Source organism: Labrys sp. KB_33_2, assembly GCF_052114505.1.
Lineage (GTDB): Bacteria > Pseudomonadota > Alphaproteobacteria > Rhizobiales > Labraceae > Labrys.
This window is the reverse complement of the sequence record NZ_JBFREW010000001.1, coordinates 1-57,671: the sequence shown is the minus strand read 5'-3', so window position 1 is coordinate 57,671 and position 57,671 is coordinate 1. Positions and strand designations below refer to the sequence as shown.

Annotated in this window: 50 protein-coding genes and 2 pseudogenes (1 of these 52 running past the window's edge); 28 read left to right on the top strand and 24 right to left on the bottom strand. The window is 63.6% G+C overall.

Translation table 11 applies throughout. The features are described from left to right. From AB4037_RS00260 to AB4037_RS00250, 3 genes are all read right to left on the bottom strand, one after another. Positions 1-658, bottom strand: the 5' portion of a protein-coding gene (locus AB4037_RS00260) for a carbohydrate ABC transporter permease (protein ID WP_434958069.1). It extends 230 nt beyond the left edge of the window; only the first 658 of its 888 coding nucleotides appear in the window; the start codon lies at positions 656-658; its stop codon lies off the left edge, out of view. Beyond that, positions 655-1,569: a carbohydrate ABC transporter permease gene (locus AB4037_RS00255; protein WP_434958070.1), complete on the bottom strand. Its 915-nt coding sequence runs from the start codon at positions 1,567-1,569 to the stop codon at positions 655-657. Before AB4037_RS00255 ends, AB4037_RS00260 begins: the two co-directional genes overlap by 4 nt. 129 nt (positions 1,570-1,698) lie before the next feature. Next, complete coding sequence (locus AB4037_RS00250; protein ID WP_441770146.1) at positions 1,699-2,982, bottom strand: ABC transporter substrate-binding protein; 1,284 nt, start codon at positions 2,980-2,982, stop codon at positions 1,699-1,701. 179 nt (positions 2,983-3,161) lie between these two features. On the opposite strand from AB4037_RS00250, the gene AB4037_RS00245 reads away from it, so the two are divergent. The 9 genes from AB4037_RS00245 to truB all read left to right on the top strand — a co-directional run bounded on the left by AB4037_RS00245 (position 3,162) and on the right by truB (position 13,173). Next, positions 3,162-4,229: a LacI family DNA-binding transcriptional regulator gene (locus AB4037_RS00245; RefSeq protein WP_441770145.1), complete on the top strand. Its 1,068-nt coding sequence runs from the start codon at positions 3,162-3,164 to the stop codon at positions 4,227-4,229. Continuing rightward, positions 4,214-4,588, top strand: coding sequence for a hypothetical protein (locus AB4037_RS00240; RefSeq protein WP_441770144.1), 375 nt, complete (start codon positions 4,214-4,216; stop codon positions 4,586-4,588). Before AB4037_RS00245 ends, AB4037_RS00240 begins: the two co-directional genes overlap by 16 nt. Beyond that, positions 4,570-5,037, top strand: coding sequence for a hypothetical protein (locus AB4037_RS00235; RefSeq protein ID WP_441770143.1), 468 nt, complete (start codon positions 4,570-4,572; stop codon positions 5,035-5,037). The genes AB4037_RS00240 and AB4037_RS00235 overlap by 19 nt, the downstream gene beginning before the upstream one ends. 175 nt (positions 5,038-5,212) lie before the next feature. Further along, entirely contained in the window at positions 5,213-5,929 is a 717-nt protein-coding gene (rimP, locus tag AB4037_RS00230; protein WP_441770142.1) for a ribosome maturation factor RimP, read from the top strand. Between the two features lie 12 nt (positions 5,930-5,941). Further along, complete coding sequence (nusA, locus tag AB4037_RS00225) at positions 5,942-7,567, top strand: transcription termination factor NusA (RefSeq protein WP_441770141.1); 1,626 nt, start codon at positions 5,942-5,944, stop codon at positions 7,565-7,567. Between the two features lie 6 nt (positions 7,568-7,573). Beyond that, positions 7,574-8,314, top strand: a complete 741-nt coding sequence (locus tag AB4037_RS00220; protein ID WP_441770140.1) for an RNA-binding protein — start codon at positions 7,574-7,576, stop codon at positions 8,312-8,314. Positions 8,315-8,356: 42 nt separating this feature from the next. Further along, positions 8,357-11,698, top strand: coding sequence for a translation initiation factor IF-2 (infB, locus tag AB4037_RS00215; protein WP_441770139.1), 3,342 nt, complete (start codon positions 8,357-8,359; stop codon positions 11,696-11,698). A gap of 132 nt (positions 11,699-11,830) precedes the next feature. Then, positions 11,831-12,256, top strand: coding sequence for a 30S ribosome-binding factor RbfA (gene rbfA, locus AB4037_RS00210; RefSeq protein ID WP_434958080.1), 426 nt, complete (start codon positions 11,831-11,833; stop codon positions 12,254-12,256). Then, a complete protein-coding gene (truB, locus tag AB4037_RS00205; protein ID WP_434958081.1) occupies positions 12,253-13,173 on the top strand; it encodes a tRNA pseudouridine(55) synthase TruB in 921 nt (306 codons plus the stop codon). Before rbfA ends, truB begins: the two co-directional genes overlap by 4 nt. 174 nt (positions 13,174-13,347) lie before the next feature. Here the strand turns inward: truB and AB4037_RS00200 are convergent, their stop codons facing one another. After that, on the bottom strand, positions 13,348-14,664 hold the full coding sequence (locus AB4037_RS00200) for a class I SAM-dependent methyltransferase (protein ID WP_441770138.1): 1,317 nt from the start codon (positions 14,662-14,664) through the stop codon (positions 13,348-13,350). A gap of 359 nt (positions 14,665-15,023) precedes the next feature. Further along, positions 15,024-15,950 carry a LysR family transcriptional regulator gene (locus tag AB4037_RS00195; RefSeq protein ID WP_434958083.1) on the bottom strand — a complete coding sequence of 309 codons (927 nt, stop codon included), beginning with the start codon at positions 15,948-15,950 and terminating at the stop codon, positions 15,024-15,026. Between the two features lie 93 nt (positions 15,951-16,043). Here AB4037_RS00195 and AB4037_RS00190 point away from each other — a divergent pair, with 93 nt between their 5' ends. Further along, positions 16,044-16,835 (top strand): NAD(P)H-dependent oxidoreductase, encoded by a 792-nt coding sequence (locus tag AB4037_RS00190; protein WP_434958084.1) that lies wholly within the window; start codon positions 16,044-16,046, stop codon positions 16,833-16,835. A 21-nt stretch (positions 16,836-16,856) separates the two neighbouring features. Here the strand turns inward: AB4037_RS00190 and AB4037_RS00185 are convergent, their stop codons facing one another. The 3 genes from AB4037_RS00185 to ppk2 all read right to left on the bottom strand — a co-directional run bounded on the left by AB4037_RS00185 (position 16,857) and on the right by ppk2 (position 19,313). After that, entirely contained in the window at positions 16,857-17,774 is a 918-nt protein-coding gene (locus AB4037_RS00185) for a cation diffusion facilitator family transporter (RefSeq protein ID WP_441770137.1), read from the bottom strand. Positions 17,775-17,943: 169 nt separating this feature from the next. Beyond that, the gene (locus tag AB4037_RS00180; protein ID WP_441770136.1) at positions 17,944-18,186 is read right to left on the bottom strand and encodes a DUF2934 domain-containing protein; all 243 of its coding nucleotides are present in this window, start codon (positions 18,184-18,186) and stop codon (positions 17,944-17,946) included. Between the two features lie 233 nt (positions 18,187-18,419). Then, positions 18,420-19,313 carry a polyphosphate kinase 2 gene (gene ppk2 / locus AB4037_RS00175; RefSeq protein ID WP_434958087.1) on the bottom strand — a complete coding sequence of 298 codons (894 nt, stop codon included), beginning with the start codon at positions 19,311-19,313 and terminating at the stop codon, positions 18,420-18,422. A 200-nt stretch (positions 19,314-19,513) separates the two neighbouring features. On the opposite strand from ppk2, the gene AB4037_RS00170 reads away from it, so the two are divergent. From AB4037_RS00170 to AB4037_RS00135, 8 genes are all read left to right on the top strand, one after another. Beyond that, entirely contained in the window at positions 19,514-20,833 is a 1,320-nt protein-coding gene (locus tag AB4037_RS00170; RefSeq protein WP_441770135.1) for an ATP-binding protein, read from the top strand. A gap of 243 nt (positions 20,834-21,076) precedes the next feature. After that, the gene (gene pstS / locus AB4037_RS00165; protein WP_434958089.1) at positions 21,077-22,123 is read left to right on the top strand and encodes a phosphate ABC transporter substrate-binding protein PstS; all 1,047 of its coding nucleotides are present in this window, start codon (positions 21,077-21,079) and stop codon (positions 22,121-22,123) included. Positions 22,124-22,295: 172 nt separating this feature from the next. After that, positions 22,296-23,300, top strand: coding sequence for a phosphate ABC transporter permease subunit PstC (gene pstC / locus AB4037_RS00160; RefSeq protein ID WP_434958090.1), 1,005 nt, complete (start codon positions 22,296-22,298; stop codon positions 23,298-23,300). Positions 23,301-23,311: 11 nt separating this feature from the next. Continuing rightward, positions 23,312-24,154: a phosphate ABC transporter permease PstA gene (gene pstA, locus AB4037_RS00155; RefSeq protein WP_441770134.1), complete on the top strand. Its 843-nt coding sequence runs from the start codon at positions 23,312-23,314 to the stop codon at positions 24,152-24,154. Further along, entirely contained in the window at positions 24,151-24,978 is an 828-nt protein-coding gene (gene pstB, locus AB4037_RS00150) for a phosphate ABC transporter ATP-binding protein PstB (protein WP_441770133.1), read from the top strand. Before pstA ends, pstB begins: the two co-directional genes overlap by 4 nt. A 35-nt stretch (positions 24,979-25,013) precedes the next feature. Continuing rightward, entirely contained in the window at positions 25,014-25,733 is a 720-nt protein-coding gene (phoU, locus tag AB4037_RS00145; protein ID WP_434958093.1) for a phosphate signaling complex protein PhoU, read from the top strand. Positions 25,734-25,746: 13 nt separating this feature from the next. Further along, positions 25,747-26,448, top strand: coding sequence for a phosphate regulon transcriptional regulator PhoB (phoB, locus tag AB4037_RS00140; protein ID WP_149253701.1), 702 nt, complete (start codon positions 25,747-25,749; stop codon positions 26,446-26,448). Between the two features lie 140 nt (positions 26,449-26,588). Then, positions 26,589-27,326 carry a hypothetical protein gene (locus AB4037_RS00135; RefSeq protein ID WP_441770132.1) on the top strand — a complete coding sequence of 246 codons (738 nt, stop codon included), beginning with the start codon at positions 26,589-26,591 and terminating at the stop codon, positions 27,324-27,326. Positions 27,327-27,344: 18 nt separating this feature from the next. Here the strand turns inward: AB4037_RS00135 and AB4037_RS00130 are convergent, their stop codons facing one another. The 9 genes and pseudogenes from AB4037_RS00130 to AB4037_RS00090 all read right to left on the bottom strand — a co-directional run bounded on the left by AB4037_RS00130 (position 27,345) and on the right by AB4037_RS00090 (position 37,419). Further along, positions 27,345-28,583, bottom strand: a complete 1,239-nt coding sequence (locus AB4037_RS00130) for an RNA polymerase sigma factor (protein WP_441770131.1) — start codon at positions 28,581-28,583, stop codon at positions 27,345-27,347. Between the two features lie 44 nt (positions 28,584-28,627). Further along, positions 28,628-28,957 (bottom strand): annotated as a pseudogene (locus AB4037_RS00125) (YciI family protein); the annotation flags it as partial. A gap of 85 nt (positions 28,958-29,042) precedes the next feature. After that, entirely contained in the window at positions 29,043-29,993 is a 951-nt protein-coding gene (locus AB4037_RS00120) for an aldo/keto reductase (RefSeq protein WP_434958097.1), read from the bottom strand. 82 nt (positions 29,994-30,075) lie between these two features. After that, positions 30,076-30,522 carry an RrF2 family transcriptional regulator gene (locus AB4037_RS00115; protein ID WP_434958098.1) on the bottom strand — a complete coding sequence of 149 codons (447 nt, stop codon included), beginning with the start codon at positions 30,520-30,522 and terminating at the stop codon, positions 30,076-30,078. Between the two features lie 163 nt (positions 30,523-30,685). Then, positions 30,686-31,003 (bottom strand): RNA-binding S4 domain-containing protein, encoded by a 318-nt coding sequence (locus tag AB4037_RS00110; RefSeq protein ID WP_434958099.1) that lies wholly within the window; start codon positions 31,001-31,003, stop codon positions 30,686-30,688. Positions 31,004-31,048: 45 nt separating this feature from the next. Further along, positions 31,049-34,558, bottom strand: coding sequence for a helicase-related protein (locus AB4037_RS00105; RefSeq protein WP_441770521.1), 3,510 nt, complete (start codon positions 34,556-34,558; stop codon positions 31,049-31,051). Positions 34,559-35,367: 809 nt separating this feature from the next. Next, complete coding sequence (locus AB4037_RS00100; protein WP_441770130.1) at positions 35,368-35,715, bottom strand: hypothetical protein; 348 nt, start codon at positions 35,713-35,715, stop codon at positions 35,368-35,370. Between the two features lie 248 nt (positions 35,716-35,963). Further along, positions 35,964-36,437, bottom strand: coding sequence for a cyclic nucleotide-binding domain-containing protein (locus tag AB4037_RS00095; RefSeq protein ID WP_434958101.1), 474 nt, complete (start codon positions 36,435-36,437; stop codon positions 35,964-35,966). Between the two features lie 295 nt (positions 36,438-36,732). Beyond that, positions 36,733-37,419 (bottom strand): response regulator transcription factor, encoded by a 687-nt coding sequence (locus AB4037_RS00090; protein ID WP_434958102.1) that lies wholly within the window; start codon positions 37,417-37,419, stop codon positions 36,733-36,735. A 597-nt stretch (positions 37,420-38,016) separates the two neighbouring features. On the opposite strand from AB4037_RS00090, the gene AB4037_RS00085 reads away from it, so the two are divergent. Together AB4037_RS00085 and AB4037_RS00080 are read left to right on the top strand one after the other, a co-directional pair. Next, entirely contained in the window at positions 38,017-38,463 is a 447-nt protein-coding gene (locus AB4037_RS00085) for a hypothetical protein (protein ID WP_441770129.1), read from the top strand. Positions 38,464-38,534: 71 nt separating this feature from the next. Then, positions 38,535-39,410 (top strand): lysozyme inhibitor LprI family protein, encoded by an 876-nt coding sequence (locus AB4037_RS00080; protein WP_441770128.1) that lies wholly within the window; start codon positions 38,535-38,537, stop codon positions 39,408-39,410. Positions 39,411-39,442: 32 nt separating this feature from the next. On the opposite strand, the gene AB4037_RS00075 is transcribed toward AB4037_RS00080, so the two are convergent. Next, on the bottom strand, positions 39,443-40,105 hold the full coding sequence (locus AB4037_RS00075) for a YggS family pyridoxal phosphate-dependent enzyme (protein WP_441770127.1): 663 nt from the start codon (positions 40,103-40,105) through the stop codon (positions 39,443-39,445). A 191-nt stretch (positions 40,106-40,296) separates the two neighbouring features. Between AB4037_RS00075 and AB4037_RS00070 the strand changes: the two genes are divergently transcribed. Beyond that, positions 40,297-41,058, top strand: a complete 762-nt coding sequence (locus AB4037_RS00070; RefSeq protein WP_441770126.1) for a hypothetical protein — start codon at positions 40,297-40,299, stop codon at positions 41,056-41,058. A 174-nt stretch (positions 41,059-41,232) separates the two neighbouring features. On the opposite strand, the gene AB4037_RS00065 is transcribed toward AB4037_RS00070, so the two are convergent. Next, a complete protein-coding gene (locus AB4037_RS00065) occupies positions 41,233-42,351 on the bottom strand; it encodes a vWA domain-containing protein (protein WP_434958107.1) in 1,119 nt (372 codons plus the stop codon). Positions 42,352-42,629: 278 nt separating this feature from the next. On the opposite strand from AB4037_RS00065, the gene AB4037_RS00060 reads away from it, so the two are divergent. The 7 genes from AB4037_RS00060 to AB4037_RS00030 all read left to right on the top strand — a co-directional run bounded on the left by AB4037_RS00060 (position 42,630) and on the right by AB4037_RS00030 (position 50,554). Next, positions 42,630-43,721: a nucleoside hydrolase gene (locus tag AB4037_RS00060; protein WP_441770125.1), complete on the top strand. Its 1,092-nt coding sequence runs from the start codon at positions 42,630-42,632 to the stop codon at positions 43,719-43,721. Positions 43,722-44,012: 291 nt separating this feature from the next. Continuing rightward, a complete protein-coding gene (gene leuS, locus AB4037_RS00055; RefSeq protein WP_441770124.1) occupies positions 44,013-46,640 on the top strand; it encodes a leucine--tRNA ligase in 2,628 nt (875 codons plus the stop codon). Continuing rightward, positions 46,627-47,157, top strand: a complete 531-nt coding sequence (lptE, locus tag AB4037_RS00050) for an LPS assembly lipoprotein LptE (RefSeq protein ID WP_441770123.1) — start codon at positions 46,627-46,629, stop codon at positions 47,155-47,157. Before leuS ends, lptE begins: the two co-directional genes overlap by 14 nt. Positions 47,158-47,286: 129 nt before the next feature. Further along, positions 47,287-48,315 (top strand): DNA polymerase III subunit delta, encoded by a 1,029-nt coding sequence (holA, locus tag AB4037_RS00045; protein WP_441770122.1) that lies wholly within the window; start codon positions 47,287-47,289, stop codon positions 48,313-48,315. Between the two features lie 258 nt (positions 48,316-48,573). Beyond that, positions 48,574-49,311 (top strand): MotA/TolQ/ExbB proton channel family protein, encoded by a 738-nt coding sequence (locus tag AB4037_RS00040; RefSeq protein WP_441770121.1) that lies wholly within the window; start codon positions 48,574-48,576, stop codon positions 49,309-49,311. Then, complete coding sequence (locus tag AB4037_RS00035; RefSeq protein ID WP_434958113.1) at positions 49,308-49,946, top strand: hypothetical protein; 639 nt, start codon at positions 49,308-49,310, stop codon at positions 49,944-49,946. The genes AB4037_RS00040 and AB4037_RS00035 overlap by 4 nt, the downstream gene beginning before the upstream one ends. Beyond that, positions 49,943-50,554, top strand: a complete 612-nt coding sequence (locus AB4037_RS00030) for a hypothetical protein (protein ID WP_441770120.1) — start codon at positions 49,943-49,945, stop codon at positions 50,552-50,554. Before AB4037_RS00035 ends, AB4037_RS00030 begins: the two co-directional genes overlap by 4 nt. A gap of 44 nt (positions 50,555-50,598) precedes the next feature. Here AB4037_RS00030 and AB4037_RS00025 read toward each other — a convergent pair whose 3' ends face one another. The 5 genes and pseudogenes from AB4037_RS00025 to AB4037_RS00005 form a co-directional block, all read right to left on the bottom strand. After that, positions 50,599-51,336, bottom strand: coding sequence for a LolA family protein (locus AB4037_RS00025; protein ID WP_434958115.1), 738 nt, complete (start codon positions 51,334-51,336; stop codon positions 50,599-50,601). 141 nt (positions 51,337-51,477) lie between these two features. Further along, positions 51,478-52,878 (bottom strand): dihydrolipoyl dehydrogenase, encoded by a 1,401-nt coding sequence (gene lpdA, locus AB4037_RS00020; protein WP_434958116.1) that lies wholly within the window; start codon positions 52,876-52,878, stop codon positions 51,478-51,480. Between the two features lie 178 nt (positions 52,879-53,056). Further along, positions 53,057-54,310: a 2-oxoglutarate dehydrogenase complex dihydrolipoyllysine-residue succinyltransferase gene (odhB, locus tag AB4037_RS00015; RefSeq protein ID WP_434958117.1), complete on the bottom strand. Its 1,254-nt coding sequence runs from the start codon at positions 54,308-54,310 to the stop codon at positions 53,057-53,059. Between the two features lie 189 nt (positions 54,311-54,499). Continuing rightward, positions 54,500-57,448 (bottom strand): 2-oxoglutarate dehydrogenase E1 component, encoded by a 2,949-nt coding sequence (locus AB4037_RS00010; protein WP_434958118.1) that lies wholly within the window; start codon positions 57,446-57,448, stop codon positions 54,500-54,502. A gap of 67 nt (positions 57,449-57,515) precedes the next feature. Continuing rightward, positions 57,516-57,671 (bottom strand): annotated as a pseudogene (locus AB4037_RS00005) (succinate--CoA ligase subunit alpha); the annotation flags it as partial.

Sequence of the window (57,671 nt, the reverse complement as noted above, 5' to 3'; positions counted from 1 at the left end):
GCAGGATGGCGGCGACGATCAGCATCGGCGTCGACATCGGCAGGATGACGTGGAAGAAGATCTGCCAGAAGCCGCCGCCATCCACGCGCGCCGCCTTGAACAATTCGACCGGCAGGCTCGCATAATAATTGCGGAAGATCAGCGTCATCAGCGGCATGCCGAAGATGGTGTGCACGATCACGATGCAGGGCAGGGTCTGGAAGATGTTGGCGAGCGAGGAGATGCGCACCAGCGGATAGATGAAGACCTGATAGGGAATGAAGGCGCCGACCAGAAGAATGCCGAACAGGAGGTTGGCGTAGCGCACGTTCCATAGCGACAGGGCGTAGCCGTTGATAGCGCCGGCGGCGATGGAGATCGCCACGCTCGGAATGAGGATCTTCGCCGAATTGAGGAAGCCAACGCTGATGCCATTGCAGGCCAGGCCCGTGCACGCACTCGACCAGGCCGTGCGCCAGGCCGTGAGGTCGAAGGCCTGTGGTGGGGCGAAGATCTGGCCCTGACGGATCTCGTCCATAGTCTTGAGCGACGTCAGCACCATCACCACGGCCGGCAGCAGGAAGAAGGCAGCGGCGACGACGAGAAAGATGTAGAGGCCGATGCGGCCGGGGGTAAGGCGGGAGGGTTTGCGCCCGCGTTGCGTCTCGAGGGCGCTCATGCCGGCCTCCTCGACTGCCGGCGGAAATAAGTGTGGTAGAGCCAGGGCGAGATCACGCAGATCACCGTGATCAGCATCACGGTCGAGGCCGCCGTGGCGAGGCCGATGTTCTGGCGCTGGCCGAGATTGTCCATCACGAATTTGGCCGGCATTTCGGACGCCGTGCCCGGCCCGCCATTGGTGAGGGCGACTACGAGGTCATAAACCTTGATCACCGCGATCGAAAGCAGCACCGTCGCCGTGGTGATGGTGGGGGTCAGGATCGGTAGGACGATGGAGACATAGACCCGCCAGGTTGGGATACGGTCAATCTTCGCCGCCTTCCACAACTCCGTATCCACCCCGCGCAGCCCCGCCAGCATCAGCGCCATTACCAGGCCCGAGGCCTGCCAGATCGCGGCAATCACCAGTGCAAACACGGCGAGATTCGAATTCACCGCCCAGTCAAAGGTGAAGCTCGTCCAACCCCAGTTGCGCACCGTGTTCTGGATGCCGAGATTGGGGTTCATCAGCCACTGCCAGACCAGGCCCGTGACGATGAAGGACATCGCATAGGGATAGAGGAAGATGGTGCGGAACGTGTTCTCGAAGCGGATCTTCTGGTCGAGCGCCACCGCCAGCAAGAAGCCCACGATCAGGCAGCAGATGATGAAGAGCACGCCAAAGACGGCCAGGTGCCACACCGAAACCTGCCAGCGATCCGAGGCAAACAACCGGACATACTGATCGAAACCGACAAAATTGTAGACCGGCAGCAACTTGGAACCGGTGAAGGAGATGACGATCGTCCAGATAACCGTGCCGATATAGGCGGCTACGACGATGATCCAGGCCGGTATCAAGGCCAATGCCGCCATGCTCAGTCGGCGAGGACGACGATTTGGACGCGACAATCTTGCAGGTTCGGCCATTGCGACCTCCTTCAGGATCCATCTTGTGGTGAGAATGGGGGCCGGTCTTCTCGGCTCCGCCGCGAGATGGAGCGAGACCGGCTTGTCCGTGCGTCGGGCAGGCGGGTCCGAGGACCCGCCTGTAGGAGCCTACTGCGCCGACTTCAGCGCATTCGCGAATTTGGCGGTGAAGTCTTCCGGGGTCTGGCCCTTGTCGTTCCAGAAATTGGTGACGACATCCTCGAGCGCGCCGATCAGATCGGCGCTGGACAGCATGTCGACCACCGGCGTCTGATGCGCGGGATCGGCGAGGAGCTTCATGCCTTTCTGCGCACACGGGTCGAACTTGCTGGCATCGACATCGGTGCGCACCGGCATCGAGCCCTTCTGAATATTGAACAACACCTGGGTCTCAGGCGACAGCATGGTCGAAGCGAGGAGGTTCTGCGCCTTGAGCTGGGCCGCGTCGGTGGTCTTGGGGAAGACGAAGACGTCGCCGCCGATCACCAGCTCCTTATCGTCGATGCCGATCTGGCAATAGAAATCCTTGCCGGCCTCCTTGTTCGCCRCCTTGAATTCACCCTTGGCCCAATCGCCCATGAACTGCACGCCGGCCTTGTTGGTGATCAGCAGAGCCGTGGTATCGTTCCAGTTGCGTCCCGGCGACCCGGCATCGGTGTAGGCACGCAACTTGCCGAAAATCTCGGCCGATTTCTTGAACTCGGATGTATCGATAGCGGTGGCATCGTTCTTGGCATAGAGCCGCATGAACGTGTCCTTGCTGACCGATTGCAGCACGACATTGAACAGCAGCCGCTCCTGCCAGGGCTCGCCGCCCTGTGCCAGCGGGATAAAGCCGGCCGCCTTGATCTTGTCGAGAGCCACGAAGAAATCGTCCCAGCTGGTCGGCACTGTGGTGACACCGGACTTGTCGAGCACTTCCTTGGAATAGAAGGCCCAGTTCTGGCCATGCACGTTCACCGGAACGGCATACATATGGCCCTCGCGGCTCGCGGCTGCGATGAAGGAAGGCGGCAGGAAGGACTTCCAGTTGCCTTCCTCGGCAACCTGGTCGACGGTATTGAGCAGGCTCTGGCTGACCAGATCGTCGAACTGTTTGCCGGTGTTGAACTGCGAGGCAGTGGGCGGATTGCCACCGACGATACGGTTGATTGCAGCCGAGCGCGCGGCCTGGCCGCCGGCAACAGCCGAGTCGACCCAAATGCCCCCGGCCTTGGTGTACTGGTCGGCGAAGACCTTCACGGCGGCGGCCTCGCCGCCGGAAGTCCACCAATGCATCACCTCGGCCTTGGGCTTGTCCTGAGCCATGGCCTGCCCGGAAATGCCCTGCCCGGCAAACGCCAGCGCGACAAGCGCACCGGCAAGCATCGAGCGCGCCGGAGCCCGCTGCAGAATCGCCCTCAATTTTTCCATGGACATCCTCCCTGAAGGATCGCATGCTGTGCTTATGTAATCGATTGCATGCGCCGGGATATTGATTGCGATCGGCGTTCGTGTCAAGGGGATCGGCGCAGGGCTCCGGTCGCACCCGCAACGAGCAGATGACGTGACTTTTACGAAGTTTCGTCAGCAGGTTAGAGTACGGTAGTCTGATGCCGCCCGCCAAAGAACGAGCCAAACGCATTCAAAGACGCGCGTTGCGCGACGTCTCCAAGATCCGCATCGGCGACGTGGCCCGCGCCGCGGGGGTCTCGACGGCCACGGTCAGCCGTGCCCTCACCTTTCCGGATCGGGTGCAGACGGAAACGCGCGAGCGTGTGCTCGCGGCCGTGCGCGAGCTCGGTTACACGCCCAACAGCGCTGCCCGGCAGTTGCGCGCCGGCTCCTCGCGCAGCGTGCTGGTGGTGGTCGGCCCCCGGCGCAATCCGCCCTTCTTCAGCGAGGTGCTGCGGGGGATCGACACCGCTCTGTCCCAGGCTGGCTATGCCGTGCTGATGGGCAATCTCGATAGCATCGACGGCAAGGAGAAATATCTGGTCGACCTCGTTTTCGGGGGCCATATCGACGGAGCGCTGGTGCTTGCGAGCACCGTGCCCTCGCATGCCGGGCGCACCATCGCCGATTCAGGCATTCCCATCGTCGGCGTCTGCGCGGAGACCGATGTTGCCGGCATACCGGCCGTGGTGGTCGACGACGAGATCTGCTGCCAGGCCCAGACGCGCTATCTCCTCGACAGGGGCCACCGGCATCTGGCCTATCTCGCCGGCCCGAAGGGCAATTACAACGAGCGCCATCGCTATGCCGGCTTCCAGGCCGAAATCGCCGCCGCCGGCCTCGGGCCTGATGATTTCGTGCGCTTCGAGGGCAATTATGATTTCGCCTCCGGCGTCGCCTCGGGCAAGGCTTTCCTGGCGCTGGAGCGCCGGCCGACCGGGGTGGTCGCCACCAGCGACGAAATGGCGATCGCCTTCATGACGACCATCCGCAGGGGTGGGCTCAGGGTACCCCAGGACGTTTCCATCATCGGCTTCGACGGCATCGAACTCGGCGATTTTGTCGAGCCGACCCTGACGACCATTCGCCAGCCGCGTTTCGACCTCGGATCGACCGGGGCGAAGCTGCTGCTCCAGTTGATGCAGGGCAACGCTGCCTCGCAACAACTGACCACGCTGAAGGGCGCGCTCGACGAGCGCGAGAGCGCCGGATGGGTGAAGACGTGACCGGCACCGGGACGAGGCCGAAGATCGCGCCGTCGAGCGCCGTCTCCCTGCCCCCGCGCGGACCCGACTGGTTCGAATTCGATTACGCCGTCAGCAGCGACGGCCGGCTGATCTGCCTCGATACCAGCCACGATATCGCCAGGCAGGGCCGTGAATCGTTTCTCAAAAGCGCTCCGACGTTGGGCCGGCTATCGATCTTCGACGGCGAAAGGCAGACGGAACCAGCCCATTTTCCGATGCCATCGAACACCTGCAATGCGACGGCGAAGGCAAGATCTGGTGCGGATATTGGGACGAGGGTGCTCTCGCCAATCGCGCCTGGAGCCGTGGCGGCCCCGGTATGGCGCCCAGCGGCCTGATGCGCTTCGATATAGGTGGAAGGGCCCTCTGGTCACAGGGCGTCGCCACCACAGACTTTGCCATGGTCGACTGCTATGCGCTCAATGTCGGACGCAGGCAGGTCTGGAGCTGTTGCTACACGGACTTCCCCATTCTCAGCATCGACCTGTCTGGGACTCACCGGCTCCGGCCCAACGCGATCGAGGGCGCCAAGGCTATCGCCATCGATCGTCACTTCGGTCTACTGGCCGGCGGCTATGCGCAAGAAAGCCATCGCCTCGTACTGTTCCGATGCGACAAGCACGAGATCAAGACCCTTGCTGCCTACGATCTCGATCTGGGCTTCAGCCGCGAACGACCGGCGCAGCTTTTCACCGCTCGCCAAGATACGCTGCACATCGTATTGGATGATCAATGGTACAGATCGAGCGTCATGGATGTGGCACTGGTCGCCGGGGTCTTTTACTGAAGCAGGGGATCCGAAGCGCGCCCGTCAACAAGGTGAACGATTCCTTCCTTGCATGGCGACGAAAAATCCCTATATTGCGCTTGTCTCGATGAGACATCTCATAGACGGTCTACTTGATCGTTGGTTTTGAGAGTGGGCCCCACCCGGGACCCGCTCTTTTTGTTTCGAGGGTTGCGTGAACGAACCCGAAGCCATTGTCAGCAAGGCCGATTCGTCGGCTGACGCGTTGAACGAACCGCGCCGTCTCACCGAGACGGGCGTTGCCGCACGCGTGGCAGAGATCACCGAGCGCACCATTATGCCACTCGGCTTCCGCCTCGTGCGGGTACGCCTCAACGGCAATAATGGCGGCACCGTGCAGATCATGGCCGAACGGCCCGACGGCACCATGACGGTGGACGATTGTGAGCTGATCTCCAAGACGCTCTCACCCGTCCTCGACGTCGATGATCCGGTCGGCAAGGCCTATCACCTGGAAGTCTCGTCGCCGGGGATCGATCGCCCGCTGGTGCGCGTCAGCGACTTCCAGCGCTGGGCCGGGCATGAGGCCAAGATCGAGATGACCCTGATCGTGGCCGGTCGCCGCCGTTTCCGGGGCATCCTGCTGGGCGCCGAAGGCAGCAAGGCCAAGATTCGCCGTGTCGATGCCGGTCCCGGTGAGGCCACCGATGTGGAGTTGAAGGTCGACGAGATGAGCGAAGCCCATCTCATCCTGACCGACGCGCTGGTGACGGAATCGCTGCGCCGCGCCAAGGTCGCCTCCAAGGCGCTGGCCGCGCAACTCGAGGCTCAAGAAACGTCGGAGCTGAAAGCGGACGAACTGGAATCGGACGAAATCTCCGATTCGGAGACGCCGTCCAAGAAGCCGCATAGACAACCAAAAACCCGCTGAGAGGAAAGAATCATGGCCGTCAGCGCGAACCGCCTGGAACTGTTGCAGATTGCCGACGCCGTCGCCCGCGAGAAGGTGATCGATCGTCAGATCGTGCTCGCCGCGATGGAAGACGCAATTCAGAAGGCCGCCCGCTCCCGTTACGGTCAGGAGACGGAAGTCCGGGCCGAGATCAATCCCAAGACCGGCGAGATCCGCTTGTCGCGCCTGCTGCAGGTGGTTGACCAGATCGAGAACGACGCCGTCCAAATCCTGCTCGAGGATGCACGCCGCAAGAATCCGGCCGCCCAGATCGATGACTGGATCGCCGAAACCCTGCCGCCCTTCGATTTCGGCCGCATCGCCGCCCAGTCGGCCAAGCAGGTCATCGTGCAGAAGGTGCGCGAGGCCGAGCGTGATCGCCAGTTCGACGAGTTCAAGGACCGCGTCGGCACCGTGGTGAATGGCCTGGTCAAGCGCGTGGAATATGGCAATGTCGTCGTCGATCTCGGCCGCGGCGAAGCCGTGGTACGCCGCGACGAATTGCTGCCGCGCGAGGTCTTCCGCCCCGGCGACCGCATCCGCGCCTATCTCTTCGACGTGCGTCGCGAGCAGCGTGGCCCTCAGGTCTTCCTGTCGCGCACCCATCCCCATTTCATGTCCAAGCTCTTCGAGCAGGAAGTACCGGAGATCTATGACGGCGTGATCGAGGTGAAGGCGGTGGCCCGCGACCCCGGTTCGCGCGCCAAGATCGCCGTGATCTCGCGCGATTCCTCCATCGATCCGGTCGGCGCCTGTGTCGGTATGCGCGGTTCGCGCGTGCAGGCGGTGGTCGGCGAACTGCAGGGTGAGAAGATCGACATCATCCCCTGGTCGCCCGACGTCGCCACCTTCATCGTCAACGCGCTGCAGCCGGCCGAAGTGTCGAAGGTGGTGCTCGACGAGGATTCCGAGAAGATCGAGGTCGTCGTGCCCGAAGCCCAGCTTTCGCTGGCCATCGGCCGCCGCGGCCAGAATGTGCGCCTGGCCTCCCAGCTCACCGGCTGGGACATCGACATCCTCACCGAGGCCGAGGAGAGCGAGCGTCGCCAGAAGGAATTCGTGCAGCGCACCCAGACCTTCATGACCGCCCTGAACGTCGACGAGGTCGTCGGCCAGTTGCTCGCCTCCGAAGGCTTCCGCACGGTTGAGGAAGTCGCCTATGTCGACCCTTCCGACGTGTCGTCGATCGAAGGCTTCGACGAGGAAACCGCCGGCGAGATCCAGACCCGCGCCCGCGACTACCTCACCGCGGTCGAGGAAGAGTTCGATGCCAAGCGCAAGGCGTTGGGCGTGGAAGATGAGTTGAAGACGGTCGAAGGCATCTCCACCGCCATGATGGTGGCGCTGGGCGAGAACGACGTGAAGTCCGTCGAGGACCTTGCCGGCTGCGCCACTGACGATCTCGTCGGCTGGACTGAGCGCAAGGACGGCGAGACCACCAAGCATGCCGGCTATCTCGACGGCTTCGAGCTCAGCCGTGACGAGGCCGAGGCGATCATCATGGCCGCCCGCGTCAAGGCCGGCTGGGTCGAGGCTCCGGCCCAAGTCGAGGAAGAGACTGCCGAGGAAGAGGCTGCCGACGAGGAAGCTTCTACACTCTCCGAGCATGGAGCATGACCCCTCGTGTTGACAGAGCGCATCGAGGAAGACGATGACCGCCGGGCGCGCGAGCGCCTGTGCGCGGCTACGCGCCTCGTACGCCCTGTCGACACGCTGATACGCCTGGTCGCAGCGCCCGACGGCACCCTGACCCCGGATCTCAAACGCGTCCTGCCTGGACGCGGGGTCTGGGTCACCGCCAACAGGGCCAGCGTGCAGGAAGCCATGCGCAAGCGGGCCTTCGCCCGCCTGCTCAAACGACCGGTCGAAGTGCCGGCCGATCTGCCAGGCATCATCGAGCGGCTGTTGCGGAAGGCGGCGCTCGACATGCTAAGCTTCGCCAATAAGGCCGGACTCGTCCTCTCCGGCTTCGCCAAAGTAATGAATGCAATCGAATCCGAACGCGTTTCACGGCGCCTCGTGGCCCTGATTCAAGCGCGTGATGGGGCCGAAGATGGCGGCCGCAAGCTTGCACAAGCCGTCAAACGGGCCTATTGGGATAAAAATGCACCTAACTTCATTACGATTTTCGATTCTGCCCATTTGGATTTGGCATTAGGGCGGACAAATGTGATACATGCTGCGCTCTGCGCGGGCCCGGCGGTTACCGGTTTCCTGGATCGCGTTGCAGCGCTTGCTTTCTGGCAGGATGGCGGACTGGCCTCGGCTGAGCCACGTCCATCCTCCGAAGCCCCGCTGCAGGCGGACGACGAACCCTCAACGCAAGATGCCGCCCCGTCGCGAGACGGCGACGACGTCAGCTGAACTATCGAATGAAACGGGGCGACCCGCAGGATTTGGCACGGAATGACTGATACGAAAAACCCGGGCGATACGCTGACTGTTACGCCCACCAAGACGCTGACGCTGAAGCGGCCCTCGAGCGCGCCGGATACGGTTCGCCAGAGCTTTTCGCATGGCCGCTCGAAGACTGTCGTCGTCGAGACGGTGAAGCGCCGTCCGTCAGGCCCCGTTACTCCGCCTGCCGCGCCGCCGCCTGCTGCGCCGCCACCGCGGCCGGTGCCTCCTCCGGCAGCAGCAGCGCCCCAGCCGGCTCTGCCCCCCCGGGCCGCCGAACCGGCGCCCGCGCCGCGCCCGGTGGAAGCGCCCAAGGCTCCCGCGCCCGCGCCCGTTCAGCCGGCACCCGTTCAGCCTGCGCCGGTCGTTGCCGAGAAGCCAGCCGCTCCGGCGGCTGCCGCTCCTGCACAGGCACCCGCTCCCGCACCGCAGGTGGAGACACCGGCGCCGCGCCCCGCAGCCCCGGCTCCGGCTGCAGCGGCACCGGCGGCTCCCCGCCCCGCGGCTCCAGCCGCGGCCGCTCCCGTGGCCCCACGTCAGGCTACTCAGACGCAGGGACGTCCAGGCGCACCTCAGCAGGGTGGACGCCCCGGACAGTCGCCGTCCGGTCGCCCCCAGGGCCAGCGCCCGGGCCGGCCCGGCGCCGGCATGGTTCTGCGCACGCTGTCGAACGAGGAAATGGACGCCCGCACGCGTGTGCTGGCCGAAGCCCGTGTCCGCGAAGCCGAGGAGCGCAAGCGCGCGGCCGAGGAAGCCGTGCGCCGCGCGGCCGAGGAAGTCCGCCGCGAGGAAGAGCGCAAGGCGGCCGAAATCCGCAAGCGCGAAGAAGATGAGCGTCATCGCCGCGAGGAAGAAACCCGCCGCCATGGCGAGGCCGAGGCACGCCGCCATTTGGGCGAAGCCGCGCCTGCGCCCCGCGAGGGGGCTGCACCGGCTCGGCCGGGTGGCTATGGCGACCGGCGCGAAGGTCCCGGCGATCGGCGGCCGCCCCGCGAAGGCGGCAGTTCCTTTGGCGATCGGCGTCCGCGTGAAGGCGGTGCCGGGCCAGCAGGTGAACGCCGTGGTCCGCCGCGTGAAGGCGGTGCCGGCCTCGGTGACCGTCGTGGTCCGCCGCGTGAGGGTGGTGCCGGCTTTGGCGAACGCCGTGGCCCGCCGCGCGAAGGCGGTACCGGCTTTGGCGACCGTCGCGGCCCGCCGCGCGAAGGTGGTTCCAGCTTTGGCGACCGTCGTCCCGGCGGTGGTGGCTTCGGGGCCAATCGCGGTGCTTCCGCCTTTGCTCCGTCCGAACCGGCAATCACGCCGCCCGCGGGCCGCAATGTCGGTGGTCCGCCGCGCGCTCGTGCCGTGGTCGAAGACGATGATGGCGCTCGTGGCGTACGTCGTGGTCCCGGCGGTCCCGGTCGTGCCGGCGCCGCTCCCCCTCGCCGTGAGGCTACACCGCGCACGACCGAGCAGAAGGGTCGCGGCCGACTGACCGTGACCAGCGCCACGGGTGAACAGGACGAGCGTACGCGCTCCGTCGCCTCCTTCCGTCGCCGTACCCAGCGCATGACCGGCCATCGCCATGTCGAGGCCAAGGAAAAGATCATGCGCGAAGTGGTGATTCCGGAAGCGATCACCATCCAGGAACTCGCCAACCGCATGTCGGAACGCGCGGTCGACGTCATTCGTCTGCTGATGAAGCAGGGCGAGATGAAGAAGATCAACGACGTCATCGACGCCGATACGGCGCAGTTGATCGTCGAGGAGCTCGGCCATACGGCCAAGCGCGTGTCGGAAGCCGACGTCGAGGAGGGCCTGTTCGATACGGCCGACATCGACGATCATCTGGAGTCGCGCCCGCCGGTCGTGACCATCATGGGCCATGTCGACCACGGCAAGACTTCGCTGCTCGACGCGATCCGCTCCGCCAATGTCGTCTCCGGCGAAGCCGGCGGCATCACCCAGCATATCGGCGCCTATCAGGTGACCTCGCCGCTCGGCGGCAAGATCACCTTCATCGATACGCCCGGCCACGCCGCCTTCACGGCCATGCGTGCCCGCGGCGCCAAGGTGACGGATATCGTGGTGCTGGTGGTCGCGGCCGATGATGGCGTCATGCCGCAGACGGTGGAAGCCATCAATCACGCGACGGCGGCGAAAGTGCCGCTGATCGTGGCGATCAACAAGATCGACAAGCCCGACGCCAAGCCGGAACGCGTGCGCACCGAACTGCTGCAGCACAACATCCAGGTGGAATCGATGGGCGGCGAGACCATCGAGGTGGATGTTTCGGCCAAGCAGCGCACCAATCTCGATAAGCTGCTGGAGATGATCCAGCTGCAGGCCGAAATTCTCAACCTGCAAGCCAATCCAGATCGTCCGGCCGAGGGCTCCGTCATCGAAGCCAAGCTCGATCGTGGCCGGGGCCCGGTTGCGACGGTGCTGGTGCAGCGCGGCACGCTCAAGGTCGGTGACATCGTGGTCGCCGGTGCCGAGTGGGGCCGCGTGCGTGCCCTGGTCAACGATCTCGGCGCCACCATCCCCCAGGCCGGCCCGTCCCTGCCGGTCGAGGTGCTCGGCTTCAACGGAACGCCGGAAGCCGGTGACCGTGTTGCCGTGGTCGAGAGCGAAGCCCGTGCTCGCGAAATCACCGAGTACCGTACGCGTCAGAAGCGCGAGAACACCGCTGCGCGCCTGAGCACAGGCCGCGGCACGCTCGCCGACATGATGGCGGCGGTGAAGGCCGGCTCGGGTGCCCGCGAACTGCCGCTGGTCGTCAAGGCCGACGTGCAGGGTTCGCTGGAAGCCATCATCGGTGCCCTCGACAAGGTGGGTAACGACGAGGTGAAGGCCCGCGTCATCCATTCGGGTGTCGGTGGCATCACCGAATCCGACATCGGTCTGGCGGAAGCCTCCGGTGCCGCTGTGATCGGCTTCAACGTCCGCGCCCACAAGGAAGCCCGCGAGGCTTCCGAGCGGACGGGTACCGAGATCCGCTACTACAACATCATCTACAACCTCGTGGATGACGTGAAGGGCGTGCTCTCCGGCCTGCTGGCTCCGACGCTGCGCGAAGAGTTCCTCGGCAATGCCCAGATCCTCGAGGTGTTCAACATCACGAAGGTCGGCAAGGTTGCGGGCTGCCGCGTCACCGACGGCCACGTCGAGCGCGGTGCCAATGTCCGCCTCATCCGCGACAACGTCGTCATCCACGAAGGCAAGCTCTCCACGCTCAAGCGCTTCAAGGACGAGGTCAAGGAAGTTCAGGTCGGCCAGGAATGCGGCATGGCCTTCGAGAACTACCAGGACATGCGCGCCGGCGACGTCATCGAGTGCTACCGCGTCGAGGAAATCAAGCGTACGCTCTGATCGATCTCGGCAGAAAATTACGCAATGGCCGGGGGAACCCGGCCATTGCTGTTTTTGGAGCGCGGACATCCTGTCCGCTCTTCTGTCATATAAGGGAAAGAGCGGACAGGATGTCCGCGCTCCGAGAAAGCCATGCCCCGTCTTACCCCCTCCTCCTCCAAGGCCCCCACGCAGCGGCAGTTGCGCGTCGCCGAGTTGATCCGCCACGCCCTCGCCGAGATCCTACAGCGCGGCGAGATCGTGGATCCCGTGCTCGAAGGCAAGGTCATCACCGTGCCTGAGGTCAGGATGTCACCCGATCTCAAGGTCGCCACCGTCTATGTGATGCCGCTGGGCGGCGGGGATGGCGAGGCGGTGATCAAGGCCCTCGCGTCCCATGCCAAATATCTGCGCGGCCTGATCGCCCGGCGGGTGACCATGAAATACGCGCCCAATTTCCGCTTCCTGATCGATACGACCTTCGATTACGCCTCCAAGGTCGACACCCTTCTGCGCCAGCCGCAAGTCAGCCGCGATCTCGAGCAAAGGCTGCCCGGCCAGGAGGAGGACGAGGCATGAACGCGCCCCGTTCAACCCGTGTCGAGGTCAATGGCTGGATCATCCTCGACAAGCCCGTCGGCATGACCTCGACCCAAGGCGTCGCCGTGGTCAAGCGCGTGTTCAACGCCAAGAAGGCGGGCCATGCCGGCACGCTCGATCCCCTGGCCTCCGGTATCCTGCCCATCGCCCTCGGTGAAGCCACCAAGACGGTCCCCTATGTCATGGACGGCCGCAAGGTCTATCGCTTCACCGTCACCTGGGGAGTGGAGACCAACACCGACGACACCGAAGGCGGCCCGGTGGCGACCTCCGACCTCAGGCCTGAAAAAGCAGAGATCGAAGCCTTGCTGCCCCGCTACACCGGCGTGATCAGCCAGGTCCCCCCGCGTTTTTCCGCCATCAAGGTGGATGGCGAGCGCGCCTACGACCTTGCGCGCGACGGCGAGGAGGTTGAGCTCGAGGCCCGCAATATCGAGGTTCATGCCCTGCGCATCGTCGAATTTACCGGCGAGACCACCACTTTCGAGGCCGAATGCGGCAAGGGCACCTATGTCAGGGCCCTGGCGCGCGACCTCGGCCGCGACCTCGGCTGCTACGGGCATGTCACCGCTTTGCGCCGGGCCATGGTCGGTACCTTCGACGAGCAGGATGCGGTCACGCCCGACGAACTGCGCGCCATGAAGGAAGGCACGCCGGACCTGCCCCCGCTGGCGGAAGCCCTGCTGCCGGTGGAAACCGCTCTCGAGGCCCTGCCGACCCTGATGGTTTCCCAGCACGACGCCAGCCGCCTTGCCCGCGGCCAGGGCGTGATCCTGCGAGGCCGCGACGCGCCGGTCTTCGAAGGCGTGGCGGCAGTGATGTCCGGCGGAACGCTGGTGGCGCTCGCCGAACTCGAGCGCGGCGAATTGCTGCCCAAGCGCATCTTCAGACTATAGAGAGCGTCGTGCCAAAAGGCGGACACCGGTTTTTGCCAAAACGAAGCGGCAACAGCTCCTTGCAGCATCGGACCTGATTCCTGAATCGAGTCCGGTGCTGTTGCGTCTTGCGGGCCGGTGACCTCGCCGTCCCGGCAGCAGGGGGTCGGCTCATTTGCGATAGACAGAGGGATTTCAGGCTTCCTGAAACCACTCCGCTCTTCGCAAGGGCAAGATCGACGGCCCGTGGATGCGCCGGGTCGCCACGGTCTGGAACACGTTGATGCCGCCACGCTGGAAGCTGATGCAGCACATCGACAGGTAGAGCAGCCATAGCCTCGTGCGTTCCCAGCCGACCATGGCGCTGGCCTTCTCCCGGTTCGCCCAGAGATTGTCGACCCAGTGCTTGAGGGTCAGGTGAAAATGCATGCGCATCGGCTCGATATCATGGATCTCGAAGCCATGCCGCTCCAGATTGGTCGCGGTCATGCCGATATGATCCATCTCGCCCCCCGGGAAAATATAGCGACGGATGACTCTCATATAGGCCGTTTCCCGGCCGAACTTGGACATGTCGAACAAGGCACGCCGAACACTGGCCTGGTGGAGATAGCGGCCGTCGGGCGTCATCAGTTCACGCATGTGGATGAAGTGGCGGTCGTGATTCTTCAGCCCCACATGCTCGAACATCTCGATCTGCGCGACCGCATCGAACTGCCCCGATGGCTCGATGGTGCGATAATCGCGCAATTCCACCTCGACCTGGTCTCCCAGCCCCTCCCGTTCGATTTTCGCGCGGCAGAATTCCAGCTGGCGCTGCGCCAGGGTCACGCCATAGGCCGTGACGCCGTAATGCCGGGCAGCGTGGCAGACCAGCCCGCCCCAGCCGCAACCGATGTCGAGCAATCGGTCACCGGGTTTCAACTGAAGCTTCTGGCAGATGCGGTCGAGCTTGGTCTGCTGGGCATCTTCAAGCGAGGATTCCGGACTCGGGAAATAAGCCGCCGAATAGACCATCTCCGGATCCAGGAACAATTGATAGAACTCGTTCGAGACGTCGTAATGGAACTGGATCAGCTCCTTGTCGTCCCGCCCCTTGGCATAGCGCATCGGGATCGAGCCATCAAAGCTGGGCAGCGGGGCTGCCTTGGCCATCCGGCCAAAGAGGAATGGCGTGGCAAACCCCAACAGCTTCATTTTGGGAAATGACCGACCTGTGGCGAGTGCCTTGCTGTGATTCCAGCGGTCTGCCGCCTGCAGAGGACTTCCACCGACAATATCGACTTCCTGTTCAGCGTATAGCTCGAACAACGTCATCAGCCTCGGGCGCGTCAACATCCTGCGTATCGCTTCGGGGGAGCGCAGCACAAAGCGGATGTCGTCTCTGGCATGAGGCCCGAGCGGCAGAACTTCGCCGTTCCACAATTCGAGACTGAGATCCGCCCCAAGCTTGTCGGCGACCTCCCCGACGAGCTTACGCGTAACTGCAAGACGCTTTTCTTCGAGATTCATGGGCGCCGCTTCATGGGTTGGGAGGCTTGCCTGCACTCGCCCCACCCGACGTGAAGGCAATGCAGCGACGCTTCCCGAATCGACCGGCTCGGGCAGACGTCTCTCCGTCACCTTTTTGACAGGTTTAATATTACCTGCAACCCATGGGTGCATCATGTCGCGGCCGCAACGGACAAGGACGATATGAGGCTACGGCGCTTGGCGTGATATCTACGCCTTCGAGGCCTTGCCGTCCTGCGTGGCCGCGACGCACCGGTCTTCGAAGGCGCGGCAGTGGTGATGTTAGGCGGCGCGCCGGGAGCGCTCGCCGAACGCGCGCGCGGCGAATTGCTGCCCAAGCGCATCTTCAGCACCGGCCCTCAGATCGACTTCGCATCGAGGCCTGGCAACTGGGCGATCGCACTTGCGAGAAACTCGATCAGCAGTCTGACGCGCGCAATGCCGGCACGCTCGGGCACGATCAGCATGTTCAAAGGCGTGGGCACCGGCACATAATCGGGCAGGATCGGCTCCAGCCGACCTTGCTCGAGGAGATCATCGACCAGCCAGACATGGGTCGGGCCGAAACCACGGCCGGCCGCGAAAGCTTCGCGCGCCGCAAGTCCGTGATCGACCTGCAGGCGTCCGCCAAAGGGCACGGCATGGCGGCTTCCGTCCGGCCCCTCGAGAACGAGCATCTCGCTGCCCGCGATGTTCGACATGCGTATGCCCTCAAGCCCGGCCAGGTCTTCCGGTGTCCGTGGCCGCCCATACCGGGCCAGAAAGTCAGGAGCTGCCACGAGAACCCGACGGCTGCGGCCCAGCGACCGCCTCTTCATGGAGCTCTCGTCGAGCGGCCCGAGCCGCAGTGACAGGTCGACGCCTTCCCGGACGAGATCGATACGTTCGTCGGTGAGGCTGAATTCGACTCTGATATCGGGATGGCGGTCCTGGAAGGCGAAGAGCAGGCGGGCGACATGCCGAACGCCGAGGGCGGCCGTGCAAGACAGGCGGACCGTGCCGGCATGCTCTCCCTGCCCCTGTCGAGCCTCGTCGCCGGCCTGTTCGACGAGGCGCAGGATCTGGACGGCATGGGCATAATAACGGCTGCCTTCCTCGGTGAGCGAGACGCGCCGGGTCGTACGGCTGAGAAGAGCCACGCCCAGCGCATCCTCGAGCTCGCTCAGGTGCCGCGTGACACTTGACTGGCCGATATTCAGCTCGCGTGCGACCGCAGAAAAATTTCCGCGCTCGGCGACGCGAACAAAGCTGCGAATGCGTTCCAAAGTGACGTCTGATTTATCCATAAATCGGCATAGTACTATGCATTCTCCAGGTATAGCGGATTATATGGACCTTCCCTAGCTTTGAGGAATGATTTCTCATTCCCGGAAACACCCATGAAAGTCCTGCTCGTCTTCGCGCATCCCGAACCCCGCTCGCTCAATGCAAGGCTTCGCGACGTTGCCATCGCCGAACTCGAGGCCCAGGGCCACGAAGTTCGTCTGTCCGATCTCTATGCCGACAAATGGAAATCCGAAGTCGACCAGGCCGATTTTCCGGCACTGGAAGCCGAAGCCAGACTGATACCGGTGCATGCCTCCAAGAAAGCCTTCGAGGCCGGCACGCTAACCGACGACGTCAAAGCCGAGATCGAGAAACTGCTATGGGCCGATGTCCTCATCCTGCAGTTTCCGCTCTGGTGGTTCACCATGCCGGCCATCCTCAAGGGCTGGGTCGACCGCGTCTTCGCCTATGGTTTCGCCTATGGCGTCGGGGAACATAGCGACCAGCGCTGGGGGGATCGCTATGGCGAGGGAACCCTGGCCGGCAAGCGCGCGATGCTCATCGTGACGGCCGGCGGCTGGGAAGAACATTATACGCCGCGCGGGATCAATGGCCCGATCGACGACCTGCTGTTCCCGATCCATCATGGCATTCTCTATTATCCCGGCTACGACGTACTGCCGCCCTTCGTGGCCTATCGAGCCGATGGCCTCAAGGAAGCGGGTTTCGAGCCGCTGGCCGAGCGCCTGCGCGACAGAATGCGAACGCTGCCATCCGCGTCGCCCATTCCCTATCGCCGCCAGAATGCCGGCGACTACCTGATCCCGACCATGCAACTGCGAGCCGGGCTCGAAACGTCGGGCGAAACGGGCTTCTCGCTGCATCGGCGCGCGCCCGCCGATTGAGCCTGCCGGCCCGGATGGCCGTCACAACCTGGTTTCGCCTTCGTCCTCGCGCAGGGCCCGGTCCTCCATCTGAATGGTGACATGGCCGATGCCGAATTCGTGGCCGACAAGCTGGCGGGCTGCGACCAGAACCTCGCGCGCTTGGGTCATGTCGGCCAGCACCAGATGGCCACTCATGGCATCGAGCCCCGAGGTTATCGTCCACACATGCAGGTCATGCACGGCGACCACGCCGGGAATTTCGCCCAGCTTCTTCTCGAGCAGGGAGAGATCGACGGTAGGTGGCGTGCCTTCCATAAGAATATGCACCGCCTGCTTCAGCAGGATCCAAGTGCGCGGCACGATGAACAGGCCGATCCCCGCGCCGATGATGGGATCGACCAGCGTCCAGCCCGTCAGCATCACCACGAGGGCGGCGAGGATGACGCCGAGGGAGCCGAGCATGTCGGACAGGACCTCGAAATAGGCCCCCTTGACGTTGATGCTCTCGGAAGAGCCCCCGGACAGGAGCTTCATGCTGATCAGATTGACCACCAGTCCCGCCATGGCCACTGCCAGCATCGGGGCCCCGAGGATTTCGGGCGGATTGAGGAAGCGCTCATAGGCTTCATAGAGGATGTAGACGGTGAGCAGCAGCAGCACGACGGCGTTGGTCAGCGCCGACAGGACCTCCATGCGGACATAGCCATAGGTCTTCTGAGGCGTGGCCGGCCGTTCGGCGAAACGGATGGCGATCAAGGCCAAAGCGAGGCCTCCGGCATCCGTTAGCATATGCGCGGCATCCGCCAGCAGAGCGAGGCTGCCTGTCCACAAGCCACCGATGACCTCCGCCGCCATGAAGGCCGAGGTCAAGGCAAGGGCGGCCAGCAGACTGCCCTTGTGACGGCCCGCTGCCGTCTCCCCGCGCGAGGCCACCCCGTGCGCATGCCCGTGTCCCATCCATGCCCTCTTGCAATTGCCGCACAACGCAAGCCGCGATGCAGGGGAAACATAACTCCTCTAGCCGCTAGAGGAGCAAGACACAAAGGCGATGGGTGGGGCGAATATGCGCCAAACCGTCCAGAATGAAGTGCGTGATCCGTTCAAATCACACAGCGCTTTTGCCGACTCAGTGCTTGCTGGCTTTCCGCTTGGCTGCAGGAGTAGCCTTCCGCTCGGGCTCGGGCTCGCCTTTCGCGTTCAGTTCGTGCACGTCATAGAAGCGGGAGGTCAGCGTCGATTTTGCTTCCTCGCCGACGATGAATTTCTTGGCCATCTCCCAGTGGCGAAGATCGCTGCCTTCCGGACACCCTTCGCGCAGCCAGATCTCATAGGCCTTCATTCGAATGCGCTGTTCGGTCGTATGTGGCATCGCTGCGCTCCCTCGTCGCGTTTAACGGAGCGGCCGACGCAGAGGCGCGTGGCGGGCATTGCCGATCAGACATATCACGGCATCCGCCCGCCCCGCATTGCCCGGCCGCTGCGGGGAAAACGCAGGGCGGGCCGGCTGGTTCCCGACAAGCGAGGTTTCTGGGGCCCAAGGCCTGGCACGAAATTGGCGTGCCGATCTGAAGATCGGTACAGCGTGTTTCGATCTATCCCGCGTCAGACCTCCCCACCCTTGGCAAGGAAATCTTCGGCGCTCAGCACGATCTTCGAGTCCTGCGCGCCCACCAGCTTCTCGTCCTTGTCGGGATAGGGCAGGCCCGCCAGCACGCTGCGGATTGCGGCAAGGCGCGTGCGCAGCTTGTCATTGGCCTTGACGATGGTCCAGGGGGTGTCGACCGTGTCGGTCGCTTCCAGCATGCGGTCATAGGCCTGCGAATAGGCTTCCCATTTGCCTACCGCCTGATGATCGATCGGCGAGAGCTTCCACTGCTTGAGGGGGTCCGCATAGCGCGCATGCAGGCGCTTGAGCTGCATGGCCTGGCCGATGGTCAGGAAGAGCTTGAACAGGCGGATGCCGTCGCGCACCAGCATCGCCTCGAATTGGGGCGCCTCGTGCAGGAACTTGTCGGTCTGCTCCGGTGTGCAGAACCCCATCACCGGCTCGACCCCACCGCGATTGTACCAGGAGCGGTCGAAGATCGCGATCTCGCCCTTGGTCGGCAATTGGCTGACATAGCGCTGGAAATACCATTGCCCCTGCTCGGTGGGCGTCGGTTTCGACAGCGCGACCACGCGGGCATCGCGCGGGCTCAGATGCTGGGTGAAGCGGTGGATGGCGCCGCCCTTGCCTGCGGCGTCGCGCCCCTCGAAGATCACGACCACGCGCTCGCCCTGCGCCTTCGCCCAGGTCTGCGCCTTGAGGAGCTCGATCTGCAGCGCGCGCAGGTCCCGCTCATAGGTCTTGGATTTCAGCTTTTCCTTATGCGGGTAATTGCCCGAACGGAAGGCCGCGTCGTCGATCTCCGGGGGCAGGTCGAGATCATCGAGACGAAACCCGGCGATCGCCTTCATGAGCGCTTCGTCCGCCTGCTTGCCCGCCTTCTTTGTCATGGAACCTCTCCAAATCCGCACGATCGTCGTGAAACTGTCATCGCTCTGTCTACATTGCCAGCATGAACGATTTCCACAATGCCCAGAGCAAAGCGCGTTCTAGTAGAAACACCCTTTTGCTCTGGCTCTCTGGTTGGACGCGTCTTTGCGATTCGAGATGAGTCCGTCAATTCGCAAAACGCCTTGGATGGAAAGCCGCAATGTCGATGGTGATGGAACGCTCCTGGCTCTTGACGAAATTGGCCTGGAGCGGTGTAGCTGGTCCGGTGGGCTCGAACCGAAACATCCTGAACCGCATCTGGGGCCGCCGCTGGCTGGTGCTCTCGATCGCGCTGCTGCTGACCGCCCTGGTGCTGTGGGACGGCGCCAATCCCTGGCATGGTCTGCTCATCTTCGCCATGATCGTCGCGGCCACGGGTACCCTTCCCTCGACCGGCGGACATGACGGCAGCATCAGGCCCCCTCTGCCCGAAAGCGGCGGCAAGCCCTCCTTCGACGATCTGGTGATGGCCATCCCGGACCCGGTGATTGTGCTCGATTCGGAGCTTGCGGTTCGCTACTTCAATCGCCGCGCCCGTGACATCGTCCCCAATCTGCGTATTTCCGAAGCCCTGACCTATGCGCTGCGCGTGCCGGAATTGGTCGATGCCATCCGCTCGGCCCTCGACACCGGGGCCAGCCGGCAGATCGAATATTCCGAGCGCGTGCCGATCGATCGTGTCGTCGAGGCGCAGATCTCCACCATTGCGGGCGAGAGCGGGCGCACCGCCTTCGTGGTGATCGTGCTGCGCGACGTCACCCAACGCCACCGCGTCGAGCAGATGCGGGTGGATTTCGTCGCCAATGCCAGCCATGAACTGCGCACGCCGCTGGCTTCCCTGCTCGGCTTCGTCGAAACCCTGCAGGGCCCGGCGCGCAACGACGTCGCCGCGCGCGAAAAATTCCTCGACATCATGCGTTCCCAGGCCAATCGCATGTCCCGGCTGATCGACGATCTCCTGTCGCTCTCGCGCATCGAACTCAATGCCCATGTCCAGCCCGACAAACCGGTCGAACTCAGCGCCGTGGTCGGCCATGTCGCCGACACGCTCGGTCCCCTCGCCCAGGACCGGGGCGTCACGCTCAGCCTCGACAGGCGCATCCCGACGCTGGAGGTTCGCGGCGAGCGGGACGAGTTGATCCGCGTCTTCGAGAATCTAGTCGAGAACGCCATCAAATATGGCGCGTCCGGCGGCAAGGTCGAAATTGTCATCGATTCGCTGCCCAAGACGCAGGGCAAGGGCCGCGAGGCCGTGGTGACGGTGCGCGACTACGGTCCGGGCATCGAGGCCGAACATGTGCCGCGCCTGACCGAGCGCTTCTACCGGGTGGATGCGGCCAAATCCCGCGAGAAGGGCGGCACCGGCCTCGGCCTTGCCATCGTCAAGCACATCGTGGCACGCCATCGCGGCCGGCTCGGAATCGAAAGCGCGCCCGGGGAAGGCAGCACTTTCTCGGTCCGGATCGATCAGATCGGCTGAGAAGACGCGTCTATATGATGCCGCCGGTGTTTCCGGGACTTTTTACAATTGCGTCGCGTCCTTTTTGGCCACATCGCAACATTTCCCCTATCATATTGAAATATAACAATTATAAATGTCATAAAACGATAGTCGAACTGTCATAGAACCGTTGCTGCCGGCTTTTAGGAGTCGCGACGTAGACAGGATTGCCGACCGGTGAACGGTCGCCGTGCCCTGTCCAGAGAACAACGGAGATAGACCGTGAAGCTTTCCTTTCTTGCGCTCGCCGCTTCAGTAGCCCTGTCGAGCACGATCGCTGCCACTGCTGCCTATGCCGCCGACATCACCGGCGCCGGCGGCACCTTCCCCGCCCCCGTCTACAATGCCTGGGGCAGCGATTTCAAAGCCAAGACCGGCACCGCGCTGAACTATCAGGCGATCGGTTCGGGCGGCGGCCAGACCCAGATCACCAACCGCACCGTCGATTTCGGCGCTTCCGACGCCCCGATGGCCACCGACAAGCTGGCTGCCGCCAAGCTGCTGCAGTTCCCGACCGTGATCGGCGCCATCGTTCCGATCGTGAACATCGAAGGTGTTTCCACCGACCAGCTCACGCTGACCGGCCCGATCATTGCCGACATCTACCAGGGCAAGATCACCAAGTGGAACGATCCGAAGATCGCCGAGCTCAACAAGGATGTGAAACTCCCCGATCTCGACATCGCCCCGGTCTACCGCGCCGACGGCTCGGGCACGACCTATGTGTTCACGTCCTACCTTTCTGCCGTGAGCCCCGACTGGAAGAGCGGCATCGGCGCCGCCACCTCGGTGCAGTGGTCGGCCGGCTCGGGCGCCAAGGGCAATGACGGCGTCGCTGGTGCGGTGAAGAACACCCAGGGCGCCATCGGCTATGTCGAATATGTCTATGCCGCCAACAACAAGCTGACCACCACGCAGCTCCAGAACAAGGACGGCAAGGTCATCAAGCCGACCGTTCCGGCGTTCCAGGCCGCCGCCTCCAAGGCCGACTGGAAGGGTGCCAAGGACTTCGCCGTCTCCATGATCGATGTCGGTGGAGAGACCTCCTGGCCGATCGTCTCCACCACCTTCATCCTGTTGCCGAAGGATCCCAAGGACGCCAAGCAGTCCGCCGAAGTCCTGAAGTTCTTCGACTGGGCCTACAAGGATGGCTCCGCCACCGCCGAAAAGCTCCACTACATCCCGCTGCCCAAGGACGTCATCGACACCGTTCGCACGGCCTGGAAGAGCGAAGTGAAGGCTGCCGACGGCAAGGCTGTCTACGAATAAGTTGAACGCGACCCGGCGCAACCTTGCGCCGGGTCGTCTTCCCAAAAGCGTTTTGCGATTTGGCGGAATCGCCAGGAAGCACAAAGACGCGTCGAACCAAAGAATCGGAGCAAACCAGCGTTTTCGTCTAAACGCGGTTTGCTCCCGTCGAAACACAGGCCGGAATATCGCCATGAGCGCCATAGCCGACTCCTCGCTGGACGCATCCAACTCGGCTGCAAAGGTCGCGCAGGGTTCTCCCTCGCCCGGCGCCAAGACGGTTCCTGGCGCCAACCTGGATCCCATCTTCAAGGCCGCCCTCTATGGTTGCGGCTCTCTCGTGCTTATCCTGCTCTGCTCGATCGTCGTGCTGCTGTTCTATGGCGGCTGGCCGGCGCTGGCCCATTTCGGGCCGAGCTTCTACTGGTCAACCGCCTGGAACCCCGTCACCGAGAAATTCGGCGCCGGGGTGATGATCTACGGCACGCTGTTCACCGGCCTGCTGGCGCTGATCATCGCCCTGCCGATGTCCTTCGGCATCGCCTTCTTCCTGACCGAGATCGCGCCGCAGAGCGTGCGGCGGCCGATCGGTATTGCCATCCAGCTCCTGGCGGCCGTGCCCTCGATCATCTTCGGCATGTGGGGCTCTCTGATCGTGGCGCCGATCCTGGCCCAGACGATCTATCCGCCGATCATCTCCGTCCTCTCGCATGTGCCGGTGCTCGGCTATCTGTTCAAGGGCCCCACCAACGGCGCCGGCATGCTGACCGCCGGCATCATCCTGGCGCTGATGATCATTCCCTTCATCACCGCGATGTTCGTCGAGATCCTCGAAGCCGTGCCCGCCATGCTGAAGGAATCGGCCTATGGCGTCGGCGCCACCACCTATGAGGTCTTCCGCAACGTCTCGGTGCCCTATGGCCGGACCGCGCTCGTCGGTGCCGTGATGCTCGGCTTCGGCCGTGCCCTCGGCGAGACCATGGCCGTGACCTTCGTCATCGGCAACGCCAACCGCATATCGGCATCGCTGTTCTCCTCGGGGGCGACCATCGCCTCCACCATCGCCAACGAATTTCCCGACGCGCCTGCCGGCTCGCTGCGCAGCCAGTCGCTGCTGGAGCTCGGTTTCGTGCTCTTCGTGATTTCCTTCATCGTGCTTGCGATCTCCCGCATGCTCGTGCGCAGCAACGCCAAGTAAGGGAGAGCATCATGGCCCATCTCGCCCACGGCAACGCCCGCCTCGCCCGCCGTCGTGCCCTCGACTACGCCTACAAAGTCGTCTCCATCGGCTTTGCCGCGATCTCCCTTCTGGCGCTCACCTGGATCCTGTACACCCTGCTGCGCGAGGGCCTGCCCTCGCTGACCTTGGACCTCTTCACCAAGGACATGGCTGATGGCGGCCTGCGCAATGCCATCGTCGGCTCTTTCGCCATGGTCTTGCTCGCCCTCCTCATCGGCGCGCCGATCGGCATCATGGCTGGCACCTTCCTCGCCGAGGCGGGGCGCGGCAGCAAGTTCGCCGACGCGGTGCGCTTCATCAACGACATCCTGCTTTCGGCGCCGTCCATCCTGATCGGCCTGTTCGTCTACCAGATGATCGTGGTGACGACGGGCGGCTTCTCCGGCTGGGCCGGCGTGGTCGCCCTCGCCATCATCATCCTGCCGGTGGTCGTGCGCACCACCGAGGACATGCTGGCCCTGGTGCCGATCAGCCTGCGCGAAGCCGCCTTCGCGCTGGGGTCGCCGATGTGGAAGGTCATCACCTCCGTGACCTGGCGCTCGGCCCGCACCGGTATCGTCACCGGCATCCTGCTGGCCCTGGCCCGCGCCGCCGGCGAGACCGCACCCCTGCTGCTGACAGCCTTCGGCAATTCCAACTGGTCGCTCAACCTCGGCAATGCCTTTGCCAGCTTGCCGGCCGCCATCTACCAGCTCGCGCCTTATCCCGACCCCAAGGCCGTCTCGGTGGCCTGGAGCGGCGCCCTCCTCATCACCGCCGGCGTGTTGGCGCTCAATATTCTGACCCGCTTCGTGCTCGCTCCCAAGAAATGAGTGATCCCATGTCCGCTACTCCACAAGCCTCCATCGCGGTTGCCGAACGCCCCATCGCCAATCCAGCCGCCGCCGTGAAGCTCAAGGTCGAGAATCTCGACTTCTTCTATGGCGAGAAGCATGCGCTCAAGGGCATCAATCTCGACATGATCGACCGGCAGGTCACGGCCATGATCGGCCCTTCCGGCTGCGGCAAGTCCACCCTGCTGCGCGTGCTCAACCGCATGTACGACCTCTATCCGGGCCAGACTGCCAAGGGCCGCGTGCTGCTCGATGGTCAGAACGTCATCGGCAAGGAGATCGATCCTGCAGTGCTGCGCGCCCGCATCGGCATGGTGTTCCAGAAGCCCACGCCCTTCCCGATGTCGATCTATGACAACATCGCCTTCGGCGTGCGCCTGCATGAGTCGATCTCCAAGGCGGAAATGGATCAGCGCGTCGAATGGTGCCTGACCAAGGCCGCCCTGTGGAACGAGGTCAAGGACCGCCTGCACGCCTCTGCGCTCGGCATGTCCGGTGGCCAGCAGCAGCGCCTGTGCATCGCCCGCACCATCGCGGTGAAGCCCGAAGTCGTGCTGCTGGACGAGCCGACCTCCGCGCTCGATCCGATCTCGACCGCCAAGATCGAGGAACTGATCGACGAATTGAAGCGGGACTTCACCATCGTCATCGTCACGCACAATATGCAGCAGGCGGCGCGTTGCGCGGATGTGACGGCCTTCTTCTATCTGGGTGACCTCATCGAGGTCGGCCAGACCAACAAGATGTTCACCACCCCGAACGACAGCCGTACGCAGGATTACATCACCGGCCGCTTCGGCTGATCCCTCGGCCAGCGTCGAATTCATTTGGAGGCGGCATGTCCGACCACATCGTTACATCCTTCGATCAGGAATTGCGCGAATTGCGCAACATGATCGCCGAAATGGGTGGCTATGCAGAGAAGAGCGTAGCCGACAGCGTCGAAGCCCTGCTCAAGCGCGACACCCAGCGCGCCAAGGCCGTGATCGAGCTCGATCTGGCGATCGACAAGCTCCAGCGCCAGGTCGAGGACCGGGCTATCCTGGTCATCGCCAAGCGCCAGCCACTGGCACTCGACCTGCGCGAAATCGTCTCGGCCCTGCGGGTGGCCAACGATCTCGAACGCATCGGCGACCTCGGCAAGAACGTCGCCAAGCGCGTGGTCGCCATCCACAGCCATGCGCAGCCGGCCCAGCTCTTCGGCGGTTTCGACCATATGGCTGACCTGGTGCTCGAGCAGCTCAAGCAGGTCCTCGACGCCTTCGCCCAGCGCAATGTTGAAGAAGCGCTCTCGGTCTGGAGTTCGGACGGCGAGATCGATGCGATGTACACCTCGCTGTTCCGCGAATTGCTGACCTACATGATGGAAGATCCGCGCAATATCGGCTTCTGCACCCATCTGCTGTTCTGCGCCAAGAACATCGAGCGCATCGGCGACCATGCCACCAACATCGCCGAGACGGTGCATTACCTGGTGACCGGTGAATCGCCGGCCGGCGAGCGGCCCAAGGCGGACAACAGCACCGATCTCGTCGACCTTCCTGTGCCGGCTAAGTAACAAGGGATAGGCCATGCCTCCCAAGGTTCTGATCGTCGAGGACGAAGAAGCATTGACCCTGCTGCTGCGCTACAATCTCGAAGCCGAAGGCTATGAGGTTGACAGTGTGGCGCGCGGTGACGATGCCGAGATCCGCCTGCGCGAAAGCGTGCCGGATCTGGTATTGCTGGACTGGATGCTGCCGGGGTTGTCGGGTATCGAATTGTGCCGGCGCATCCGCATGCGGCCGGAAACCGAGCGCCTGCCCGTGATCATGCTCACGGCGCGTGGCGAGGAAACCGAGCGTGTGCGGGGTCTGGCCACCGGCGCCGACGATTATGTCGTCAAGCCCTTCTCCGTGCCGGAACTCTCGGCCCGCGTCCGCGCTCTGCTGCGTCGGGCCAAGCCCGATCACGTCGCCTCCCTGCTCAAGGCCGGTGACATTTCCCTCGACCGCGAGACCAAGCGCGTTCATCGCGGCAATCGCGAGATCCGCCTCGGCCCGACCGAATTCCGCCTGCTCGAATTCCTGATGCAGGCGCCGGGACGCGTATTCGCACGCGAGCAATTGCTCGACAGCGTCTGGGGCCGCGACGTCTATATCGACGAGCGCACGGTCGACGTGCATGTCGGGCGACTGCGCAAGGCGATGAACCGCACGCGCGAGATCGACCCGATCCGCACGGTTCGCGGCGCCGGCTATTCCTTCGACGAGACCTTCGCCAAGCAGGCCTAGGACGGATATTTCATCGCCCGACAACAAGGCCGGCGGCTCGCCGCCGGCCTTGTCGCATCACGTACCCGGTACTCGCCCGATCTAGGCGATTTCAGAGGCTTGCGATAAGACGACTTGCCAAAGAAAATGCCGGGGTTGCCATGATCCGTTCCTTGCTCGTCGCGTCGCTTTTGACTGCCAGTTCGTTGGCGCTGCTTCCCAGCGATGCCGCAGCGGCCAAGCTCAAGAAAACCTTGTGTTCGGGCGAGTTCGGTACCGGCTCCGGCTTGGCGGGCTCCTATATCGGCAAGGATTGCTTCATCGCAGCCGACAGCGACATGCAGGAGCAAGTCGCCGGTATCTGCAAGGAAGGCTCGCGATGCGAGGTCGAGGCCATGGTGGAGGTCGCACCCGATGGCAGCAGGCAGATCAGGACCGTCTTGTCCGTCAGGCAGGCCGGACGCGCGCCCGCCACGCGCACGTCCTATGCCCAGAGGGCGGGCAACTATGCCGACGGCATCTATGCCTTGCAGGACGATGGCTGCGACAAGCAGGGGGCGACGCCAGGCAACCGGGTTTCCGTGCAGCTTCTACGGGCAGCCGGTCCTGCCATCCAGCTCTACGGCAAATATTGCGCGGTCATCGAGGCCGATGGCGAGGAGCCTTCCAGCGCCAAGTTCCAGGCGACGCTGCAGCTTCGATGCGGCAGCTCGCCGGCGCAGGACCAGGCCCTGCGAAGCGGCCGCTCCGGCACGGCGGAAACCATCGTGATGACCCCCGCCCCCGAGCGGCAGCTGTGGCTCGATGAAGACACATTGATCCGTTGCCCGATCAAGCGCGCCTATACACCGCAATGGTGGATCGAGGCCCCGCCCTTCAATGGCCGCTATCCCCAATAGCTTCTGCAGGCGCCGATATCAGCCCAGAGCCGCCAGGCGCCCTTGCAGATAACGGCGGATGACGGGATCACTCTCCAGCCCGATCGCCCGCGAATAGGCGTTGCGGGCCTCCTCCTGCCTTGCGGCGCGGGCCAGCAAGTCCGCGCGTGCAGCCCAATAAGGCTGGTAATCGGCGATCCGCCTGTCGCTGGCGACCTCGTCGAGCCCGGCCAATCCGGCTTGCGGTCCCGCAAGACGGGCGAGCGCCACGGCTCTGTTGATGGCAGCGACGGGGGACGCGGTCAGTAGTACCAAGGCCTCATACAGCGTGACGATCGCGGCCCAGTCCGTCGTCGCGCAGATGCGCCTATTGGCATGGGCCGATTGCAGCGCGGCTTCGAGCTGATAGCGACCGATCTGTCGCGCCTGCCCGGCCCTGGCGAGCAAAGCCTCAGCCTCCTCGATCAGGGCGGCATCCCAAAGCGTGGTATCCTGCTGTTCCAACGGGATATAGTCGCCGACCGGGCTACGGCGTGCAGCCCGCCTCGCCTCGGCATGCAGCATCAGGGCCAGCAGGCCGAGCACTTCCGGCTCGCCGGGCAGGAGCGAGACCAGCAACCGGCCGAGCCAGATGCCTTCCACCGACAGATTGCGCTCGCGGGCCTGCGCCCCTTCGGGATCGGCCCAGCCCTCGGCATAGACGGCATAGACGGCCTCCAGTACCGCTTCGAGACGACCGGGCAACTCGTCGGGTTCCGGGATCCGGAAGGGGATGGCGGCCTGCTTGATCTTGAGCTTGGCCCGCACCAATCTCTGGCTCATCGCCGCAGGTGAAACCAGGAAGGCGCTGGCGATCGCGCCGGCGTCGAACCCCAATATCGTCTGCAGGATCAAGGGCGCGCGCACGGCGGCATCGAGCGAGGGATGAGCACAAGCGAACATCAGGCGCAGGCGCTCATCGGGAATGACAGGCTGTTCGGCCTGCTCGGAGGCGAGGGCCTCGACATGGCGGATGACCTCGTCCGCCTTTTCGCCGCGCAGCTTGGCGCGGCGGGCCGCGTCGATCTGCCGGCGCCGGGCCGCGGTCAGGAGCCAGGCTTCGGGATTGGCGGGCACACTGCCCGCCGGCCAATGTTCCAAAGCCGCCGCAAAGGCGTCGGCCAGGGCGTCCTCCGCCCCCGCAATGTCGCCCGAACGTGCCGCGAGAAGGGCGACGAGCCTGCCATAGCTGCGTCGCGCGACGATTTCGGCAAGTTCGACGGCGGGGGCGGAAGGCACCGGATCGGCTCGCTTGGTTCAATAATCCTTGGGTCCCACACCGGCCGGACCTCGATGGTACCGATGGCTGCACTCGGGCAACGCGCAGCCCAGCCGATCGCGGCATCCAGGTCCGGCACATCGATGATGTAGAAACCGCCGAGTTGTTCCCTGGTGTCGGCGAAGGGGCCGTTGAGCACCTGGGTCTTGCCGTCGGCGAGGCGCACGGTCGTCGCCGCAGACGTGGGGCGCAGACGGCTCCACGGGCCGAGAGCACCGGCCGATCTGAGGGCCTCCGTATAGGCCTGATAGGCGGCCAGCACAGCCTGCTTATTGGCGGGGTCCACCTTCAGCATGGCTTCCTCGTTGCTGTAGATCAGAATCGCGAACTGCATGGGTCTCTCCTGTCTCCGCCGGCGCATGATGCGCCGGCATGACAATGACGCGCCATCCCGTTCGCTTTCGACAGCAGGACGAAAATTATGCGCTCGCCTTGGTGAGTTGCTCGATCTCGCCCGAACCCAGATTGAGTTCGGTCGCCTTGATCAGGTCCCCAAGTTGCTCGACGCTGGTGGCGCTGGCGATCGGAGCGACGATGCCGGGCCTTGCGATAAGCCAGGCGATGGCGACCTGGGCCGGTGTGGCGCTCTTGGCCTCGGCTACCGCATCGAGAGCGGCCAGGATGCGCAGGCCCCGCTCGTTGAGATAATTGGCCATCTCGCCGCCACGCGCGTTGCTCTTGGCGAAATCGGCCTCGCTGCGATATTTGCCGGAGAGGAACCCCCTCGCCAGCGAGAAATAGCTGGTCACGCCGATCTCGTTCTTGAGACAGAACGCCTCGAGCTCGTTCTCATAGCCGGCGCGGTCATAGAGATTGTAGTGCGTCTGCAGATTCTCGAAACGCGGCCACATCTCCTTGGTGCTGATAGCCAGCGCCTTGAACATCGTGTTGGCGCTATGATTGGAATTGCCGATCACGCGCACCTTGCCGGCCTTGATCAACTCGTCATAGGCGGAGAGCGTTTCTTCCAGATCCACCTCCGGATCCTCCCAATGGGAGAGGTAGAGGTCGATGTAATCGGTTTGCAGGCGCCGCAGGGAATCCTCGGCCGCCTTGAGGATATAGTCGCGCGACAGGCCCTTCTTGCCGGGCCCCATTTCCGAGCCGACCTTGGTGGTGAGCACGATGTCGGCGCGATTGCCGCGGGCCTTCATCCATTTGCCGATGATGGCTTCAGACTCACCGCCCTGATTGCCGGGAACCCAGGCCGAATAGACATCCGCCGTGTCGATCAGGTTGAAGCCGCCCCCAACGAAAGCATCGAGGACAGCGAAGGAGGCTTTCTCATCCGCGCTCCAGCCGAAGACATTGCCGCCCAGGCCCAACGGAGCAACCGAAAGATCAGACCGCCCAATCGCACGTTTTTCCATAAATGCTCTCCATGATCATGACAAAATATGGACCTGACCGGCACGAAAGCGTGCCGGCTCGGCCTCCAGGGCCGCAGGGAACTCAAATCGAATAGGTCAGTTCCTGTTCCCCGCCACCTGCCCGACGCATCTCTTCCACCGACATGTTGTCGAGCAGGTCGGAAGAAAGGTCCCGCACACGCCGCATCAAAAGGCGTACGGTGCAACCTGGAACATCCGGGCAGTCGAGGCAAGGCTGATAAGCGGTGTGGCTGGCGCAGGCGATCGGCGCGAGCGGACCGTCGAGGACCCGGATGGCATTGCCGACGCTGATCTGGCTGGCCTCGCGGGCCAGCATATAGCCACCGCCCTTGCCTTTCTTGGAGCGCACGATGCCGGCCACGCGCAACTCACCCAGGATCGCATCGAGAAACTTCTTGGGAATGCGGTTTGCCTCGGCGATTTCCTGGCTTTGCGCCGTCTCGCCGGCCGGCAGGCCGGCCAGATGCGCCAGCGCCTTGAGACCATATTTGCCCTTGTTCGTCAGCATCGCCCTGATTGCTCCGCGTGACAGAAGTCTATCCTGTCTATCACGAATATAGGGATTATCGATCGAATCGGAAGGTCTACCCCAACGAAGGAGGGGCTCGAAACCAAGGCGCATGTGGAAAGAAAGATGCAGGCGAGGACGCCCGTGATCGCAAAGAAGGATCTCAGCTCATCTCAGGCAAGGTCTTGGGCCTGCCCGGCGGTTCGGGAGAGAGATCCTCGTATAGCCCCTGGGCCTCACTGGCAGGCCCCCGGCGCTCACCGAGCGCGAGAATGCGATAGACCCTGACGGTACGCTCCAGCGCGATGGTCAGAACATCCTCGGGCTTGACCGCCTTGGCAGGCGTATCAATTCGGGTGCCGTTGAGGCGGACATGACCGTCCGCCACCAATTTTGCTGCCAGAGAGCGTGTCTTCACGACACGCGCATGCCAGAGCCATTTATCGATCCGAAGACGATCCTGGCTGCCGGCCTGGTCCATAGGTCAGGTTCCTCGAATCCGGTTCCTTGAATCCGATTCTTGGGATCAGCTCTTGTCCGACTTGCCGCCCTGCATCTGCTCCTTCAAGGCAAGGAGCTTGGCGAAGGGCGAGTTCGGATCCGGGGCGCGATTGGACTCGCGTCCCTGCGGCTTGGAGTCGCTCGACCAGTTGCGCGGACGCTCACCACCCCGATCCTGGCGATCGGGACGCGGGCCGCGATCGGGACGAGGGCCACGATCGGGACGGGCATCGCCCTGGCGGCGCCCTCCTTCTCCGGCCGGCTTGCGATCTCCGGGCCGGTTTTCTTCGCGCGGCCGGCCATTGCCGCGATCATCGCGACGCGGCCGTTCGAAGCGATTTGGCCGTTCGCCTTGCCGGGCCTCCGCCCCCTCAGCCGGCGCGGCCGGCGCCGCTCCGTCCACGGGCGCGGGGCGGCCGCGGCGGAAGCCGCCGCCGGCCTCCGGCTTGCGCTCCCCGCCCGGCTGGCGGTTGCCGTGCTGGGGGCGGCCTTGATGATGCGGGCGCTGATGACGCTCGAAGCGCGCCGGACGCCAGACCTCGATCTCCGGCACTTCCTCCACGCCTGCCGCGACGGTAGGCGTCTCGGAGGCAGGTGCCTCGGAGGAGGCTTCGACGGTGGCTGCAGCTTCACCGGTGGCAATCTCGGCGCTTTCGCTCGCTTCCGCGGGCGTCTCCGGAGCCACAGCTTCGTCTGCCGGCGCTTCGTCGACTTGAGTTGCCTCGACTTGAGCTTCTTCGACTTGAGCTTCTTCGACTTGGACTTCCTCGGCCTGAGTCTCCTCAGCCTGAATGTCCTCCGCCTGGGCTTCCTCCGCTGGCGCCTCGATGCTGGCCATCACCTCGACCGGCGTTTCGTCCGCCGTCTCCCCGGCAACCTCGGCGACTTCCTCGAAGCTGCGCTCATGTGGCGGCGAGCCGATCGCCTCCATGGCATCGATCTCGGCCGGGCTCGGCGTGGCCTCCTGGCTTGATTCGGCCGCCTCCGCCCCATTCGCCGCGTCAGAGGCGGCAGCCTCGACGGGGGCTGCAGGCTCGGTCGGCGCAGGCAGCCTGATCTCGTGGGTGATCGCCGGCCCCTTGCGCTTTTCGGAGCGATAGCCCAGGCCCCGCAGGATCGAGGCGAAGTCTTCGCCCGAGCAGCCGACCAGCGAGGTCATCTGCACGGTCGCAATGAAGCTGTCGCCATCGGCAGCGCCGGCCGGGGGCTGGCCTACCGTGGTGCCTGGACGATAGGCAATCGCCGGGCGAATGAGATCGGCAAGGCGTTCGAGAATGTCGACGCGCACCGCCCGCTCACCGCAGACGCGATAGCCGACAAGGCGATAAAGTCCCTTGTCGATGCTCTTGTCGGCCGGCATCGAGGTCCGGCCGGATGCCGCCAGATGCGGGATCTCGTCGAGCCCCTTCTGGTCGAGGCCACCATGGGTGAGAGCCCAGAGCTGCGCCGCGAGCGCGCGGGGCGCCGGTTTCATCAGCATCGGCAGATAGATGTGATAGGCGCCGAAGCGCACGCCATGCTTGCGCAGCGAAGCACGCTGGTTCTGGTCGAGCTGCTTGAGGTCCTCGGCCACTTTGGAGCGGTCGAGCACGCCCAGCGCTTCGACGAGCTGGAAGGCGATTCCCTTGGCCAGCCCCTGCAGATCTTCGGCCTTGTCCAGCAGCAGCAGCGGCCCGAGCAGGCGGGTAATATGGTTGCCGATCCAGATGTCGAGCCGCGTCTGCACGGAATCGCGCGCGGGGCCCGTCAATTGCTCGTCCGCCAGCAGGCGGATGCGCGGGGCGAGCGGCCTTTCCCCACCGAGGAGCTTGGCTACGGGCTCGCCGATCCAGCGCACGGTGCCATCCGCCGCCAGGGCGAATTCGGTATCGGGCGCCTGCGCGAATTTCTGGCTGCGCGTCTCGATCTCGCCAGCCAGAGCCTTGGCTGCCGCGGCTCGCAAGGCACGGCCGCTCTCACCGTCACCGGCACTCGGATCGGGTGCAAACTGGAAACCCTGCAGCGTTCCGACATGCTGCCCTTCGACAATCACATCGCCGGTCTTGGTAATTTCAGTCTCAAGCATAGCGTTTTCTCTAAGGCGCCGCATCAGCACGCTGGTGCGACGGTCGACAAAGCGTTGGGCAAGCCGTTCATGCAATGCGTCGGAGAGCTTGTCCTCCACACTGCGTGTGACACCTTGCCAATGAGCGGGGTCTTTCAGCCAGTCAAGCCGATTTGCCGCAAAAGTCCAGGTTCGGATATGGGCGATACGCGTTGAGAGCGTATCGATATCGCCGTCGGTCCGATCCGACATGGCGACCTGACGGGCGAACCAGTCGTCGGGGACCTTACCCTCACGCATCAAAAATCCATAGAGATTCGTGATGATGTCGGCGTGAGAATGAGGGGAAATCTTGCGATAGTCCGGCAGCCCGGCCACTTCCCACAGGCGCGCCACGGCCTGCCCTCCCTTGGCGAGGCGCCTCACCTCCTCATCGCGGGCGAGGATGGAGAGGGCCCGGATGTCGTCGGCGTCGGGAGCCCGGGTCAGGCCCTGCTCCTCCGGCGTGGCCGACAGCGAGGCCTGGAGCGCCTCCACCGAGGTGAAATTCAAGGCCGGATTGCGCCACTGCAGCACTTTCACGCTGTCGAAGCTGTGGCCTTCGATGGCCTCCACGAGTTCGGGCTCGAAAGGATCGCAGCGTCCGGTCGAGCCGAAGGTGCCGTCGCGAACATGGCGCCCGGCACGGCCGGCGATCTGCCCGAACTCGGCAGGCGTCAGGCGGCGGAACTGATAGCCGTCGAATTTGCGGTCACCGGCAAAGGCGACATGGTCGACATCGAGATTGAGCCCCATGCCGATGGCATCGGTGGCCACCAGGAAATCGACATCGCCATTTTGATACATCGCCACCTGCGCATTGCGGGTGCGCGGCGACAGCGCTCCCAGCACCACGGCGGCGCCGCCGCGCTGGCGGCGGATCAGTTCGGCGATGGCATAGACCTCGTCGGCCGAGAAGGCGACAATGGCGGTTCGCCGTGGCAGACGCGTCAGCTTGCGGTCGCCGGCGAACAGGAGATGGGACAGGCGCGGCCGAGTGACGACGTTGACGCCCGGAATCAATCTCTCGATGATCGGCCTCATCGTCGCCGAGCCGAGCAGCAGCGTCTCATGCGTGCCGCGGCGGTTGAGCAGCCTGTCGGTGAAGACATGCCCGCGTTCGAGATCGGCGGCGATCTGGATCTCGTCGAGCGCCACGAACGGCACTTCCAGATCGCGCGGCATGGCTTCCGCCGTCGCCACCCAGTAGCGGGCCTTGTCGGGCTTGATCTTTTCCTCGCCGGTGACCAGCGCCACGAACTCGGCTCCGACCCGCTCCACCAGCTTGTTGTAGACCTCGCGCGCCAAGAGGCGCAGCGGCAGGCCGATAATGCCAGCGCCATGGCCAAGCAGGCGCTCGATGGCCAGATAGGTCTTGCCGGTATTGGTCGGCCCCAGCACCGCTGTAACGCCGCGTGCGCGCACGGATGGGGGCAGGATGGGAGGCAGCATCAAGTCGGCGGTCTTTCGGGTGTCATTTCACAGAGCAAAGCGCGTTTTGGCGATAACGCTTCCTGGCTCTAATTCCTTGTTTCGATGCGTCTTTGCGATTCGGCGCGATTTCGTCAAATCGCTTTTGGGGAAGCCGAAGCCCCCGATTCAGGATTTGCCGGACACCCATTGCCCCGCGACGTCAAGGAAATACGACCTTTGCGGGCATTTCCTGCATTCTGGTACCAGACACACGCCATTCTGTCTCGCCATGAAACGCAAATATGGGCGCGGGCGGCCGAAATTTAACCCCCCGAACGGGATTGGAACGAAAAGCGCCCGAATCGCTGCCCCGGCTGAATTCCTGCTCTGTTCGGCTGATGTCAGGAAGGTTGGCGCGACGGGAGCCCCTTGCCTGAACAGGGTTAACACCGCATCCGCTCCCGACAGCAGCGACACGCCGGCTCGTTTCCCATTCTGGAACGGGCTTTCGGGGCCTTCCGACAGGCCATTAACGCTTGGAACGGCGTCTGAACGAAGCGAGAGCGAATCACCGACTATCCTGCCGATCGAGCGATCCGGCCCTCTGTTCATCTCTCTTCGCCCATGAGGAAAGTGTTGCTGGCCCCTACTCCCGGCAGGCAAGGGTTAATTCCCGGAATGGACCACCCTGGCCGGCTTTTCAGGGTGCGGCTTAAGGCTTGGTACGCGCCTGGAACAAAGGGCGCCCGAATCACCGACTTGGTTCGACAGCAGAACGGGCCGGTCCTGGGACCGGCCCGCAAATCATGTCGCCCAAATCATGTCACCCCTGGGCGACGAAGTGGCTGCTACCAGCGATGCCAGCGGCGATGTCCCCCGCCCCAGCCGCGATGGTGGTAGTAGCGGGGGCGATAGTAGTGGCGGTAATGGGGCCGATAATAATGGCGCCTGTAATAGGGACGGTAATAGGGGCGATAATAATGGCGGGGTCGCCAATAGGGGCGATGACGCACGCAGCGTCCCCAGCGATTGGGAGCCCAGCCCCGCGGGCAACCCCAGCGAATATCCTGCGCCAGACCGCCGGCGTTGGTCTGGCCGGCCGGCGCAACAGGCATGGCTGACGAAGTCTGGACCGTAGCGAAGAAGCCGATCGCGGCAAAGCAAGCCGCGAAGATCAACCCAATGGGTGTTCTCATCCCGCACTCTCCTTGAACGTTTTGCGCTTCAGCAGAACCACAAAGACGCATCGACAAAGGAAGCTCAAGCAAAGACGCGTTTTTTCAAAACACACTTTGCTTCAGACACTTGTGATGACGAAAATTAGCAAGGGTGAGCTGAACCGTATCTGAACGGCACAGACCTCTGTTCCAAAGCGGAACAACTGGGCTCGATGAGAGACAACGTCTTAAGAAAACGAACAGCGCCTGAACGAAAGGCGAGCGAATCAGCCTTCGTGGCCGTTCGGATCGGAGCCGATGCGGCGCAGGCGTTCCTTCACGCCGGCCAGTTCGGTCGACATTTCCTGCACGCGGTGACGAAGCTCGTCGGCGATGCGGGCCGCCGTCGCCGGATATTCCTCCAGCGTACGCCGGAACATCTGACGCGACACGCGCAGCACCACGCTGGCCTCGCGGGCGATGGCGGTGGTGGGGCGGCGCGTTTCCGACAGCAGGGCCATTTCGCCGATCAGGGTACCAGGTCCGACGATGGCGCTGGCGACATCATCGTCGATCAGGGTGATCGCACCCGAGACGACGACGAAGCCATATTCGGAAATGTCGTCCTTGCGGAACAGCGTGTCGCCGGCGCGCAGCCGCCTGGTTTCGGACGAGAAGGCGAGCAGGCGCAAGGCATCGCGGTCCATGGCGCGGAACAGCGCCACTCTTTCCAGCAATACCATATCGTCTTCGAGCGCCATCTGCGGCCCTGGGTTCGAGAAGAGAGGCCCTAGAGGCTGTTATGGACCATGGATAGGGTTTTGATGAGGTCAAGACTGGCTAGATGGGAGGAGCGAGCGCTGCCAAGACTTTCGTCTTGGCAAGCGAAGCGACGCTGCAGATGGCCAGTCTTGACCTCACCCCGCAGGGGCGTGGCGATTTTGCTCGACGAGTACGTCCTTCTTCGTAGCAAACCGCAAGGTTTGCGTCCTCGAACTCCTTCTCCTCGACCAAAATCGCTCACGTCAAAACCCCATCCATGGTCCATAACAGCCTCTAGGGCACCAGCTTGTAGCCGCCGCCTTCGGTGACCAGCAGGGCCGCGTTGGACGGATCCTTCTCGATCTTCTGCCGCAGGCGGTAGATGTGGGTTTCGAGCGTATGGGTGGTCACGCCCGAATTGTAGCCCCAGACCTCCTGCAGCAGCACGTCGCGCTGCACCGCCTTCTGACCGGAGCGATAGAGATAGCGCAGGATCGAGGTTTCCTTCTCGGTCAGCCGCACCTTGGAGCCCTTCTCGGTCAAGAGCAATTTGGAGGCTGGCTTGAAAGTGAAGGGGCCGATGTTGAAGACGGCGTCCTCGCTCGTCTCATGCTGGCGCAGATGGGCGCGCACGCGGGCGAGCAGCACGGCGAAGCGGAAGGGCTTGACGACATAGTCGTTCGCCCCGGCCTCGAGGCCGAGAATGGTGTCGGCGTCGGAATCATGGCCGGTGAGCATGATGATCGGCGATTTGAACCCGTTCTTGCGCAGAAGCTTGACGGCTTCGCGCCCGTCCATATCCGGCAGACCGACATCCATGATCACGAGATCGAGATGGTCCGACTTGGCGATCTGAACCGCGCGGCTTGCGGATTCGGCCTGCTCGATCTCGAACTCGTCATAGAGCGCCAATTGCTCGGCCAGGGCCTGGCGCAGCTCGTTATCATCGTCGACGATCAGAATTTTTCGACTGCCGGACATGAGATTCCCCAGAAGGCGGAAGCGTTTGAAATCCCGCAGATTCCTCCTGAGCGAGCCTGTGGTTCGATCAGGAAGAATCTGTTCAGGCGCTCGGCGTGCGCGGCAGGAAACCCGGTATGCTTTCGCGCTTTGAATACCAAAGCAAAGCGCGTTTTAGCGAAAACGCCCTTTTGCCCTAGTTTCCGAGCCAATCCAATGGATTGGCTCGAGCGTCTTTGCGATTCCTGGTGACTCCCACAAATCGTAAAACGCTTTAGCGCTCTATCGCATTATGACGGTGTGCGCCATGATTTGTGAATCGCAGCAATGCACTTTCGACAGGCATTTGTGCCGAAATTATTGAAAGTCAGCCCTTGAAACACAGGATCGACCTCATCCGCGCGCGGGTCTCGCTGCTTTCAGGCGGCCGCGGACGTTTGACGGTAGGTTGGGTCGCCTATCTTTGGGCGCGCCGACCGCCGGCTTCGTCGCCGTACCACCGGACGTGTTCCGCAAGGCGCTGCCGCGTCTGTCGCGCTATGCCGTGATGGTGGCCGAACGAGGGAGGCATCGGCCATGCGAAAAAGCCCCGAGATATTTCATAGCAAGGATGAATTGATGAGGAAGATCATTTTCGCCGCAGCCGGATTCGCGATTGCCGCGACGGCTTTTGCCACTGCGACGGCGGCCATGAGCGTTCAGGATGTCGCAGCTGGCACCTATGTCCGTCGGGACAATGGCGAAGCCACGCTCGTGGTCAAGCGAACCAGCGAGCATTGGCGGGTGAGCGCCGCCATCGGCGGCGTTCCAAACGGCGCGGCGACGGTTGCCGACTGCGGCTTCATCGCCGAAGGCACGATCACCGGCCGGGCCTTCGAGGGCAAGGTTACCCGCGTCAACATCGTGGCTGATCTCGACGAGGAGGGCGATGTGGCCAAGCCCGGCCTCGGCCTCGCCTTCTCCGTCGACAACGGCACGATCACGATTCGCGGCGCCGATGCGGCAGCCATCTGCGGTGGCGGGGGCAGCGTGATAGACGGCGTCTACAAGCGCAGGAGCCATTGATACCGGCGCTTCACGACCTGCCTTCCTTCAACCCCGTTGCCGCCCCTTTCGATCCCCCTGGAATATTCGCAATGAAACGCCTGGCTTTCAGCATAGTCGCCCTGACTGCATTCCATGCCCTGCCCGCCCACGCCATCGACTGCAAGAAGGCCTCGACCTCGATCGAACGCCGCATCTGCGCCGACAAATCGTTGCGGCGGGCCGATGCCGCGATGGGCGCGGCCTATGCCAAGATCCTCAAGGCCAGCCCGGATCCGCAGATCCGCGCCATGCTGATCGAAAGCCAGAAACATTGGCTAGCGCGGCGGGACCTTCGCCTGGACACCGAGGGCGAAAGCCAAGGCGACGGCCGGAGAGAGGGCGAGGAAGCATCCGATGAGGAGGCGCCGAATGTGCTGCTCAAGGCGATCGAGGCCCGAACCGCGGATCTGGCCGAATACTCCAAGACCAATCCGACGCTACCGCGCCTCATCGAGATCGCCAACAAGCAGCGCCAGTTCAACGCCCAGTTCACCGGTGGTCCCTTCGCGGGCTACAGCGCGGATTGTGACTTTCTGCCCAGCAGCGGGGAGCAGATCTATACCTGCCTAGGAACCCGCTCCTATCAGAACAAGGACCGGGTCTGCTCCGTGACGACGGACTTTGCCACCAACGCGCTCTATGTCACCCAGACGGTGGCCGACGTCGTTGACGGAAAGCTCAAGACGATCGCGACCTGCGGCGACGAGAACGGCAACAGCCCCTGCCCCGATAGCCAGCCTTCCTCCGACCGGCATTGGACCCCTCAACCGGCTGCAAGTGCCAATACAGGCGGCGGCGCGAGCACGCCCTCGCCCAAGATCAGCGCCGATCTCGGCGAGGACGAAGACAGCCCATGGCTGCGCGCCTGCCTCACGGACATGAGCTATCCCCTCGCCGACCCCACCAGCGACGGCAGCAAGAAATAGCCCCCGCGCACGCCGCCGGCCGAGAGAAAAGCTCAGCGTGTCCCGAAGATGGCGCTGCCCACCCGCACATGGGTGGCGCCGACCTCGATGGCAGTCTCGAAATCGCTCGACATGCCCATCGAGAGCATCGAAAGCCCGTTGCGCGCGGCGATCTTGGCGAGCAGGGCGAAATGCGGCCCGGGCGACTGCTCCACCGGCGGAATGCACATCAGCCCATCGATGGCGAGGCCATAGTCGTCGCGGCAGGCCGCGATGAAGGCATCGGCCTCCTGAGGAACAACACCGGCCTTCTGAGCCTCCTCGCCCGTATTGACCTGCACCAGCAAGCGCGGTGCCTTGCCCTGCCTGGCGATTTCCTTGGCAAGCGTCTGGGCCACCGAGGGACGATCGACCGTATGGATCACGTCGAACAGGGCGACCGCCTCCTTGGCCTTGTTGGACTGCAGCGGGCCGATGAGGTGCAGTTCGACATCGGGAAAGACGGCTTTGAGATCAGGCCACTTGCCCTGCGCCTCCTGCACGCGATTCTCGCCGAAGACCCGCTGGCCCGCGGCGAGCACGGGCTCGATCGCCTCCGGCCCGAACGTCTTGGAAACGGCGACCAGCGCCACCGAACCGGCGGGACGCAGCGCGTCGGCTTCAGCGCGGGCGATGGCTAGGCGGACCCCCGCAAGGCGGGCCGGAGCATCGGACATGAGATGATTTCCAGAGAGTGACGAAAGACGAAACAGGCCTTCGACATAATAGGACAGGCGGGCCATGGCTACCGGAACCTCGCCGGGCCGTGCTAAAAGCCCTCTCCAGTCATTTGCAAGCGTAGCGTAGAGAGGGTAGGCCGATGATGCGATTCAAGGTAGCCAAATCTATTTTGGCAAGAAGGCAGATCTTGGCACGAAGCACCCTGGCAGCGCTCCTGATCTGCGGTCTGGGACGGCCAGCCTCCGCCCTCGATATCGGCCCGACCACGATATCCCTGCCGGTCTTTGGTATTCCCCTCGACATTCCGATCCGCGCATCGCTCGACAGTAAGAGCGAGGCAGGCGGCGTCCAGCTCGACCTCGCCGTCACCGGCGATCTGAAATCCCTGCAGGACAATGCGCTGGCGATCGCGCGCAAATTGCCGTTTCCGGAGGATGCCTGTGCCCGCAAGGGCCCCAATCTCGTGGTCAACAGCATCGACAGCGCCCATATTCGCGCCGAGGGTGACACGGCGGTGATCGACGTTGCCGGCAAGGTGACGGCCTGGGGCTGCGCCAAGGTGCTGGGACAGAAGATCAAGACCAAGATCGCCACGGACAGGATTGCCATCACCATCCCGGTCGAGCTCTACATCCCGACGCCGCGCCAGGTTGCCCTGCGGGTGAAGGGAGAAGCCTCGATCAAGACCGGCGATCCGCAAATCACCGAAATCGCGACCGCCCTGCTCGGCAATCTCAACCAGCGCCTGACCGCGGCGGTGGCCAAGGCCCTCGACGAGGACAAGGCCCGGGCCTCCGTACCTCAGATACCGGGCCTCGACATCAAGATCGAGCAGGCCGTCTTCGCCCAGGATCAGGACAAGCTCCTGGTCAAGGCCAAGGCCGACGGCCACGCCACGTCAGCCGCCTTCGAGAGCCTGATCGGGCTCGCGGGCAAGAAGGCGCCGTGAGGCATTGTCGGGAAATAATTGAAGCACCGCCTTTTTCATGCCCGGGCTTGACCCGGGCAACCAGCGCCCTTGTCTTCGTTGCCTGAAAGGGGGCTGAATTGCCAGGGCAAGCCTGGCAATGACAAAGGCCGAGCCAAGTCGATTCATTTGTTCACGGACGAATCTTAAGCCACCTCAAAGCTGCTGCCTGAGCGTTTCCTGCACGGCTGAATCGAAGGAATCGGCCTTGTTTCTGCCGGTCTTGGTGCGCTCGGCCGCCACGAAGGCATCGCGCTTGCGATTGATCTCGGCGAGCTTCTCCTGCAGGCCCTTGCGCTTGGAGAGTTGCTCTTCGACATAGGCCTTGCGCTCGGCTTCGGACTTGCCTTGCAGCACTTTGGGAAGCGCCGAGGCCGCGACCTTGTCGAGGCTCTGGCGGCCATTGGCGATATCGGCGGTGAGATCTCCCTCGCCCGTCACCACCTCCTTGGGTCCGGCCTTCTTGCTGTAGAAGCTGGAATTGTCGACCTGAGCCGGGGCCGGCGCCTGCTTGCGCAGATCCATCTTGTTGCGGACGGCCTGCTGCCTTTCGCCATCGCCATAGGGCAGCACGGTATCGTCGAGCGACTGCTGCAGTTGCAGGATGTCCTCGTCATAGGGCGTGGGCACTTCGACGATCTGCCCGCCATCCTGGGGGATCGGCAAATAGCGGCCATTGCCGCGGCGGGCGATGTCCTGCCAGATCTGGCGGGTGTCGCCGGCATCGCCGGCCTGGACCGTGTTGACCACGATGCCCTTGGCCACGGCCGCCTTGACGATCTCGGGGTAGCGAGGCGCATTGGGATAATCCATGTGCGGCGGCGCATCCCCCACCAGGAAGATGATCTTGCGGGTCTGGCCTCCGCTATCCCATTGCAGGCTGCGGACAGCCTTATCCAAAGCCTCGTTCACGGATTCGGGCGTGTCGCCGCCACCGTCGGCGGTATATTGCACCAGATCGCCATAGAGCCCCTGGATATCACCCGTAAGGGCATGGACATCGGTGACATAGGCATCGCCGCGGTCGCGATAGCCGATCAGGGCGATGCGAATCTCCGCATCAGGATTGGCGTCGACGATGGCATTGGCGATCGACCAGATCTTGCGCTTGGCACCGTCGATCAAGCTCGCCATCGAGCCGGTGGTGTCGAGCACGAAGGCAACCTCGACGCGCGGCCGCACCTGCGGATCCGAGGTCGCATGGGCAGGCAGGATCGGCATCGCGAGCGCAAGCAGGCTGGCCGTCGCGAAAGCGAGGCGAAGGGCGGATTTCACGGCGTATCTCCCGGGCGTTCTGCAATCGAGTTGCAACACGCCAAGCTCGCCACCGATGATGGCAAAGTCGGGCTCTGGCAGTGGCGCAAGAGCGGCAAAGGAGGTCCTTGGCCGCCACCTGTTTCCTGCGGAACATGTCGAGCCGCGGCCCAGATGCGGCGCGGCGGCTTGCCATCTCCTACCCCAGGCGGGAATGTAGCCCCCCGCCGCCGTTCGAGCGGCCAGGCTCGCTGCTCGTTGGCGAAGACAAGACATTTGAAACCAGGAGGAAATTTTTGATGAAACGATTGATGGCGGCCGTCCTGCTGGCCGCAGGTGCATTCCTGGCTTCGCCAGCCAACGCTGCCCCCGAAAAAGTCATTCTCGACACGGATTTCTCGACGATCGGCGATGACGGCCAGGTGCTGATCATGGCGGCCCAATTGCAGAAGGATGGTGTGATCGACCTTCTGGGCATTACCGTGGTCACCGGCAATGATTGGCTGAAGCAGGAAGTCGCCGATGCCCTGCGCGCCGTCGAACGCCTCGGCATCGAGGACAGGGTCGGCGTCTATGCCGGCGCGAACCTGCCCTTGGTGCACGATCCCCGCAGCTTCGAGCATGAGCGCGCTTTGTTCGGCTTCGGCGAAAGCTACAAGACTTCGTTCCATCGCCCGCAGCCTAAGGATGCCGACCTGATCGCCCCGCCGGACGGCTTTGCCAAGAAAACCAAGCTGCGCAAGGACGATGCCGTCGACTTCATCGTGGACACGATCAAGGCCAATCCGCACCAGGTCTCGCTCTTGGTAATCGGGCCGGCCACCAACATCGCCCTGGCAATCCGCAAGAACCCGGAAATCGTGCCGCTGATCAAGCGCATCGTCTACATGGCCGGCGCGGTTGACGTGAAAGGCAACACGACGCCCGCCGCCGAGATGAACGTCTGGATCGATCCTGAGGCCGCCCGCATCGTCATGCGCGAACCGATCGAGCAAGCCCTGATTCCGCTCGACGTCACCGACATCACCCAGATCGGCAAGCCCGAGTTCGATCGCCTGACCGCTGGCAACGGCCCGATCCAGAAACTCTTCCAGGATAGCTGGATGGCCAAGAAATTCGCCAAGGATGACAAGGCCAAGGCCAGCGTATTCGATACGCTCGCCCTCGCCTATCTGGTCGATCCAAGCTTTGCGACGAAGGTCGACGATCTCTATATCGACGTCGACGTGGCGTTCGGGCCTGGTTATGGCCGCACGCTCGGCTATTGGCAGAAGCAGCCGACGGACCTCCTGCAGAAGGTGAAAGTGGTCAAGCAGTTCGACAACAAGCGCTTCTCCGATTTCTACGTCGACCTCTTGACCCGTCCGGTACCGGTCAAGCTGGCCGAGTAGGCAGGGTCTGCCCGACGTTCGGCCGTTGACGATGGCTCAACCCTTGTCATTACCGGCCTCGACCCGGCAATCCAGCTCTCGTTTCCAGAGCGGAAATCCGTCGACGCTGGATGCCCGGGTCAAGCCCGGGCATGACAAAACTGCGCCTGTACCGGCCCTGTCGGGTGATTTCCCGCAGATTCTTCAGGCCTTCGAAAGGAGACAAGGCTAGCTTTGCACCTCCGTGCCCGCTAAAAGCGGCGTTTCAAAATCAACTGTCAGTTGACTATTCAACTCCGAGTTCCCTCCCCCATGACCACCGAGCGCTATAACGCCCGCGACGCCGAGCCCAGATGGCAGAAGATCTGGGCCGACCAGGCGATCTTCGAAACCAGGAATGAGGATCCGCGTCCGCGCTATTACGTGCTCGAGATGTTCCCCTATCCCTCCGGGCGCATCCATATGGGCCATGTGCGCAACTACACCATGGGCGACGTGGTGGCGCGCTATCGCCGGGCCAAGGGCTTCAACGTGCTGCATCCCATGGGCTGGGATGCCTTCGGCATGCCGGCCGAGAATGCCGCGATGCAGAACAAGTCGCATCCGGCCAAATGGACCTATGCCAATATCGACACCATGCGCGGCCAGCTCAAGTCGATGGGCCTGTCGCTGGACTGGAGCCGCGAGATCGCAACCTGCGATCCCTCTTATTACCGCCACCAGCAGGCGATGTTCCTGGACTTCCTGCAGGCCGGCCTGGTGGAGCGCAAGGTTTCCAAGGTCAACTGGGACCCGGTCGACCATACCGTGCTCGCCAACGAGCAGGTGATCGACGGCCGCGGCTGGCGCTCGGGCGCCCTGGTCGAGCAGCGCGAACTGACCCAGTGGTTCTTCAAGATCACCGATTATTCGCAGGACCTGCTCTCGGCCCTGGACACGCTGGATCGCTGGCCGGAGAAGGTCCGGCTGATGCAGAAGAACTGGATCGGCCGGTCGGAAGGCCTGCAGGTGCGCTTCGAACTCGACGCGGCCACGGCGCCGCAGGGCGAGAACGAGCTGCTGATCTATACCACCCGCCCCGATACGCTGTTCGGCGCCAAGTTCATGGCCGTAGCTGCCGACCATCCGCTCGCCAAGGCTGCCGCCGCGAACAATCCGGAGCTGGCCGCGTTCATCGAGGAGATTGGGCGTACGGGTACCTCGGCGGCCGTGATCGAAACGGCCGAGAAGAAGGGATTCGATACCGGCATCCGCGCCGTGCATCCCTTCGATCCGGACTGGAAGCTGCCTGTTTACGTCGCCAATTTCGTGCTGATGGAATATGGCACGGGCGCCATCTTCGGCTGCCCGGCGCATGATCAGCGCGACCTCGATTTCGTCAACGCCTATGGTCTCGGCAACACGCCGGTCGTGTGCCCGCCCGACCAGGACCCCGCCAGCTTCGTGATCACCGACATCGCCTATGACGGCGAAGGGCGGATGATCAATTCGCGTTTCCTCGACGGCATGACCATCGAGCAGGCCAAGGAAGAAGTGGCCCGCCGGCTGGAGAGCCGGACGCGCGGCAACGCGCCCGTGGCCGAGCGCAAGGTCAATTTCCGCCTGCGCGACTGGGGCATCTCGCGCCAGCGCTATTGGGGCTGCCCGATTCCGGTGATCCATTGCGAGGTCTGCGGCGTCGTGCCGGTGCCCAAGAAGGACCTGCCGGTCAAGCTGCCCGACGACGTCACCTTCGACCGGCCCGGCAATCCGCTCGACCATCATCCGACCTGGCGCCATGTCGACTGCCCGCAATGCGGCAAACCGGCCCGCCGCGAGACGGACACGATGGACACCTTCGTCGATTCGTCCTGGTATTTTGCGCGTTTCACCGATCCGTGGATCGAGACGGCACCGACAGTCCGTAAGGAAGTCGATGCCTGGCTGCCGGTCGACCAATATATCGGCGGCATCGAGCACGCCATCCTGCATCTGCTCTATAGCCGCTTCTTCGTGCGCGCCATGAAGAAGACAGGCCATGTCGGCCTGGATGAGCCCTTCAAGGGCCTGTTCACCCAGGGCATGGTGGTGCACGAGACCTATCGCGCCGACAATGGCGAGTGGGTGGTGCCGGCCGACGTGCGCATCGAGGGCGATGGCGCCGAGCGCCGTGCCTTCAACAACCGCACGGGCGAACCGGTCGAGATCGGCTCGATCGAGAAGATGTCGAAGTCGAAGAAGAATGTCGTCGATCCCGACGACATCATCGCCGACTACGGCGCCGACACGGCACGCTGGTTCATGCTGTCGGACTCGCCGCCCGAGCGCGACGTAATCTGGACCGAGGACGGTGTACAGGGCGCCGGCCGCTTCGTGCAGCGCATCTGGCGCATCGTCAACGAGATCGCCGCCCATACGGCCTCTCCCGCTGGCCCCACCGCGAGCGAGGACGACGTTCTGGCCGTGCGCAAGGCCGCGCACCGGGCCCTGGCCGCCGTCGAAGCCGATATCGAGCGCCTCGGCTTCAACCGCTGCGTGGCGCATATCTACACGCTGGTAAACAGTCTCGGGCGCGCGTTGGACGGCACCAAGAACGCCGAGGCAGTGCCTGCCAATCTCGCCGCCGCCCTGAAGGAAGCCGGCGTCATGCTGGTGCAGTTGATCGCGCCGATGATGCCCCATCTGGCCGAGGAATGCTGGAGCGTGCTGGGCTGTCAGGGCCTGGTAGCCGAGGCTTCCTGGCCTGTGGCCGATCCTGCTTTGCTGGAAGACGACACCATCACCCTGCCGGTGCAGTTCAACGGCAAGAAGCGGGCCGATCTTACCGTGCCGAAAACGGCATCGCCAAAGGAAGTCGAAGCTGCCACACTGGCTGATGAAACCGTCCAGCGTGTGCTGGAAGGGCGCTCTCCCAAAAAGATCATCGTCGTGCCGGGAAGGATTGTGAATGTCGTCGTCTAGTCAGACCTCGCGCCGCGGTGCGCTGTTCGCCCTCGCCCTCCTGCCGGCCGTGATGCTGGGCGGCTGCTTCCGCCCGATGCTGGCGGATCCCGGCAACGGCTCGCCCGGGCTGAAGGGGCGCCTTGCTTCCATCGCCATCGATCCGGTCGACGACCGTGTCGGCCAGCAGGTACGCAACCGCCTGTCGTTCAATCTCACGGGCGGCGCCGAAGCGCCGCCGTCGCGCTACCGGCTGGTGCTTGCGACGTCGTCCAGCTTCGATTCCGCGCTGGTCGATGCACTGAACGCTACGCCCCAGGTCGACACCGTGACGCTGACGACGGATTATACGCTGCTCGATCCGGCCACGGACAAGATCCTGCTCAAGGCGAAGAACTTCGCGCGCAAGTCCTATAATTCCGGCCTGCAGCGTTTCGCCACCGTACGGGCGCGGCGCAATGCCGAGAACGATGCGGCCGACGTGATGGCCGACCAGATCCGGCTTCGGCTAGCAACCTGGCTCGCCGACCATCCCTGATCGCCGGGGTGAGGCACGCCCGTCCGGCGCGCCTCATCCTATCCCTGGTTCGGTAGCGGCTTGGCCCGCCTGCTTCGGTGCAACGCAAGGCACCACAGGCAGTAACGACACCATAGGCAGTAACGATACATGGCCTCCATCGAACGGCGCGCCGTCGATGCCTTCATCAAGAAACCGGACGCCCATTTCGCGGTGATCATGGTCTATGGGCCGGATACTGGCCTGGTGAGCGAACGTGTCCGTGCACTCGTGGCGGCCTCAGTCGACGATATCGACGATCCTTTCCAGCTCGTTCGCCTCGACGGTGACGAAATCAGCGGCGACCCGGCCCGCCTGGCCGACGAAGTCTTCACCATTCCCCTCTTCGGGGGGCGCCGCGCCGTGCGCCTGCGGGCCGGCAGCCGCAACATCGTGCCGGCGGTCGAGCCCGTGCTCGCCAACCCGCCAGCGGCCTGCCGGGTGGTGATCGAAGCCGGCGATCTCAAGAAGAACCATGCTTTGGTCTCCCTGGTGGAGAAATCGCGAGCCGGAGCGGTGATCGCCTGCTTCGGCGACGAAAATGCCAATATCGGCCAGATCATCGCCGAGGAAGTCGCCATTTCAGGCCTGACCATCGCGCCCGAAGCGCGCGAGACGCTGATCGGCCTTCTCGGCGGCGATCGCCTGGCCACCCGCAGCGAGCTGAAGAAGCTGACGCTCTATGCCCATGGTGCCGGGCGTATCGAACTGAGCGATGTCGAGGCCGTGGTGGGCGATGCCAGCGCGCTCGCCACCGACGAGATCATCGACGCCGCCTTTTCCGGCCGGGCCGACCTGCTCGACTCCACCTTGGCCAAGGCCTGGAATGAAGGGGTCAACACCTCTCAGCTGGCAGGAACGGCTCTGCGTCACGCTCTCCTGCTTCACCGCCTGCGAGGCGAGGTCGAGAAGGGCCGTCCTGCGGCCGCCGTCGTCGATTCGATGGGCATGCAGGTGCATTTTCGCCGCAAGGCCGGCGTCTCGGCTCAGCTTGCGGCCCTGACGATGGCGAGGCTCGATCGCATTGTGGCCGACCTGTCGGACGCCGTGCTCGATGCCCGCCGCAATGCTGCCCTGGGGCAGGCGATCGTCTCGCGCGCCTTGATGCGGATCGCCCTCATGGCGAAGGCCCGGCGCTGATCCTGCCTGCCCTGGGCGAGCCTTTTCCTGCAGCGCTGGCCTCGGGCCTTCACCCTCGATGCCCAGCCATAGAACAGGAAGCAACTTCACGGCCACAACAACTGTCGATTACTCTAATAAAGCCCTTATTAATTTACATTCATCGAAGAAATAAAGACAGAATACCGAAAATACCTCATCCTATCCTTCTGAATGCGCGAGAGCTAGCCCTGGAGGCGGCCGGAATTCAGCAGGGAGGACGCGTTGAGGACAGAGGAAGTGGCAGACTTGCCAGGCAGCGATCCGCTTCCGGCCTGGTTGATCTTTACCGGCGTGACTTTATTCGCCTTCCTGCTGGCATGGTATTTCGGGCTGATCGCCAGAATGGTTGCGAGTGACCGCACCTTCATCTCCGTCGTCATTGCCGTTCTATATGTCGTCGCCAGCCTGCACTGCCTGTGGCGCGTCCTGATCATCTCGAAGGAGGGGCAAGCAGCCCTGCGGTCGGCGCGGCTTCTCGTCCGCTACGAGAACGGTCGTTCCAATGAGCCGAAAATCGATCTCGTCAAGGAGCTGCCGGCCGGACTTGTCTCGTCCCATATCCGGGACCTCAAGACGAAAGCCAGCCTGCAGGGGCATATGCGCCTCGACCAGACGCTGCTGCTGCGTGTTCTCGCCAATCGCCTGCGGGGTTCGAACGGCCTGGGCGCCTTTGCCAGCGACACCCTGATGAAGCTGGGGCTCCTGGGCACCATCATCGGGTTCATCATGATGCTGGCGCCTATTGCCGGCCTCGACATCGAAGATCACGCGGCCATGCGAATCTCGATGTCGCTGATGAGCGACGGCATGGCCGTGGCCATGTATACCACGCTCGTCGGGCTGGCCGGCTCCATCCTCTTGAAGATCCAGTATCAATTCCTGGAGAACGCCACCGCCGCCATCTTTGCCTTCGCCGTGGATATTACCGAGGTCTATGTGGTCTCGGCGCTGGAGCGGCGGGCTCAGGCGGCATGATCGACGATTTCGACCTGATGCCTCGCGAGGAGGCGTTCGATCCGTTCAGCGTGGTGCTGTTCAAGGCGCTGCAGGTCGTCGCCTTCCTGTTCTTCATCGCCTTGATCATCGTGGCACCCAAGGCTGACAACGGCAAGGTCGACAGCAAGGCCGAATTCCTGATCAGCATGGACTGGCCGGACAACCACCCCGACGACATGGATATTTTCGTCCAGGACCCGCTTGGCAATGTGGTCTGGTACCGCCGCCGGGAGGCTGGCTTCATGCTGCTCGATCGCGACGACAGAGGTGGCATCAACGATTTCGTCATGGTCAATGGCAGCAAGGTTCCGACGGCGACCCGGCAGGAACTGGTCAGCATCCGAGGCTTCGTCGCCGGGGACTACACCATCAACGTCTACCACTTCACTGCGCTGACGGGTCGTATGGTGCCCGTGACAGTGACGCTGCAAAAGCTCAACCCCAAGGTGACCATCGTGGCCAAGGAGACGCTGGAGGTTGTCGACGGCGGCACCGAGAAGACTGCGCTACGCTTTACCATGGATGAAAAGGGCGCGGTGACGAAGGTCGATCGGACGCCGAAATCGATCCTGCAGACCTTCTACAATCCCCGCGCCAATGGTGCCAAGCCATGAGCTGGGTCCAGATCCATGTGCTTCTTCTCACGCTGGCCTATGTCACGACGGCGGCCTTGCTCCTTGCTATCGTGAGCAAGCTGGCATTCAACCGGCTGGCGAAGGTGGCGGCGATCTTGGCTGCCAGTTCCTTCTACGTCGCGGTCTTCTTCTCCACGCAGGGCCTGCTCGGCTGGTCCGCGCCAAGGGCCTTGCCCGAGCGTTTCAAGGTGTTGTGGACCTATGTGGTCGAGCCCGATCCGGCACACGCCAATCCGGGCGCGGTGCATCTTTGGGTCGAGGAACTCGATGCGGCCAATTTGCCCAGCGGTGAACCCCGCTCCTATCTCCTGCCCTATTCGCGACAATTGGCCGATCGGGTCAACCAGGCGCAGACCCAGATCAAGGACGGCATGCTGGTTGGCGGCAAGCCCCGTTATTATGGGAATCCGTCCTCGACCGAGGGTGTTTCCGGCCCCATCAATGTAAACGCACCGCCGGGCGGCGACCCTTCCGGAGGCGGGGTGCTCGATCCGGCCTTTCTCGGCGGCCAATCCAAGAATGTCGACCTCATTCCCCTGCCAAAGCCGATCCTGCCGGAAAAGGAACTGACCGAGCCGGCACAATGAACGGACCTGCTTCAGTACACCTCGATATCGGCTCTTCCTGGGTCCTATTTCAGGATCTTGGTCTGGTCGATATAGAAGATCCGATCCGGCAACTGCAGCTTGCGATCGATGCCGGAGATCGTCACCGTGGTGTCGTAGCCCTGCGGATCGGTGACGGTCCACTGCTTCAGATCGTAGTTCGGTGCCGGAAAGGTCAGCTGTATGCGGGACTTGCCGCCGCTGGCTGCCGACCCTTCCTCCAGGATGACGCTGATTCCGGCCGCTTCGCGCCCGACCGCCAGCACCCTGGAATCCTCGATCAAATCGAGCCTGTCGGCCAATAGAAAGCGCAGCGGCGTCTGCTTGATGAAATAGAGATCCTGGGTGTTGAGCTTGCGGTTGCGAACGGCCACCGAGGTGCCATCCGCCAGCAGTTGCAGCGAGGACGGCGGGTCATAGTCGAAGCGCATGCGGCCGGGCTTGGACACCCAGAACTTGCCATTGATGCGCTTACCGTCAGAGCCGACCTGCACGAAGCTGCCTGAGAAGAATTTGATATTGTTGAAATAACTGTCGATCTGGTCGAGTGTCGCCTTGTCGGCCGCACTGAGTGCCTTGGGATTGATGCGATGGGTATCGATTTCCAGAGGCTGGCCCGAGGCGACCAAGTCGGGTGACGGCAGGGCGTCGGCGGCAGCCGGCACCGTGGCGGCGGGCGGCGTACCGGACTCGTTCTGCCCATAGGCAGTGCCGGCCAGCAAGGACAGGCTCAGAGCGACGAGAACGGTACGGGCAAAAGGCATTGCAAACTCCGAGACGACCGGCGCGGAGACCGGAACCGGCAACTGGAAACGAATGGGGCACATCCCATATGGAATGTGCCCTAAAGCGTGTCTATGGCCTTTTAGCGGCTTTGCAACAACAAAGCCGTGCAGAAGCCGCGATCAAATATGGATCGCACGTCCTTCGACGGCCAGCGCTGCCTCCTTGACGGCTTCCGACATGGTCGGATGCGCGTGGCAGGAACGGGCGAGATCCTCGGATGAGCCGGTGAACTCCATCAGCACCACGCCTTCATGGATCATCTCGCCGGCACCGGCACCAAGGATGTGCACGCCGAGCACGCGGTCCGTGCTCGCATCCGCAATTACCTTGACGAAACCTTCGGTGGTGCGGTTGGCGCGGGCACGGCCATTGGCGGTGAAGGGGAATTTGCCGACCTTGTAGGCGATACCGGCCGATTTGAGCTCTTCCTCGGTCTTACCCACCGAAGCGATCTCGGGATAGGTGTAAACCACCGCCGGAATGACGTCGTAGTTCACATGACCGTGCTGGCCGGCCAGGATCTCGGCGACGGCAATGCCCTCGTCCTCGCCCTTATGCGCCAGCATTGGCCCGCGCACCACGTCTCCGATGGCATAGATGCCGGGGACATTGGTGGCGAAATGGTCGTCGATAACAACCCGCCCACGCTCGGTGACGACACCGGCTTCCTCCAGGCCAAGGCCGTCCGTATAGGGCCGACGGCCGGTGGCGACCAGCACGATGTCGGCTGCGATGGTTTGCTTGTCGCCGCCCGCCACCGGTTCCACGGAGACGACGGCACCCGCAGCGCTGGTCTCGACACCGGTGACCTTGGTGGCGAGCTTGAACTCGATGCCCTGGCGGCCGAGCAGACGCTGGGCCTGCTTGACGACCTCGCCATCCATGCCGGGCAGGATACGATCAAGGAATTCGACCACCGTAACCTCGGCGCCGAGGCGGCGCCATACCGAGCCGAGCTCGAGGCCGATCACGCCGGCGCCGATGACGACCAGCTTCTTCGGCACGGTGGCGAGCTCGAGCGCGCCTGTGGAGGAAACCACGGTCTTCTCGTCGATGGTGACGCCGGGAAGCTGGGCGACATCCGAACCCGTGGCGATCACGATCGACTTGGTTTCCAGCGTTTCAACCGAACCGTCTTCGGCCGTCACCTCGACCTTGCCGGCAGCGAGGATCTTGCCGGTGCCTCGATAGGCCGTGATCTTGTTCTTCTTGAACAGGAAGGCAACGCCCTGGACATTGGCGTCCACGGTCTCCTGCTTGTGCTTCAGCATCTGGCCGAGATTGAGCACGGGCGCCGGCACTTCGATGCCGAAGGCCTTGAAGCCATGCCCGGCCTCGTCGAACAGTTCGGAAGCGTGCAGCAGCGCCTTGGACGGGATGCAGCCGACATTGAGGCAGGTGCCGCCATAGGTGGCACGCTTCTCGACCACTGCGACATTCATGCCGAGCTGGGCGGCGCGAATGGCGCAGACATAACCGCCGGGGCCAGTGCCGATAACGACGAGATCATGAGAGGGCATGGGCTTTCTCGTTTTTCTTTACCCTCCCCAGGAGGGGGAGGGGCGGCCGGAGGCCGGGGTGGGGTGATTTCCGCGCGCCCGTCGATACGACCAAGTGTGGCAGCGCTCCGCAATGTTGAGCCACCACCCCACCCCGACGCTACGCGTCGACCCTCCCCCTGCAGGGGAGGGTAAAATTTTACAGATCCAGTACCAGACGAGCCGGATCCTCCAGGCTCTCCTTGACGCGCACCAGAAAGGTGACCGCTTCCTTGCCGTCAATGATGCGATGGTCATAGGACAGCGCCAGATACATCATCGGACGCGCCACGATCTGGCCGCCGATGACCATTGGACGCTCCTGGATCTTGTGCATGCCGAGGATGGCCGACTGGGGCGCATTGAGGATCGGCGTCGACATCAGCGAACCATAGACGCCGCCATTGGAGATGGTGAAGGTGCCGCCCTGCATCTCCTCGATCTTGAGCTGGCCATCACGCGCGCGCTTGCCGAAATCGGCGATGGTCTTCTCGATGCCGGCGAGGCCGAGCGTCTCGGCATCCCGGATCACCGGCACGACGAGGCCCTTGTCGGTGCCGACGGCGACGCCGACGTGACAATAGTTCTTGTAGATGACGTCCTGCCCGTCGATCTCGGCATTGACGGCCGGCATCTCCTTGAGGGCCTGGGTGCAAGCCCGCACGAAGAAGGACATGAAGCCGAGCTTCACGCCGTGCTTCTTCTCGAACAGATCCTTGTACTGGTTGCGCAGCGCCATGACGTTGGTCATGTCGACCTCGTTGAAGGTCGTCAGCATGGCCGCATTGGCCTGCGCTTCCTTGAGGCGGCGGGCGATGGTCTGGCGCAGCTTGGTCATGCGCACGCGTTCCTCGCGCGCGGCATCGGCCGGGGGCGAAGCGACCCGCGGAGCTGATGGCACCGGAGCAGCGGCAGGAGCCGGTGCGGGAGCTGCAGCCGGGGCCGTGGTTTGGGCCGGCTGAGCCGTAAGCACATCGCCCTTGAGCACCTGGCCGCGGCGGCCAGACCCTTCGATCTGGGCGGGGTCGAGCCCGCGATCGGCGGCGATCTTGGCCGCGGCGGGCGAAGGCGGAACAGCGGAAGCAGCCGGCGCGGCGGCGGCCGGCGCAGCAGGGGCTGGTGCCGGGGCGGCAGGAGCCGGAGCGGGCGCGGCGGCCGGGGCAGCGGCTGTGCCGGAGCCCGCCCCGATGGTGCCGAGCGTGGCGCCCGGCCCGACGGTCTCGCCGGTCTTGGCCAGGATCTCGCCAAGCACGCCGGCGGCCGGGGCATTGACTTCCAGCGTGACCTTGTCGGTCTCGAGTTCCACCAATGGCTCGTCGGCCCTCACGGCCTCACCCGGCTTCTTGAACCATTTACCGATGGTGGCTTCCGTGACCGATTCGCCCAGGGTCGGCACCTTGATTTCCGTCGCCATGCTCTCACGCCCGCCTTGAGGCGCCCTCTTTTTCAAAGCGTTTTGCGATCTGGCGGAATCGCCAAGAATCGCAAAGACGCGTCCATACAAAAAGTTAGAGCAAGGAAGCGTTTTCATCAAAACGCGCTTTGCTCTGGGGAGTTGCGGCAAGCGGGAACAGATCCCGCCCGCCGGTGCGAAGTGAGCCCGTCAGATCGTCAGGGCTTCGTCGGTGAAGGCTTGCAACTGGGCCAGATGCTTGGACATCAGCCCCGTTGCGGTCGCGGCGGAAGCCGGACGGCCGGCATAGGCAGCCCGCTTGGCCTTGGTGCCCGCCTGCCCCAGCACCCATTCCAGATAGGGCTCGACGAAGGACCAGGAGCCCATGTTCTTGGGCTCTTCCTGGCACCAGACCACATCGGCCTTGCGGAAGCGCGACAGCTCGTTGGCCAGCGACTTCAGGGGGAAGGGATAGAGCTGCTCGACGCGCAGCAGATAGATGTCGTCGATGCCCCGCTTCTCGCGCTCGTCGAGCAGGTCGTAATAGACCTTGCCCGTGCACAGGATGACACGCCGGATCTTCTCGTCCGCCACCAGCTTGGTGGTGGAATTGCCGAACTGGGCATCATCCCACAGGATGCGATGGAAGGTGGTGTCGGCCCCCATCTCGCTGAGCTTGGAGACGCAGCGCTTGTGGCGCAGCAGCGATTTCGGCGTCATCAGGATCAAGGGCTTGCGGATGTCGCGCTTGAGCTGCCGGCGCAGGATGTGGAAATAGTTCGATGGCGTCGTGCAGTTGGCGACCTGCATGTTGTCCTCGGCGCACATCTGCAGGAAGCGCTCGAGGCGGGCCGAGGAATGCTCGGGCCCCTGCCCCTCATAGCCATGCGGCAGCAGGCAGACCAGGCCGGACATGCGCAGCCATTTGCGCTCGCCCGAGGAGATGAACTGGTCGAACACCACCTGGGCGCCATTGGCGAAGTCACCGAACTGGGCTTCCCACAGGGTCAGCGCCTTGGGCTCGGCCAGCGAGTAGCCATATTCGAAGCCGAGCACGGCCTCTTCCGAGAGCATCGAGTTGATGACCTCGTATTTGCCCTGACCTTCGCGGATGTTCTTGAGCGGCGTGTAGCGCTTCTCCGTCTCCTGGTCGATCAGCACGGAATGGCGCTGGGAGAAGGTGCCGCGCTCGCAGTCCTGGCCCGAGAGCCGCACGCGATGGCCCTCGTCGCACAACGTGCCGAACGCCATGGCCTCGGCGGTCGCCCAATCGAGCCCCTCACCGGTCTCGATCATCTTCCGGCGCGTTTCCATGAAGCGCTGGATGGTCTTGTGGACCTGGAAGCCTTCCGGGAGCTTGGTCAGCGCATTGCCGATCTGGGTGAGCTTGGCCATATCGACGCCGGTAGCGCCGCGGCGCGGATCGTCGTCGCCCGAACCGATCGCCTTGAGGCCGGCCCACTGCCCGTCGAGCCAATCGGCCTTGTTGGGCCTGTAGGCCTGGCCAGCCTCTTGTTCGGCCTCCAGGCGCGCGCGCCAGTCGGCCTTCATCTTCTCGACCTCGCCGGCGGTGACCACGCCGGTCTCGATCAACCTGTTCGAGTAAAGCTCGACCACGCCCGGATGCGAGCGGATCTTGCGATACATCAGGGGCTGGGTGAAGCCCGGCTCGTCGCCCTCGTTGTGCCCGAAGCGGCGATAGCAGAACATGTCGATGACGACCGTCTTGTGGAAGGTCTGGCGGAATTCCGTCGCCACCTTGGCGGCGAACACCACCGCCTCCGGATCGTCGCCATTCACATGGAAGATCGGCGCCTCGATCATCTTCGCCACGTCGGAAGGATAGGGCGAAGAGCGCGAATAGCGCGGATAGGTGGTGAAGCCGATCTGGTTGTTGATGATGAAATGCATCGAGCCGCCGGTGCGGTGCCCCTTCAGGCCCGACAGGCCCAGGCATTCGGCGACCACGCCCTGGCCGGCAAAAGCAGCATCGCCATGGATGAGCAGCGGCATCACCTTGGCGCGCGAATCGGTGTCGCCATGCTGGTCCTGCTTGGCGCGCACCTTGCCGAGCACCACGGGATCGACGATCTCGAGATGGGACGGATTGGCGGTCAGTGACAGATGCACCTTGTTGCCGTCGAACTCGCGGTCCGACGAGGCACCGAGGTGGTATTTCACGTCGCCGGAGCCTTCCACGTCGTCGGGCGTATAGGAACCGCCCTTGAACTCGTGGAAGATGGCGCGATGCGGCTTGCCCATCACCTGGGCGAGCACGTTGAGGCGGCCGCGATGGGCCATGCCCAGCACGATGTCCTGCACGCCGAGCGCGCCGCCGCGCTTGATGATCTGCTCCAGCGCGGGAATGGCCGATTCCGAACCGTCGAGGCCGAAGCGCTTGGTGCCGGTATATTTGACGTCGATGAACTTCTCGAAGCCTTCGGCCTCGATCAGCTTGGAAAGGATTGCGCGCTTGCCCTCGCGGGTGAAGGTGATCTCCTTGTCCGCCCCTTCGATGCGCTGCTGGATCCAGGCCTTCTGGGCGGGATCGGAGACATGCATGAACTCGACACCGAGGGTCGAACAATAGGTGCGCTTGAGGATCGTCTCGATCTCGCGGATGGTCGCGAATTCCAGACCGAGGACATGGTCGATGAAGATCTTGCGATCGAGGTCGGCTTCCGAAAAGCCATAGGTCTGCGGATGCAGCTCTTCGTGATCGCGCGCTTCCTGCAGACCGAGTGGATCGAGATTGGCGAAGAGGTGGCCGCGCATGCGATAGGCGCGGATCAGCATGATGGCACGCACCGAGTCGCGCGTCGCCTGCAGCATGGCCTCGGAGGAGATGGCCGCGCCCTGGGCATCCGCCTTGGCCTTGATCTTCTCGCCGACCTTCTTCTCGATCTGGCCCCAATTGCTGTCGAGGGCCGAGACGATTTCACCATTGGCCGCAATCGGCCAGTTGGGTCTGGCCCAACTCGCGCCACGCGCATTCTTCTCGACGATCGCCTTGTCGTCGGCGAGACCGGCAAAGAAGGCCGCCCACTCGCCGTCGACCGAGGACGGATTGTCCTCGTAGCGCGCATAGAGATCTTCGAGATACTCGGCGTCGCCACTATAGGCGAAGCTTTGCAGGTTCATGTCGTCTTGACGATCCATCGTCCCGTTCCTTCGGTTCCGAGGGCCGGGGCGACGGCCCCGGTCCGATCTCAGCCCCTTTTTGGCTTCAGCCCTTCAGCAATTCGGTGAGCGTGGTACCGAGGCGAGCGGGGGATGGGGATACCCTGACGCCAGCGGCTTCGAGCGCGGCGATCTTGGAGCCGGCATCGCCCTTGCCGCCGGAGATGATGGCGCCGGCATGGCCCATGCGCCGTCCGGGCGG

Coding starts and splice junctions, on each gene's coding strand:
- leuS (WP_441770124.1), top strand. CDS start 44,013: ATGACCACCGAGCGCTATAACGCCCGCGACGCCGAGCCCAGATGGCAG.
- infB (WP_441770139.1), top strand. CDS start 8,357: ATGACTGATACGAAAAACCCGGGCGATACGCTGACTGTTACGCCCACC.
- truB (WP_434958081.1), top strand. CDS start 12,253: ATGAACGCGCCCCGTTCAACCCGTGTCGAGGTCAATGGCTGGATCATC.
- AB4037_RS00180 (WP_441770136.1), bottom strand. CDS start 18,186: ATGCCACATACGACCGAACAGCGCATTCGAATGAAGGCCTATGAGATC.
- AB4037_RS00110 (WP_434958099.1), bottom strand. CDS start 31,003: ATGGACCAGGCCGGCAGCCAGGATCGTCTTCGGATCGATAAATGGCTC.
- AB4037_RS00195 (WP_434958083.1), bottom strand. CDS start 15,950: ATGGATAAATCAGACGTCACTTTGGAACGCATTCGCAGCTTTGTTCGC.
- AB4037_RS00095 (WP_434958101.1), bottom strand. CDS start 36,437: ATGGCGCTCGAAGACGATATGGTATTGCTGGAAAGAGTGGCGCTGTTC.
- nusA (WP_441770141.1), top strand. CDS start 5,942: ATGGCCGTCAGCGCGAACCGCCTGGAACTGTTGCAGATTGCCGACGCC.
- AB4037_RS00030 (WP_441770120.1), top strand. CDS start 49,943: ATGAGCTGGGTCCAGATCCATGTGCTTCTTCTCACGCTGGCCTATGTC.
- lpdA (WP_434958116.1), bottom strand. CDS start 52,878: ATGCCCTCTCATGATCTCGTCGTTATCGGCACTGGCCCCGGCGGTTAT.
- AB4037_RS00035 (WP_434958113.1), top strand. CDS start 49,308: ATGATCGACGATTTCGACCTGATGCCTCGCGAGGAGGCGTTCGATCCG.
- AB4037_RS00100 (WP_441770130.1), bottom strand. CDS start 35,715: ATGAGAACACCCATTGGGTTGATCTTCGCGGCTTGCTTTGCCGCGATC.
- AB4037_RS00190 (WP_434958084.1), top strand. CDS start 16,044: ATGAAAGTCCTGCTCGTCTTCGCGCATCCCGAACCCCGCTCGCTCAAT.
- AB4037_RS00170 (WP_441770135.1), top strand. CDS start 19,514: ATGTCGATGGTGATGGAACGCTCCTGGCTCTTGACGAAATTGGCCTGG.
- odhB (WP_434958117.1), bottom strand. CDS start 54,310: ATGGCGACGGAAATCAAGGTGCCGACCCTGGGCGAATCGGTCACGGAA.
- AB4037_RS00085 (WP_441770129.1), top strand. CDS start 38,017: ATGAGGAAGATCATTTTCGCCGCAGCCGGATTCGCGATTGCCGCGACG.
- AB4037_RS00010 (WP_434958118.1), bottom strand. CDS start 57,448: ATGGATCGTCAAGACGACATGAACCTGCAAAGCTTCGCCTATAGTGGC.
- AB4037_RS00200 (WP_441770138.1), bottom strand. CDS start 14,664: ATGAATCTCGAAGAAAAGCGTCTTGCAGTTACGCGTAAGCTCGTCGGG.
- AB4037_RS00090 (WP_434958102.1), bottom strand. CDS start 37,419: ATGTCCGGCAGTCGAAAAATTCTGATCGTCGACGATGATAACGAGCTG.
- AB4037_RS00060 (WP_441770125.1), top strand. CDS start 42,630: ATGAAACGATTGATGGCGGCCGTCCTGCTGGCCGCAGGTGCATTCCTG.
- pstB (WP_441770133.1), top strand. CDS start 24,151: ATGAGTGATCCCATGTCCGCTACTCCACAAGCCTCCATCGCGGTTGCC.
- AB4037_RS00120 (WP_434958097.1), bottom strand. CDS start 29,993: ATGGAAAAACGTGCGATTGGGCGGTCTGATCTTTCGGTTGCTCCGTTG.
- AB4037_RS00240 (WP_441770144.1), top strand. CDS start 4,214: ATGGGTGAAGACGTGACCGGCACCGGGACGAGGCCGAAGATCGCGCCG.
- AB4037_RS00245 (WP_441770145.1), top strand. CDS start 3,162: ATGCCGCCCGCCAAAGAACGAGCCAAACGCATTCAAAGACGCGCGTTG.
- AB4037_RS00135 (WP_441770132.1), top strand. CDS start 26,589: ATGATCCGTTCCTTGCTCGTCGCGTCGCTTTTGACTGCCAGTTCGTTG.
- AB4037_RS00115 (WP_434958098.1), bottom strand. CDS start 30,522: ATGCTGACGAACAAGGGCAAATATGGTCTCAAGGCGCTGGCGCATCTG.
- phoU (WP_434958093.1), top strand. CDS start 25,014: ATGTCCGACCACATCGTTACATCCTTCGATCAGGAATTGCGCGAATTG.
- AB4037_RS00185 (WP_441770137.1), bottom strand. CDS start 17,774: ATGGGACACGGGCATGCGCACGGGGTGGCCTCGCGCGGGGAGACGGCA.
- AB4037_RS00105 (WP_441770521.1), bottom strand. CDS start 34,558: ATGCTGCCTCCCATCCTGCCCCCATCCGTGCGCGCACGCGGCGTTACA.
- AB4037_RS00080 (WP_441770128.1), top strand. CDS start 38,535: ATGAAACGCCTGGCTTTCAGCATAGTCGCCCTGACTGCATTCCATGCC.
- AB4037_RS00025 (WP_434958115.1), bottom strand. CDS start 51,336: ATGCCTTTTGCCCGTACCGTTCTCGTCGCTCTGAGCCTGTCCTTGCTG.
- pstA (WP_441770134.1), top strand. CDS start 23,312: ATGGCCCATCTCGCCCACGGCAACGCCCGCCTCGCCCGCCGTCGTGCC.
- phoB (WP_149253701.1), top strand. CDS start 25,747: ATGCCTCCCAAGGTTCTGATCGTCGAGGACGAAGAAGCATTGACCCTG.
- holA (WP_441770122.1), top strand. CDS start 47,287: ATGGCCTCCATCGAACGGCGCGCCGTCGATGCCTTCATCAAGAAACCG.
- AB4037_RS00235 (WP_441770143.1), top strand. CDS start 4,570: ATGGCGCCCAGCGGCCTGATGCGCTTCGATATAGGTGGAAGGGCCCTC.
- rbfA (WP_434958080.1), top strand. CDS start 11,831: ATGCCCCGTCTTACCCCCTCCTCCTCCAAGGCCCCCACGCAGCGGCAG.
- AB4037_RS00255 (WP_434958070.1), bottom strand. CDS start 1,569: ATGGCCGAACCTGCAAGATTGTCGCGTCCAAATCGTCGTCCTCGCCGA.
- lptE (WP_441770123.1), top strand. CDS start 46,627: ATGTCGTCGTCTAGTCAGACCTCGCGCCGCGGTGCGCTGTTCGCCCTC.
- ppk2 (WP_434958087.1), bottom strand. CDS start 19,313: ATGACAAAGAAGGCGGGCAAGCAGGCGGACGAAGCGCTCATGAAGGCG.
- AB4037_RS00075 (WP_441770127.1), bottom strand. CDS start 40,105: ATGTCCGATGCTCCGGCCCGCCTTGCGGGGGTCCGCCTAGCCATCGCC.
- pstC (WP_434958090.1), top strand. CDS start 22,296: ATGAGCGCCATAGCCGACTCCTCGCTGGACGCATCCAACTCGGCTGCA.